Source organism: Pseudomonas sp. GD04158, assembly GCF_029834875.1.
Lineage (GTDB): Bacteria > Pseudomonadota > Gammaproteobacteria > Pseudomonadales > Pseudomonadaceae > Aquipseudomonas > Aquipseudomonas hydrolytica.
Map to the genome: position 1 here is coordinate 55,490 of NZ_JAODYT010000009.1, position 41,856 is coordinate 97,345.

Annotated in this window: 44 protein-coding genes (1 of these 44 running past the window's edge); 26 read left to right on the forward strand and 18 right to left on the reverse strand. The window is 66.4% G+C overall.

The features are described 5' to 3' along the window. From dadA to N7333_RS05995, 6 genes are all read left to right on the forward strand, one after another. Positions 1-777 carry the 3' portion of a D-amino acid dehydrogenase gene (gene dadA / locus N7333_RS05970; protein WP_003242341.1) on the forward strand. It extends 522 nt beyond the left edge of the window, so 777 of the gene's 1,299 nt are visible here — the last part of the coding sequence; its start codon lies off the left edge, out of view; the stop codon is at positions 775-777. Between the two features lie 37 nt (positions 778-814). Beyond that, positions 815-1,165 (forward strand): RidA family protein, encoded by a 351-nt coding sequence (locus tag N7333_RS05975; protein ID WP_129482027.1) that lies wholly within the window; start codon positions 815-817, stop codon positions 1,163-1,165. A gap of 143 nt (positions 1,166-1,308) precedes the next feature. Further along, entirely contained in the window at positions 1,309-2,382 is a 1,074-nt protein-coding gene (gene alr, locus N7333_RS05980) for an alanine racemase (RefSeq protein ID WP_129482026.1), read from the forward strand. A 103-nt stretch (positions 2,383-2,485) separates the two neighbouring features. Continuing rightward, positions 2,486-3,034: a cupin domain-containing protein gene (locus tag N7333_RS05985; protein ID WP_003242346.1), complete on the forward strand. Its 549-nt coding sequence runs from the start codon at positions 2,486-2,488 to the stop codon at positions 3,032-3,034. A 113-nt stretch (positions 3,035-3,147) separates the two neighbouring features. Beyond that, positions 3,148-3,567 (forward strand): c-type cytochrome, encoded by a 420-nt coding sequence (locus tag N7333_RS05990; protein WP_003242347.1) that lies wholly within the window; start codon positions 3,148-3,150, stop codon positions 3,565-3,567. Positions 3,568-3,980: 413 nt separating this feature from the next. Next, on the forward strand, positions 3,981-6,116 hold the full coding sequence (locus N7333_RS05995; RefSeq protein WP_129482025.1) for an acetyl-CoA hydrolase/transferase C-terminal domain-containing protein: 2,136 nt from the start codon (positions 3,981-3,983) through the stop codon (positions 6,114-6,116). A 60-nt stretch (positions 6,117-6,176) separates the two neighbouring features. Here N7333_RS05995 and N7333_RS06000 read toward each other — a convergent pair whose 3' ends face one another. The 3 genes from N7333_RS06000 to rep all read right to left on the reverse strand — a co-directional run bounded on the left by N7333_RS06000 (position 6,177) and on the right by rep (position 9,548). After that, on the reverse strand, positions 6,177-6,749 hold the full coding sequence (locus N7333_RS06000) for a xanthine phosphoribosyltransferase (RefSeq protein ID WP_003242352.1): 573 nt from the start codon (positions 6,747-6,749) through the stop codon (positions 6,177-6,179). A gap of 134 nt (positions 6,750-6,883) precedes the next feature. Then, positions 6,884-7,366, reverse strand: a complete 483-nt coding sequence (locus N7333_RS06005; protein ID WP_003242354.1) for a UPF0158 family protein — start codon at positions 7,364-7,366, stop codon at positions 6,884-6,886. 172 nt (positions 7,367-7,538) lie between these two features. Next, positions 7,539-9,548: a DNA helicase Rep gene (gene rep / locus N7333_RS06010; protein WP_129482024.1), complete on the reverse strand. Its 2,010-nt coding sequence runs from the start codon at positions 9,546-9,548 to the stop codon at positions 7,539-7,541. A 270-nt stretch (positions 9,549-9,818) separates the two neighbouring features. Between rep and N7333_RS06015 the strand changes: the two genes are divergently transcribed. Beyond that, positions 9,819-11,492, forward strand: coding sequence for a bifunctional diguanylate cyclase/phosphodiesterase (locus tag N7333_RS06015; protein ID WP_279858579.1), 1,674 nt, complete (start codon positions 9,819-9,821; stop codon positions 11,490-11,492). Between the two features lie 34 nt (positions 11,493-11,526). Here the strand turns inward: N7333_RS06015 and N7333_RS06020 are convergent, their stop codons facing one another. Next, positions 11,527-12,918: a NorM family multidrug efflux MATE transporter gene (locus N7333_RS06020; RefSeq protein WP_129482023.1), complete on the reverse strand. Its 1,392-nt coding sequence runs from the start codon at positions 12,916-12,918 to the stop codon at positions 11,527-11,529. 139 nt (positions 12,919-13,057) lie between these two features. On the opposite strand from N7333_RS06020, the gene N7333_RS06025 reads away from it, so the two are divergent. After that, a complete protein-coding gene (locus N7333_RS06025) occupies positions 13,058-13,975 on the forward strand; it encodes a LysR substrate-binding domain-containing protein (protein ID WP_003242358.1) in 918 nt (305 codons plus the stop codon). 95 nt (positions 13,976-14,070) lie between these two features. Here N7333_RS06025 and N7333_RS06030 read toward each other — a convergent pair whose 3' ends face one another. Together N7333_RS06030 and N7333_RS06035 are read right to left on the reverse strand one after the other, a co-directional pair. Next, entirely contained in the window at positions 14,071-15,564 is a 1,494-nt protein-coding gene (locus tag N7333_RS06030) for a YifB family Mg chelatase-like AAA ATPase (RefSeq protein WP_129482021.1), read from the reverse strand. A 34-nt stretch (positions 15,565-15,598) separates the two neighbouring features. Next, a complete protein-coding gene (locus N7333_RS06035) occupies positions 15,599-15,859 on the reverse strand; it encodes an accessory factor UbiK family protein (protein WP_003242360.1) in 261 nt (86 codons plus the stop codon). A gap of 410 nt (positions 15,860-16,269) precedes the next feature. On the opposite strand from N7333_RS06035, the gene glnK reads away from it, so the two are divergent. From glnK to sutA, 4 genes are all read left to right on the forward strand, one after another. After that, positions 16,270-16,608: a P-II family nitrogen regulator gene (glnK, locus tag N7333_RS06040; RefSeq protein ID WP_003096476.1), complete on the forward strand. Its 339-nt coding sequence runs from the start codon at positions 16,270-16,272 to the stop codon at positions 16,606-16,608. Between the two features lie 329 nt (positions 16,609-16,937). Beyond that, entirely contained in the window at positions 16,938-18,188 is a 1,251-nt protein-coding gene (locus N7333_RS06045) for an ammonium transporter (protein WP_011920556.1), read from the forward strand. A 98-nt stretch (positions 18,189-18,286) separates the two neighbouring features. After that, entirely contained in the window at positions 18,287-18,712 is a 426-nt protein-coding gene (locus tag N7333_RS06050; protein ID WP_003242364.1) for a secondary thiamine-phosphate synthase enzyme YjbQ, read from the forward strand. 77 nt (positions 18,713-18,789) lie between these two features. Beyond that, positions 18,790-19,113, forward strand: a complete 324-nt coding sequence (gene sutA / locus N7333_RS06055) for a transcriptional regulator SutA (protein WP_003242366.1) — start codon at positions 18,790-18,792, stop codon at positions 19,111-19,113. A 133-nt stretch (positions 19,114-19,246) separates the two neighbouring features. Here sutA and N7333_RS06060 read toward each other — a convergent pair whose 3' ends face one another. From N7333_RS06060 to N7333_RS06085, 6 genes are read right to left on the reverse strand one after another with little or no spacing between them, the layout of a single operon-like run. After that, on the reverse strand, positions 19,247-19,948 hold the full coding sequence (locus tag N7333_RS06060; protein ID WP_003242368.1) for an HAD-IA family hydrolase: 702 nt from the start codon (positions 19,946-19,948) through the stop codon (positions 19,247-19,249). Next, positions 19,945-20,892 carry a tyrosine recombinase XerC gene (gene xerC, locus N7333_RS06065; RefSeq protein WP_129482020.1) on the reverse strand — a complete coding sequence of 316 codons (948 nt, stop codon included), beginning with the start codon at positions 20,890-20,892 and terminating at the stop codon, positions 19,945-19,947. Before xerC ends, N7333_RS06060 begins: the two co-directional genes overlap by 4 nt. 14 nt (positions 20,893-20,906) lie before the next feature. Then, positions 20,907-21,605: a DUF484 family protein gene (locus N7333_RS06070; protein ID WP_011920559.1), complete on the reverse strand. Its 699-nt coding sequence runs from the start codon at positions 21,603-21,605 to the stop codon at positions 20,907-20,909. Further along, the gene (dapF, locus tag N7333_RS06075; RefSeq protein WP_011920560.1) at positions 21,602-22,432 is read right to left on the reverse strand and encodes a diaminopimelate epimerase; all 831 of its coding nucleotides are present in this window, start codon (positions 22,430-22,432) and stop codon (positions 21,602-21,604) included. Before dapF ends, N7333_RS06070 begins: the two co-directional genes overlap by 4 nt. A 10-nt stretch (positions 22,433-22,442) precedes the next feature. Next, on the reverse strand, positions 22,443-23,690 hold the full coding sequence (gene lysA, locus N7333_RS06080) for a diaminopimelate decarboxylase (protein WP_129482019.1): 1,248 nt from the start codon (positions 23,688-23,690) through the stop codon (positions 22,443-22,445). 11 nt (positions 23,691-23,701) lie between these two features. Further along, on the reverse strand, positions 23,702-23,827 hold the full coding sequence (locus N7333_RS06085) for a lipoprotein (RefSeq protein WP_003242379.1): 126 nt from the start codon (positions 23,825-23,827) through the stop codon (positions 23,702-23,704). A 179-nt stretch (positions 23,828-24,006) separates the two neighbouring features. Between N7333_RS06085 and N7333_RS06090 the strand changes: the two genes are divergently transcribed. The 5 genes from N7333_RS06090 to N7333_RS06110 all read left to right on the forward strand — a co-directional run bounded on the left by N7333_RS06090 (position 24,007) and on the right by N7333_RS06110 (position 27,017). Continuing rightward, positions 24,007-25,044 carry an AraC family transcriptional regulator gene (locus N7333_RS06090; protein WP_129482018.1) on the forward strand — a complete coding sequence of 346 codons (1,038 nt, stop codon included), beginning with the start codon at positions 24,007-24,009 and terminating at the stop codon, positions 25,042-25,044. A 69-nt stretch (positions 25,045-25,113) separates the two neighbouring features. Next, positions 25,114-25,446, forward strand: a complete 333-nt coding sequence (gene cyaY / locus N7333_RS06095; protein WP_003242383.1) for an iron donor protein CyaY — start codon at positions 25,114-25,116, stop codon at positions 25,444-25,446. Continuing rightward, positions 25,436-25,633, forward strand: a complete 198-nt coding sequence (locus tag N7333_RS06100; protein WP_129482017.1) for a DUF1289 domain-containing protein — start codon at positions 25,436-25,438, stop codon at positions 25,631-25,633. The genes cyaY and N7333_RS06100 overlap by 11 nt, the downstream gene beginning before the upstream one ends. A 117-nt stretch (positions 25,634-25,750) precedes the next feature. After that, positions 25,751-26,158 (forward strand): nucleoside diphosphate kinase regulator, encoded by a 408-nt coding sequence (rnk, locus tag N7333_RS06105; RefSeq protein ID WP_003242388.1) that lies wholly within the window; start codon positions 25,751-25,753, stop codon positions 26,156-26,158. Positions 26,159-26,216: 58 nt separating this feature from the next. Beyond that, a complete protein-coding gene (locus N7333_RS06110; RefSeq protein WP_129482016.1) occupies positions 26,217-27,017 on the forward strand; it encodes a lipase family protein in 801 nt (266 codons plus the stop codon). 14 nt (positions 27,018-27,031) lie between these two features. On the opposite strand, the gene N7333_RS06115 is transcribed toward N7333_RS06110, so the two are convergent. From N7333_RS06115 to argH, 5 genes are all read right to left on the reverse strand, one after another. Next, positions 27,032-29,890, reverse strand: a complete 2,859-nt coding sequence (locus N7333_RS06115) for a class I adenylate cyclase (protein ID WP_011920564.1) — start codon at positions 29,888-29,890, stop codon at positions 27,032-27,034. 120 nt (positions 29,891-30,010) lie between these two features. After that, entirely contained in the window at positions 30,011-30,265 is a 255-nt protein-coding gene (locus N7333_RS06120; protein ID WP_003242392.1) for a TIGR02647 family protein, read from the reverse strand. A gap of 74 nt (positions 30,266-30,339) precedes the next feature. Then, positions 30,340-30,627, reverse strand: a complete 288-nt coding sequence (locus N7333_RS06125) for a hypothetical protein (protein WP_003242393.1) — start codon at positions 30,625-30,627, stop codon at positions 30,340-30,342. 22 nt (positions 30,628-30,649) lie between these two features. Next, a complete protein-coding gene (locus tag N7333_RS06130) occupies positions 30,650-31,108 on the reverse strand; it encodes a sn-glycerol-3-phosphate transporter (RefSeq protein WP_129482015.1) in 459 nt (152 codons plus the stop codon). A 53-nt stretch (positions 31,109-31,161) separates the two neighbouring features. Beyond that, positions 31,162-32,556, reverse strand: coding sequence for an argininosuccinate lyase (gene argH / locus N7333_RS06135; RefSeq protein WP_129482014.1), 1,395 nt, complete (start codon positions 32,554-32,556; stop codon positions 31,162-31,164). Between the two features lie 232 nt (positions 32,557-32,788). On the opposite strand from argH, the gene N7333_RS06140 reads away from it, so the two are divergent. From N7333_RS06140 to rsd, 8 genes are all read left to right on the forward strand, one after another. After that, complete coding sequence (locus tag N7333_RS06140) at positions 32,789-33,871, forward strand: sensor histidine kinase (RefSeq protein ID WP_011920567.1); 1,083 nt, start codon at positions 32,789-32,791, stop codon at positions 33,869-33,871. Next, complete coding sequence (locus tag N7333_RS06145; RefSeq protein ID WP_003242397.1) at positions 33,868-34,614, forward strand: LytTR family DNA-binding domain-containing protein; 747 nt, start codon at positions 33,868-33,870, stop codon at positions 34,612-34,614. The genes N7333_RS06140 and N7333_RS06145 overlap by 4 nt, the downstream gene beginning before the upstream one ends. An 81-nt stretch (positions 34,615-34,695) precedes the next feature. Next, positions 34,696-35,637: a hydroxymethylbilane synthase gene (hemC, locus tag N7333_RS06150; protein WP_254300240.1), complete on the forward strand. Its 942-nt coding sequence runs from the start codon at positions 34,696-34,698 to the stop codon at positions 35,635-35,637. Next, positions 35,634-36,407: a uroporphyrinogen-III synthase gene (locus N7333_RS06155; RefSeq protein ID WP_279858580.1), complete on the forward strand. Its 774-nt coding sequence runs from the start codon at positions 35,634-35,636 to the stop codon at positions 36,405-36,407. The genes hemC and N7333_RS06155 overlap by 4 nt, the downstream gene beginning before the upstream one ends. A 12-nt stretch (positions 36,408-36,419) precedes the next feature. After that, positions 36,420-37,550, forward strand: coding sequence for a uroporphyrinogen-III C-methyltransferase (locus N7333_RS06160; protein WP_254298901.1), 1,131 nt, complete (start codon positions 36,420-36,422; stop codon positions 37,548-37,550). Continuing rightward, the gene (locus tag N7333_RS06165; RefSeq protein WP_254298903.1) at positions 37,547-38,794 is read left to right on the forward strand and encodes a heme biosynthesis HemY N-terminal domain-containing protein; all 1,248 of its coding nucleotides are present in this window, start codon (positions 37,547-37,549) and stop codon (positions 38,792-38,794) included. The genes N7333_RS06160 and N7333_RS06165 overlap by 4 nt, the downstream gene beginning before the upstream one ends. A gap of 152 nt (positions 38,795-38,946) precedes the next feature. Beyond that, a complete protein-coding gene (locus N7333_RS06170; protein WP_003242404.1) occupies positions 38,947-39,438 on the forward strand; it encodes a disulfide bond formation protein B in 492 nt (163 codons plus the stop codon). 309 nt (positions 39,439-39,747) lie between these two features. After that, a complete protein-coding gene (gene rsd / locus N7333_RS06175; RefSeq protein ID WP_129482009.1) occupies positions 39,748-40,221 on the forward strand; it encodes a sigma D regulator in 474 nt (157 codons plus the stop codon). Between the two features lie 57 nt (positions 40,222-40,278). On the opposite strand, the gene N7333_RS06180 is transcribed toward rsd, so the two are convergent. Continuing rightward, positions 40,279-40,926 carry an FKBP-type peptidyl-prolyl cis-trans isomerase gene (locus N7333_RS06180; protein WP_129482008.1) on the reverse strand — a complete coding sequence of 216 codons (648 nt, stop codon included), beginning with the start codon at positions 40,924-40,926 and terminating at the stop codon, positions 40,279-40,281. A 136-nt stretch (positions 40,927-41,062) separates the two neighbouring features. Here N7333_RS06180 and N7333_RS06185 point away from each other — a divergent pair. Then, a partial coding sequence (locus N7333_RS06185) for an AlgP family protein (RefSeq protein ID WP_279858581.1) occupies positions 41,063-41,856 on the forward strand: 794 nt, incomplete at its 3' end.

Below are 41,856 nucleotides of genomic sequence, written 5' to 3' on the forward strand. Positions count from 1 at the left end.
GTCGAACCGGCCCTGGCCGGGGTCAAGCACAAGCTGGCCGGTGCCCTGCGCCTGCCCAACGATCAGACCGGCGACTGCCAGATGTTCACCACCAAGCTGGCGGACATGGCCAAGGCGCTCGGCGTCGAGTTCCGCTTCGGGCAGAACATCCAGCGTCTGGACGCCGTGGGCGACCGCCTCAATGGCGTGTGGATCGACGGCAAGCTGGAAACCGCCGACCGCTACGTGCTCGCCCTCGGCAGCTACAGCCCGCAGCTGCTCAAGCCGCTGGGCGTGCGCGCGCCGGTGTATCCGCTCAAGGGCTACTCGCTGACCGTGCCGATCACCAACGCCGAGATGGCGCCGACCTCGACCATCCTCGACGAGACCTACAAGGTGGCGATCACCCGTTTCGACAACCGCATCCGTGTCGGCGGCATGGCCGAGATCGCCGGTTTCGATCTGTCGCTCAACCCGCGTCGTCGCGAAACCCTGGAAATGATCACTGCCGATCTGTACCCGCAGGGCGGCGACCTGAGCCAGGCCGAGTTCTGGACCGGTCTGCGCCCGGCCACCCCGGACGGTACGCCGATCGTCGGTGCCACTGCCTACCGCAACCTGTTCCTCAACACCGGCCACGGCACCCTGGGCTGGACCATGGCCTGCGGCTCGGGCCGCCTGCTGGCCGATCTGATCGGCAGCAAGCGCCCGCAGATCAGCGCCGAGGGCCTGGATATCTCGCGCTACTCGGGCAAGAACCGCGAACTCGAGGCCGCGCCGCAGCCGCTGCGCACCTGATAGGCTGCGCGTCCCGTAATCGAAGGAGCTTTACCCTATGTCGATCCAGCGCCTGCATGTGGAAAAGCGCTACAGCGAAGTGGTAATCCACAACGGCACCGTCTACCTCGCCGGCCAGCTCGCCGACGACTACAGCGGCGACATCCGCCAGCAGACCCGCGAGACCCTGGCCAATATCGATCGCATGCTGGCCGAGGCCGGCAGCGACAAGAGCAAGATTCTTTCCGTGACCATCTACCTCAAGGACATGGACGCTCATTACGACGGCCTCAACGTCGAGTACGACGCCTGGATCGCCGAGGGTGCCGCGCCGGCACGTGCCTGCGTCGAGGCGAAGATGTACAAGCCCGAGGTGCTGGTGGAAATGATGGTGGTGGCTGCCCTGTAAGGTGAGCGCCCACCGGAGCGACGCCAAAAGTCGTTCCGGACTATTTTTTGTGTTGGCTTTTCGCCCGGCTGTCCCGCCGGGCATTTTTTTGACTGGCTACGCCAAACATCGCCCTTCAGCGAAGTATCGAGAGACCGCGAACCATGCGCCCTGCCCGTGCCCTGATCGACCTCGACGCGCTGCGTCACAACTACCAACTGGCCCGCGAACTGAGCGGCGCCCGCGCCCTGGCCGTGGTCAAGGCCGACGCCTACGGTCATGGCGCGGTACGCTGCGCCCAGGCTCTGCAGAGTGAGGCGGACGGCTTCGCCGCGGCCTGCATCGAAGAGGCCCTGGCCCTGCGCGAGGCCGGCATCCATGCGCCGATCCTGCTGCTCGAAGGCTTCTTCGAGGCGGACGAGCTGGCGCTGATCGACCAGCACGAACTCTGGTGCGTGGTGCATGCGCAGTGGCAGATCGAGGCCATCGAGCAGGCTCGCCTGAGCAGGCCGCTGACCCTCTGGCTCAAGCTGGATTCCGGCATGCACCGCGTCGGCCTGCACCCAGCCGAGTACCAGGAGGCCTATCGCCGTCTGCTGGCCAGCGGCAAGGTCGGCAAGATCGTGCTGATGAGCCACTTTGCCCGGGCCGACGAGCCCGAGTGCGAGCGCACCGTCGAGCAACTGGCGGTATTCCAGCAGGCCCGCCAGGGCCTGGCCGCCGAGGTCAGCCTGCGCAACTCGCCGGCCGTGCTCGGCTGGCCTGCGGTGCCGAGCGACTGGGTACGCCCCGGCATCATGCTGTACGGCGCCACCCCCTTCGAGCAGGCCCAGGAGCAGGCGGCGCGCCTGCAGCCGGTGATGACCCTGGAGTCCAAGGTCATCAGCGTGCGCGAACTGCCGGCCGGCGAGCCGGTGGGCTATGGTGCGCGCTTCGTCAGCGAGCGGCCGACCCGTGTCGGCGTGGTCGCCATGGGCTATGCCGACGGCTACCCGCGTCACGCCCCGACCGGCACGCCAGTGGCGGTGGATGGCCAGCTCACCCGGCTGATCGGTCGGGTATCGATGGACATGCTCACCGTGGATCTGACCGACCTGCCGCAGGCCGGCTTGGGCAGCCGCGTGGAGCTCTGGGGCAAGCAGGTGCTGGCTAGCGACGTGGCGATGGCTGCGGGCAGCATTCCCTACCAGATCTTCTGCAACCTGCGCCGGGCTCCGCTGCTCTATCTCGGGGGCTGAGATTGGCGGCTGTGGGCGAGCGTGAACGCCAGTGTTGTAAATTCCGAACGCTATGCCATGATACGGACACTTTTCCGCATCAATCCCAAGGGGGACACCAGCATTGGACGTCGGCGTTCGACTGCAATCGATCCGTAAGCTCAAAGGCCTTTCCCAGCGTGAACTCGCCAAGCGGGCGGGCGTCACCAACAGCACCATCTCGATGATCGAGAAGAACAGCGTAAGCCCCTCGATCAGTTCGCTGAAGAAGGTGCTCGGTGGCATTCCCATGTCGCTGGTGGAGTTCTTCTCCCTCGATCTGGAGCAGGAGAACCAGACCCAGGTGGTCTACCGGGCCTCCGAACTCACCGATATCTGCAGTGGCGCCATCACCATGAAGCTGATCGGCAAGGCGCATCCGAGCCGTGCCATCGCCTTCCTTGACGAGACCTATCCGGCAGGTGCCGATACCGGCGACGAGATGTATGCCCATGAGGGCGAAGAGGCGGGCATGCTGGTCGAAGGCAAGCTGGAGCTGACCGTCGGCAGCGAGGTGTTCGTGCTCGAGCCGGGCGACAGCTACTACTTCGAGAGCAGCAAGCCGCATCGCTTTCGCAACCCGTTCGACGAGCCGGCACGCTTGATCAGTGCCACCACGCCAGCGAACTTCTGATCAATAACCCTGCGACAATATGGGTTGTTTCGGCCGGGGCGGCTTGCCGTTATACTGTCGCCCGCTCGCGAATCCGTGGCCGCGGGCGTGACTAGCCACGAAGAGGGTGTACCGTGAATCTGATGAAGAAAATGCTGGCAGTACCGGCTGCCGTATTGGCCCTGTGGGCAGTGACTGCTCAGGCCACGACCGATGAAGCCATCGCCGAGCGCCTCAAGCCGGTGGGCGAAGTGTGCATCATGGGTGAAGAATGCAAGGGCGTCGGCGCCGTTGCCGTGGCCGCTGGCGGCGCACGCAGCACCGACGACATCATCGCCAAGCACTGCAACGCCTGCCATGCCGCCGGCGTGCTGGGCGCGCCGAAGATCGGCGACACCGCTGCCTGGAAAGAGCGTGCCGACCATCAGGGCGGCCTCGACGGCATCCTTGCCGCTGCCATCTCCGGCATCAACGCCATGCCGCCGAAAGGCACCTGCGCCGATTGCTCGGAAGACGAACTGCGCGACGCGATCAAGAAGATGTCCGGTCTGTAAGACCCGACGCTTCGCTGAAAAAACCGCCCTCTGGGCGGTTTTTTCGTTTAGAGCCTGCTCACGAGCTCGCGAGCTAGAGCCATACAAGGCGCAACGACCCACGGGAGTAACAGCCGAAGGCTGGCCCGAAGGGAGAGCGCCAGCGAATCAAATAGGCGAGGAACGCCCGGAGTCGCGCTCGACTTTACGAGCTGTAAATGAGCAGTACTCGCTTCGCTCGCCCCTCCGGGGCCGCACTAAAGTGCGTTAGCCGCAAGCGGCTTCCGACCGGGCTGGCGCTCCAGCCTGTTCTTAACGCAGTAGGGCCGACGCGCAGCAGATCGTGAGCAGGCTCTTAAGGCGATGGCATGCAACCATGCTGGTAGCCAGGCAGTCCAAGCATCATTCGTCAAGGATGCCGCGAGGAGCGCCAGATGCCGCACAGCTGTACCCTCGAACAAGCCGTCGATCATGTGCTCAGCGAGCTGGATGGGCCGATCCATCTCGGTCTGCCGCTTGGTCTGGGCAAGCCCAATCGCTGGGTCAATGCCCTGTACGCGCGGGTGCGCGAGATGCCCGAGCGGCAGCTGACGATCTACACCGCGCTGTGCCTGGGGCGGCCGCGGGCCGGGCAGGAGCTGCAGCGGCGTCTGCTCGACCCCTTCGTCGCGCGGGTCTACGGCGACTATCCCGAGCTGGACTTTCTCGCCGACCTGCACGCCGACAGCCTGCCGGCCAACGTGCGCGTGGAGCAGTTCTTCTTCCAGCCCGGCAGTCTGCTCGACTGCGAGCCGGCGCAGCAGGACTACATCAGCAGCAATTACAGCCACGTCGCCCGCGACCTCAATGCCAAGGGTCTGAACCTGGTGGCCCAGCTGGTGGCTGGCGATGACCAGCGGCCGGAGCATTTCAGCCTGAGCTGCAACCCGGACGTGACCCTCGACCTGCTGCCGTTGCTGCAGCGCCGCCGCGCCGCTGGCGAGAAGGTGCTCAGCGTCGCCCAGATTCACCACGACCTGCCCTACATGGCAGGCGACGCCCAGCTGCCGCGCGACACCTTCGACATCCACATCGTCGAGGACGAGCGGACCACGCTGTTCTCCACGCCGAACATGCCGGTGACGACCCAGGATCATTGCATCGGCCTGTTCGCCAGCACCCTGGTGCGCGACGGCGGCACGCTGCAGATCGGCATCGGTGCGATGGGCGACGCCCTGGCGGCGGCGCTGATCGCCAGGCAAGCCGACAATGCCCGCTACCGTGCGGTGCTGCAGGCGTTGCGCGGCGGCGAGGGCTGGGCCGGGGAAATCGCCGCCAACGGTGGCCTGGCGCCGCTCGAACAGGGGCTATACGGCTGCAGCGAGATGTTCGTCAACGGTTTGCTGGCATTGGCCGAGGCCGGCCTGCTGCGGCGTGCGGTCTATCCGGACCTGCGTCTGCAACGCCTGGCCCTGGCGGGCGCGCTGGATGCCTCGGGGCGCCCGCACAGCGTGCAGGCGCTGGCCGATGCCGGGTTGCCGGCGCGGCTGCAGCCTGGCGATCTTGGCTGGCTGTCTGGCAGCGGGTTGCTGCAGGGCGACCTGCAACTGGAGGAAGGCTGGCTGTATCTGCCGGATGGCAGCCGAACCGTGGCGGATCTGAGCGATCCGCAGACCCAGGTCTGTCTGGCGCCCTACCTGGGCGCGGCGCAGGGCGGCGTGGTGCTGCACGGCGGCTTCTTTCTCGGCCCGGGGGCCTTCTATAGCCGCCTGCGCGAACTGGATGACGCCGCGCGACAGCGCTTCGCCATGACCGGTATCCGCTACATCAACGAGCTGTACGGCCAGGAAGAGCTCAAGCGCCTGCAGCGCCGCGACGCGCGCTTCATCAATACGGTCTTCACCATGACCCTGCTCGGTGCGGGCGTCGCCGACCAGCTCGAGGACGGCCGGGTGCTCAGCGGCGTGGGTGGTCAGTACAACTTCGTCGCCCAGGCTCATGCGCTGGAGGGCGCGCGCTCCATCCTGCTGCTGCGCAGCTGGCGCGAGTCCGGCGGCCAGGTCAGTTCCAACATCGTCTGGGACTATGGCCACGCCACCATTCCGCGGCACCTGCGCGACATGGTGGTGACCGAATACGGCATCGCTGATCTGCGCGGCAAGACCGATGCCCAGGTGATCGAGGCGCTGCTCGCCATCAGCGACTCGCGCTTCCAGCCCGAGCTGATCGCCCAGGCCCAGCAGGCGGGCAAGCTGGCGGCCGATTTCCGCCTGGATGCGCGCTTCAGCAACAACCTGCCGGAGCGGCTGGACAAGGTGCGTGCGGACTTTCCCGCGCTGTTTCCCGAGTACCCGCTGGGCAGTGATTTCAGCAGCGTGGAGGCCGATCTGGTGCGCGCGCTGGGCTGGCTCAAGAGCAAGCTGCACCTGAGCGAGGCGCTCGAGCTGGGCAAGGCCACGCTCGATGCGCCTGAGCCGCTCGCCTATGCCGAACATCTGCGGCGCATGGGCCTGGAGGCGCCGGACGGCGTGCGCGAAACCCTCTACCAGCGGCTGTTGCTGGCGGGCCTGCAGGCCACCGCCTCGGCGTAGGCTTGCTTGGCTGCCCTGGTCATGCTGAGCGCCGGGGCAGCGATGTGCATCGACAGGCGCTCAGTCGAGAAAACGTACCTGGCCGTTTTCCAGCGCCGCGACCCGGGCCAGCGACTCGACGCGGTAGCCTTCGCTCTCCAGCAGGTTGCGGCCTTCCTGGAAGGATTTCTCGATGACGATGCCGATGCCGGCCACCTGGGCGCCGGCCTGCTGGATCAGGTCGATCAGCGCCTTGGCGGCGTGACCGTTGGCGAGGAAGTCGTCGATCACCAGCACCTTGTCGGCAGCGGTCAGGTGACGGGCGGAAATGGCGATGGTGCTTTCGGTCTGTTTGGTGAAGGAGAACACCTTGGAGATCAGCAGGTCGTCCTTGAGCGTCAGCGACTGGAACTTGCGCGCGAAGATCACCGGGATGCCCAGCTCGAGGCCGGCCATCACCGCCGGGGCGATGCCGGAGGCCTCGATGGTGACGATCTTGGTGATGCCCTGGCCGGCGAAGCGCTGGGCGAACTCGTGACCGATCTGCTGCATCAGCGCCGGATCGATCTGGTGGTTGAGGAAGGCGTCGACCTTCAGCACCTGATCGGAAAGGACGATGCCTTCGCTGAGTATCTTCTGTTTCAAGGATTCCATGGCGCTTCCCCGGCCGGCTGAAAGCGGCGGATTTTCGCTCAAAACGCCCGGCAATGTGTAGTGATACCTAAGGCTGCCCGACAGTCGTAGGCATCTGATCGGTCGGACAGGTTATCCGGGCCGGCGGGACCCGGTCAGGCGCTCTTGGTCAGACGGCGCAGGATGTCCTTGGGAATGCCGCGCGTATCCAGGGGCAGCTTGTCCGGCGCTGGCTCCAGGCCCAGTTCGTAGAGCCAGTTGAGCGCAAATTCGCGCAGTTGCTTGAGCTCGAAGGCCTGCCATTGCTCACGCAGCGCCGGAAAGGCCTCGATCTCGTAGTCGAACGAGCGCAGCGGCTTGCGGCCGGTCAGCGCGGCACTGAGCAGGGGATGGGCATGCACATCGTCGAGGGTGAACAGGAAGGACTCGCGCATGGCCACGCGCTGCGGCACGTCGAGGTTGGGTATGCGCGTATAGCGATCCGGCTCGAGTTCCACTTGCTGGCGCTCCTCGCTGTACTGGTCTTCTGCAGGCAGGGTCAGGACCTTGCCGCTTTCCAGATCCAGCCAGTTTTCCTGCTGTTCGCGGCCGTTGATCAGTCGAGTCAGGGCATCAATGTCGAGCGTGAATGTGCGCATGGTTCCAGCCCCTGTTTCTGAACGATGTCTTCTTCTGACTGGCAAATACGACGAGGGTGCCAGCGGCATTGGAGTGGTGGGCCGAAGCCCACCGACCAGCGACCATACACCAGCGCGGTAGGGTGGGCCGGGTGGCGATCCGCTTTGGCCCACCAGACAGCAAGAGCCGGTTTCAGCGCTTGAGTAGCGCGCGCATGTTGGCCAGGGCGTCGTTGCCGCGCGCGGCCTTCACTTCCACCGGCGCTTCCTCCAGGCCTTCCCACACCAGATCTTCCGGCGGCAGCTCGTCGAGGAAACGGCTCGGCGAGCAGTCGATCACCTCGCCGTACTGCTTGCGCTTGGCGGCGAAGGTCAGGGTCAGGTTGCGTTTGGCGCGGGTGATGCCGACATAGGCCAGGCGCCGCTCTTCCTCGATGGTGTCGGCCTCGATGCTGGAGCGGTGCGGGAGGATCTCCTCCTCGAAGCCGATGATGTACACCGAGGGGAACTCCAGGCCCTTGGAGGCGTGCATGGTCATCATCTGCACGCCCTCGGCGCCTTCTTCCTCCTCCTGCTGGCGCTCGAGCATGTCGCGCAGCACCAGTTTGCCGATGGCGTCCTCGATGGTCATGTCGCCGTCTTCGTCGCGCTCCAGGGTGTTCTTCAGCGCGTCGACGAGGAACCAGACGTTGCCCATGCGCGCGTCGGCCACCTTGTCGCTGGAGGCGTTCTGCCGCAGCCAGTTCTCGTAATCGATGTCCATGACCATGCTGCGGATGGCGGCGATCGGGTCGTTCTGCGCGCACTCCTGGCGCACGCGGTCCATCCAGCGGGTGAAGCGCTGCAGGCGCTCGGTGAAGCGCGCGTCGAGGTGTTCGCCGAGGCCGATCTCGCCAGCCGCGGCGTACATGCTGATCTTGCGCTCGCTGGCATAGTTGCCGAGCTTTTCCAGGGTGGTCGAGCCGATCTCGCGGCGCGGCACGTTGATCACGCGCAGGAAGGCGTTGTCGTCGTCCGGGTTGACCAGCAGGCGGAAGTAGCTCATCAGGTCCTTCACCTCCTGGCGGGCGAAGAAGCTGGTGCCCCCGGAGAGGCGATAGGGAATCTGGTGGTGCTGCAGCTTCAGCTCCATCAGCTTGGCCTGGTAGTTGCCGCGGTAGAGGATGGCGAAGTCGCTGTAGGGGCGCTGGGTGCGCAGGTGCTCGGTGAGGATTTCCAGCGCCACCCGCTCGCACTCGGCCTCCTCGTTGCGCGTGCGGATCACGCGAATCTCGTCGCCATGGCCCATCTCCGACCACAGCTGCTTCTCGAACACGTGGGGGTTGTTGGCGATGAGGATGTTGGCGCACTTGAGGATGCGGCTGGTGGAGCGGTAGTTCTGCTCCAGCATCACCACCTTCAGCGACGGATAGTCCTCTTTGAGCAGCATCAGGTTTTCCGGGCGCGCGCCGCGCCAGGCGTAGATCGACTGGTCGTCGTCACCGACCACGGTGAACTGGTTGCGCATGCCCACCAGCATCTTCACCAGCAGGTACTGGCTGGCGTTGGTGTCCTGGTATTCGTCCACCAGCAGGTAGCGGATGCGGTTCTGCCACTTCTCGAGGATGTCGGGGTGCTCCTGGAAGAGCTTGACCGGCAGCAGGATAAGGTCGTTGAAGTCCACCGCGTTGTACGCCTTGAGCGTGCGCTGGTAGTGCAGGTAGACGATGGCCGCGGTCTGCTCCTTGGGCCCGCGCGCCTTGGCCAGCGCCTCGTCGGGCAGGATCAGGTCGTTCTTCCAGCTGTCGATGAGGTTCTTCACCTCGTCGGCCCCGTCGTCGCCGGCGTATTCCTTCTGCATGATGTCGGTGAGCAGCGCCTTGATGTCGCCGTCGTCGAAGATCGAGAAACCGGGCTTGTAGCCCAGGCGCGCGTACTCCTTGCGGATGATGTTCATGCCCAGGTTGTGGAAGGTGGACACGGTCAGCCCGCGCGCCTCGCTGCCGCGCAGCAGGGTGCCGACGCGCTCCTTCATCTCGCGCGCGGCCTTGTTGGTGAAGGTCATGGCGACGATGTGTCGCGCCTGGATGCCGCAGTTCTGCACCAGATGGGCAATCTTGCGGGTGATCACGCTGGTCTTGCCGGAGCCTGCACCGGCGAGCACCAGAAGTGGGCCGCCGACGTAGTTCACGGCCTCTTGTTGCCGGGGATTCAGTCGGGACATGGGATCGATCACTGGGAAAAGGCCGCGCATTTTAACAGGCCTGGCCGCTTGTGCCGCGACCGTCCGGAACTGTGGCCTGGTGCACGTATTTGATGGGCGGCGCGCTTGGTTATTCAGCCGATTGCAGTACTCTGGTGGCACTTGCCGGTTTTTTGGCTATACCTCAGGATGTGCTCTACCTTTCACACGGATGTGGTTGATTAGACGTCGATTACGACGCGCTCAGGCGACGCGATTCGCCATCACTTCAGTGTTGTTGGGGGAGGTTGCTTGTCCACGCTCGTCGAACCCTCGCGGTTAGTCCTGCTGGCGGATACGTCCGATTGGGCCGAATTGTTGCGCGAGCAACTCAGCGCCCTGGGCAGCCCATCTCCGCTGATCACGGCGCCGTCCTGGGCGGCTGCCAGCACGCTGTTCGACGACCACGCCAGCGGCTTGTTGCTGACCACCGCCGATCGCCTTCCCGACCCTCATCAATGCCCCTTGCCGATCGTCCTGCTGCTCGACGAGGAACCCGTCGAAGAGCCCAGCGGCGTCAGTGACTGGCTGGTGCGCGGCAGCCTCAACCTCGACGTGCTGCGCCGCTGCCTGCGCTACGTGCGCGAGCAGGGCAATCTGCGTCAGACCCTGCAGCGCCTGGCCGAGCAGGACCCGCTGACCGGCATCGCCAACCGTCAGGGTTTCCAGACCCTGCTCGCCGCGCGCCTGGCCGAATGCAACGGTCGCGGCCTGGTGCTCGGCCATCTCGATCTGGACAACTTCCGCCACGCCAACGACGCCCTCGGCTATCAGGCTGGTGATCGCCTGATCCTGCAGGTGGTGGCGCGCCTGAAGAGCCTGCTGCAGCCCTGCGATCAGATCGCCCGCCTGGGCAGCGACGAATTCGCCCTGCTGCTCGATGTGCGCCGCGATCCGCTGCGGGTCGAGAGCCTGGCCGAGCGCATCACCGAGGTGCTGGCCGAGCCCTACTGGGTCGATGGCGAGAGCCTGCTGATCGGTTGCAGCCTGGGCCTGGCCCATGCCCGTGCGGGCGAGGGGGCCGATCCCTTGCTGTGGCACGCGCACATCGCCATGCAGCAGGCCAAGAGTCAGCAGGGCTGCGTGTTCCATGTCTACGACGAGCGCCTCAACCGCAGTGCGCGCAGTCAGGCCGATCTGGAAGGCGAGCTGCGCCGCGCCCTGCGCCGCGACGAACTGGAGCTGCATTATCAACCGCGCCTGTGCCTGCAGAGCGGGCGCATCGTCGGCCTGGAGGCGCTGGTGCGCTGGCAGCACGGCGAGCGAGGCCTGCTCTCGCCCAACGAATTCGTGCCGCTGGCCGAGGAAACGGGGCTGATCGTGCCGCTCGGCTACTGGGTCATCTCCCGCGCCCTGCGCGACATGCAGTGGCTGCGCGGGCGTGGCCTGCCGGCCCTGCACATGGCGATCAACCTGTCGTTCCGCCAGTTCCAGGACAGTCAGCTGCTGCCGACCCTCAGCCGCCTGATCGAGGAGCGCGGGGTGGATGCGCAGTGGCTGGAGTTCGAACTGACCGAGACCGCGGTGATGCGGCGCAGCGATCAGGTGCAGCAGACCATGCTGGCCCTGGGGCGGCTGGGCGTGCGTTTTTCGCTGGACGACTTCGGCACCGGCTTCTCTTCCTTCGTCCATCTCAACAGCCTGCCCATCACCCTGTTGAAGATCGATCGCAGTTTCGTCGGCGGCATGGGCGCGCGCGCCGAGAATCGCCAGTTGGTGCGGGCGATGATCAACCTGGCGCACAACCTCAATCTGGAAGTGGTGGCCGAAGGGGTGGAAAACATCGAGCAACTGGACATGCTGCGCCAGTTCGGTTGCGATCAGGTTCAGGGCTACCTGATCAGCAAGGCCGTGCCGCTGGCCGAGCTGGCGCGTTTCCTGGTGTTCGGTCAGCGCCAGCCGCTGCTGGCGGTAACGCCGTCCTGACACCAGGGGTGCGCCGCGCGCACCGCCCATGCCATCAGGACAGGCAAACTTCGCCGTCGACCCTGTCCTGCCGCTGCAGGCGTGCCGTCTTCCACTGGAAGCCCAGCACCAGGCCGCTCGCGGTCACCGCCAGGCCGGCCGCCAGCCCCCACCAGACGCCCTGTGCGCCCCAGCCGAGGGCGAAGGCCAGCAGCCAGGCCAGCGGCGCGCCCACGCACCAGTAGCCGGCCAGGCCGATCACCAGGGTCGTGCGACCGTCGTTCAGCCCGCGAATGGCGCCCATGGCGATGCTCTGCAGGCCATCGAACAGCTCGAACCAGGCGGCGATCGCCAGCAGGCTGACCGCCAGGGTCACGATCTCGGCAAAGGCCGGATCGTGACGGTCGAGAAACAAACCGATGATCCATTCCGGCAGCAGCCAGAACAGCAGGGCGAACAGCAGCATCAGCGCCGCGCCCAGACCCATGCCCAGATGACCGCTGAGGCGCGACAGCGGCAGACGCCCGGCACCGTAGTGCAGGCCGACGCGGAAGGTCACGGCATAGGACAGGCCCTGCGGCACGATGAAGGCCAGTGCCACGGTCTGCATGGCGATCTGATGCGCCGCCAGCTGTACGCTGCCCAAAGCGCCCATGCACAGGGTGGCAAAGGTGAACAGCCCCTGCTCGGCGGCGTAGGTGCCGCCGATGGGCAGGCCCAGGCGCAGCAATGAGCGCATCTGCGCGCGCTGCGGGCGGCCCAGGCCGCTGCGCAAGCCGTACAGGCGGTAGTGCGGCGCACGCAGGATGTACAGCGCCAAGGCCAGGGCCATGCCGGTGCTGACCAGCGCCGTGGTCATGCCGATGCCGCCCAGGCCCAGGCCCAGGCTGGGCAGGCCGAACCAGCCCTTGATCAGTGCATAGTTGATGACGAAGTTGGCCGCCGTGCCGGCGATGCTGATGGCCATCACCGGGCCGGGATGGCCGATGGCGCTGGTGAAACCGCGCAGGGCCATGAAGCACAGGTAGCCGGGCAGGGCCAGCGACAGCGGGCGCAGGAACTCCATGGCCAGACCCGCGGCATCGGGCGCCTGGCCCAGATGCGGCAGCAGCGGGCCCAGGCCATTGAGGCACAGCGCGCTGACCATGCCCAGCAGCAGCGCCAGCCACAGGCCGTTCTGCAGCAGGCGGGTGACCCCTTGCGGATCGCCGGCGCCATGGCGGATGGCGACCAGGCTGCCCACGGCGGCGATCACCCCGGTGCAGAAGATCGAGAAGATGAAGTAGCAGGTGGCGCCCAGCGCGCCGCCAGCCAGCTGCTTGGGGCCGAGCATCGCCATCATCAGCGTATCGGTGAAGATCATCAGCGCGTGGGCCAGCTGGGCGGAGATCAGCGGGCCGGCCAGGCGCAGCAGCGCGCCCAGCTCGTGACCAAGAGAATTCTTCATGATGAGTAAAACTTCGGCAGGATAAGCAGCCCCGGACTGTCGGGGAATGCGTGATGACAGCTATTCTGTGGTTTTAGTCGGATGCTCACAAAAGGAAAAAAGCCATGCGAGGCATGACTAAAACTCATGGATGGATGCCATGAATCGTCGCCTGCCACCGCTGTATGCGCTGCGCGCCTTCGAGGCCGCGGCCCGCCACGCGTCCTTCACCCGCGCCGCCGAAGAGCTGGCCATCACCCAGAGTGCGGTGAGCCGGCATATCCGCACGCTGGAGGACTACTTCGGCTGCCGCCTGTTCGAGCGACGTGGCCGCGTTCTGCAACTGACCGACCCTGCGCGTGCGCTGCTGCCGGGGCTGAGCGAGGGCTTCGATGCCCTGGAGCGTGCCAGTGCGGCGCTGCGCGCCGATGATCAGGTGCTGCGTCTGAAGGCGCCCTCGACCCTGACCATGCGCTGGCTGCTGGCGCGCCTGTCGCACTTTCGCCTGGCCAACCCCGACAGCGAGGTGCAGCTGACCAGCGCCTGGATGGATGTCGACAAGGTGGACTTTCGCCACGAGCCCTTCGACTGCGCGGTGCTGCTGTCCGATGGCCAGTTTCCGGATGAATGGGAAAGCGTGCTGCTGTTCGAGGAATGGCTGACCCCGGTGTGCGCGGCCGCGGACACCGAAGCCGGCCCCTGGTCGTTGGCGCGTCTGCAGGCGGCTGAGCAACTGCACCCGACCCCGGATCGCCGCGACTGGCGGCGCTGGTTGCAGGTCACCGGCCTGGGCGAGCGCATACCGCTGAAGACCGGTCAGCTGTTCGACATGCTCGAGCTGGGCATAGTCGCGGCGGCGCGCGGCTATGGCGTGTCCATCGGCGATCTGCTGATGGTGGCGGAGGACGTCAATGCCGGCCGGCTCGGCCTGCCCTGGCGTCAGGCGGTGTTCAGCGGGGCCAGCTACTACCTGGTATGGCCCAGGACGCACCGCGCCCAGGCGCGCCTGCAACGGCTGCGCGACTACCTGCTGGCGGAGGTGGCGGCGATGCGTTTGCCGGAGGTGGAGCGGCTGTAACGGCTGCGGCCTAGTCGGTCCCTGGTGCGCACGGCCACCCTACGGGATGGGCCGCGCTCGGAACCGTAGGGTGCGCCGTGCGCACCGGCAAGCTCTCATCCCATCCCCGGTCGGTACTGCAGCGCCTCGGCCAGATGCGTGCGTGCGATCTGCCGCTCGTCGGCCAGGTCGGCCAGGGTGCGCGCCACCTTGAGCACCCGGTGCGCGGCGCGCAGCGACAGGCCGAGGCGTTCGCAGGCATTTTCCAGCCAGTGACGATCCGTCTCGCTCAGGGCGCAGTGCTGGCGCAGCCCCGGCAGGTCGAGAAAGGCGTTGGCCACGCCCTGGCGCTGCAACTGCAACTCGCGCGCCCGCGCCACCTTGGCCGCCGCCTCCGCGGTGCTTTCGCCATCCTGCGCCGGCACCTCCAGCGCCGTGCTTTCGCGCGCCACGGTCAGGTGCAGGTCGATGCGGTCGAGCAGCGGTCCGGACAGCTTGGCGCGGTAGCGCTGGATCTGCTCCGGGGTGCAGCGGCAGCGGTTGCTCGCATCGCCCAGGTAGCCGCAGGGGCAGGGGTTCATCGCCGCCACCAGTTGAAAGCGCGCGGGAAAGCGTACCTTGTCGCGGGCCCGGGCGATGACGATATGGCCGCTCTCCAAGGGTTCGCGCAGCACCTCCAGAACCTTCCTGTCGAACTCGGGCAACTCGTCGAGGAACAGCACCCCCTGATGCGCCAGGGTGATTTCGCCGGGCTGCGGGCGACTGCCGCCGCCGACCAGGGCCGGCCCCGAGGCGCTATGGTGCGGTGTGCGAAAGGGGCGCTGCGGCCAGTGCTGCAAAGGCGTATGGCTGGCCACCGAATGGATCGCGGCGACCTGCAGTGCCTCGCTTTCGTCCAGCGGCGGCAGCAGGCCGGGCAGGCGGCTGGCCAGCAGCGTCTTGCCGGTGCCGGGTGGGCCGCTGAGCAGCAGGTTGTGCGAGCCGGCAGCGGCGACCAGCAGGGCGCGCTTGGCCGCCAGCTGGCCCTGGACTTCCGCGAGGTCCGGGTATGGCAGGCTCTGGCGTAGCAGCCCCTGCGCCTGATAGGGCGCGAGCGGGGCGCTGCCGTTGAGGTGCGCGGCGATCTGCAGCAGGTGATCGACGGCGATCACCTTCAGGCCCGAGGCCAGGCTGGCTTCCTCGGCATTGGCCGCCGGCACCAAGAGAGTGCGGCCGGCCGCGCGCGTGGCCAGTGCAGCCGGCAGTACGCCCTGTACCGGACGCACGGCGCCGGACAGCGCCAGTTCGCCCAGGCATTCGTATTCATCGAGGCTGGCTGCCGGCACCTGGCCGCTGGCGGCAAGAATCCCCAGGGCGATCGCCAGATCGAAGCGACCGCCGTCCTTCGGCAGATCCGCCGGGGCCAGGTTGAGGGTGATGCGTCGATTGGGGAATTCGAAGGCGGCGTTGAGGATGGCGCTGCGCACGCGGTCCTTGCTTTCCTTGACCGCGGTTTCCGGCAGGCCGACTAGGGTCAGTGCCGGCAGGCCGTTGGCCAGGTGCGCTTCGACGGTAACGGCCGGGGCTTCGACGCCGACCTGGGCGCGGCTGTGAACGATGGCCAGGGACATGATCGCTCCTTGATCGGTCCCACCTCCTGTTGGATCAGTCGGTGGGTGGGTTCAGCTTGGCTTCCAGTTCGGCAACCTTGGCTTCCAGCGCTTCGAGGCGGGCGCGGGTTCGGGCCAGGACCACCATCTGGCTGTCGAATTCTTCACGGCTGACCAGCTCCAGCTTGCTGAAGCCGCTTTGCAGCAGCGCTTTGAACTGAGCCTCCAGTTCGGCGCGCGGCAGCGGGCTGTCGCCGCTGAACAGGCGCGAGGCGTGGCTACTGAGGGTGTCGAGCAGGGCTTTGGGCGGCAGCATGGTCGGGTTCCGAGTACAGACGGCCGGCAGTGTAGCACGCAGCTGTACATGAGACGTTCCGGGGCGAGCTGCACAATTTTTGAGCATCGCCAAGACGGGCGACGCACCAAATTTGTGCGTATGACTTGCCTCCAGCCTGAGCCCGATGCCGCGGTTTGCCGTTAAAAGCTTGATACGCGGCACTTTTACGGGAGCTGGCAAGCTTTCTGCTTGGAGCCCAGCGACGCATGCACCGATGCAGTTCCGGTGCGGCAGGCGAAGCGGGGGAGTGTTTCGTCGGGAGCGGTTGGTGGGTATCGGCCACGCCAGGCTGGGGCGGCCGGTGCATTACAAAAGCCAGACACTGCGCTTAGACTTGAGCCGGGTTCGTAATTCCTGGGGCAAGTCCACCTTACACGGGAGAGAGTTTCATGAAGCTAGTCACTGCCATCATCAAGCCGTTCAAGCTGGACGACGTGCGCGAGTCGCTGTCGGAGATCGGCGTGCAGGGCATTACCGTCACCGAGGTCAAGGGCTTCGGCCGCCAGAAAGGCCACACCGAGCTGTATCGCGGCGCCGAGTACGTGGTCGACTTCCTGCCCAAGGTGAAGATCGACGTGGCCATCGCTGACGACCAGCTGGATCGCGTGATCGAGGCCATCACCAAGGCGGCCAACACCGGCAAGATCGGTGACGGCAAGATCTTCGTGGTCAACCTGGAACAGGCGATTCGCATCCGTACCGGCGAAACCGATACCGACGCGATCTAAGCCGCCTCCGAACCCCAAGCCCCAGGAGTAAAACCCATGACTCTGCGAACTTTCGCAGGGCTAGGAGCCCTTTTGTCCTCGAATTCCGGCCATGCGCTGTGTTCGAGGGCGGATGCCGGAGCTGGCGATGCCGTCGCCGCTCTGCTGTGCCAGACCCTCTCAGGTCTCGCGCTCCATGATGGGAACGCCTGGTCGCCTTGCGGCGCAAGGGGTTCAGCGATCCAGATCGAGCGTGACAACTACCTGTAAAGCATGCGGAACGCGTCCGGCGCCAACCTGGACGTTTCAACCGAATAGCGCACAACAAAAGCGCCGGCAAGAGGTGAAAAATGGATAACACAGCATTGACTGCATTGCAGTACGGCTTCGATACCTTCTACTTTCTGATCTGTGGTGCCCTGGTGATGTGGATGGCGGCGGGTTTTGCCATGCTCGAATCCGGCCTGGTGCGCGCCAAGAACACCACCGAGATCCTGACCAAGAACGTCGCGCTGTACGCCGTGGCCAGCGTCATGTACCTGGTGATCGGCTACCACATCATGTATTCCAGCCCGGAAGGCGGCATCCTGCCGAGCCTGGGCTTCCTGATCGGTGACGAGAACACGGCCGAGGCCGTTCTGGCCGGTGGCGACGACGCCCCCTACTACTCGACCCGTTCGGACTTCTTCTTCCAGGTGGTATTCGCCGCGACCTGCATGTCGATCGTTTCCGGCGCCGTTGCCGAGCGCATGAAGCTGTGGGCCTTCCTCGCCTTCGCCGTGGTCATGACCGGCTTCATCTACCCGGTTCAGGGCTTCTGGAAATGGGGTTCGGGCTTCCTCAACGAAGCCGGCTTCCTCGACTTCGCCGGTTCCGGCGTGGTGCACATGGCCGGTGCTTCCGCTGCGCTGGCCGGTGTCCTGCTGCTCGGTGCACGCAAGGGCAAGTACGGCTCGAACGGTCAGGTCAACGCCATTCCTGGCTGCAACCTGCCGCTGGCGACCCTGGGTACCTTCATCCTGTGGATGGGCTGGTTCGGCTTCAATGGCGGCTCGCAGCTGAAGATGAGCACCATCGAGGATGCCAACGCCGTGGCTCAGGTGTTCGTCAACACCAACATGGCCGCCGCCGGTGGCCTGATCGCCGCACTGATCGTGGCACGCATCCTGTTCGGCAAGGCCGACCTGACCATGGCCCTCAACGGTGCTCTGGCCGGCCTGGTGGCCATCACCGCTGAACCTCTGACCCCGAGCGCCCTGCAGGCCACCCTGATCGGCGGCGTCGGTGGCGCGCTGGTGGTGTTCTCCATCCTCGGTCTGGACAAGGTCAAGATCGACGATCCGGTCGGCGCCATCTCCGTACACGGCGTGGTCGGCGTCTGGGGTCTGCTGGCGGTCTGCCTGACCAACAGCGACGCCACGCTGGGCGCTCAGCTGCTGGGCATCGCCAGCATCTTCGCCTGGGTCTTCGTCGCCAGCCTGATCGTCTGGAGCATCATCAAGGCGGTGATCGGCCTGCGCGTCAGCGAAGAGGAAGAATACGAGGGTGTGGATATCGCCGAGTGCGGTATGGAGGCCTACCCGGAATTCACCAACAAGTGACACGCCGGTAAATCACAAAGGGCGCCTTCGGGCGCCCTTTGTTTTTTCCGGCGCCGCGCTAGAATGCGCGCGCTGGAGCCAACGGGAGTGAACCTGGGATGTGGCAGCAACGCATTATCAGTCTGCGTCCGCGTGAGCGAGGTTTCCATCTGGTGACCGAGGAAGTGCTGGAATTATTGCCGGAACTGTCGCAAGTGCGTGTCGGTCTGTTGCATCTGTGGCTGCAGCACACCTCGGCGTCCTTGAGCGTCAACGAGAATGCCGACCCTGCGGTGCGTCGCGATTTCGAACGCTTCTTCAACCGCCTGGTACCGCAGGGTGAGGCGGGCTACGAACACGATTACGAAGGGCCGGACGATCTGCCCGCGCACTTCAAGAGCAGTCTGCTGGGCTGTGCGCTGCAGCTGCCGATACAGGATGGACGCTTGGCGTTGGGCACCTGGCAGGGCATCTACCTGGGCGAGCACCGCGATCATGGCGGTAGTCGGCGAGTGGTGGCGACCCTGTACGGGGAGGCTATTTGAATTTTTTCCGGCCGGGCAGTGAAGGCTGCACGGCTGGGCTATAACTAACCTGCTTTTCGCAAGTCATGAGGTTGAACATGAGCGACGAAGACCTGGAACAAGACGATCTGGAAGGGGCTGACGAGGACGACGGTGAGGAGCTGGCTGCCGCCGACGACGGTGACAGTGGCGACGACGACGGCGATGGCGAGATCGTAGCCAGCGGCAAGAAGAGCAAGGCCAAGGCCGTCGAAGTCGACGAGATGCCCAGCATCGAGGCCAAGCAGAAGGAGCGCGATGCCCTGGCTCGAGCGATGGAGGAGTTCCTCGCCCGTGGCGGCAAGGTGCAGGAGGTGGAGCCCAACGTGGTCGCCGACCCACCCAAGAAGCCCGACAGCAAATACGGCAGCCGCCCCATCTGAGGACGGCACGCCACAAGAAACCCGCCCCTGTGGCGGGTTTTTTGTGTTCAGTGGTGCGGGGTCGCGTAGGGTGCGCCGTGCGCACCGGTCTTGTTTGTCTATCAGGCGGTGCGCACGGCGCACCCTACGGGAGTCAGCGTGTCCAGCTGCCCAGCAGCGCCGGCAGCTCGGCCAGGCTGGCGATCTGCGCATCCGGCGTGGTTTCGCCTTCCCAGATGCGCCCTTGCGGGTTGAACCAGATCGCCCGCATGCCGGCCGCCTGGGCACCGGCGATATCGTCGCTGGGGTGATCGCCGATATGCACGGCGCGTTCGGCGGCCACGCCGCCTGCGCGGCTGAGGGCTTCGCGGAAGGGTTTCGGATCGGGTTTGCCGATGCCCAGCTCTTCGGCGCACAGGGCGAAGCGGAAATACTCCGATAGTCCCAGGCGGCGCACATCGGCATTGCCGTTGGTGATCACCCCGAGCATGAAGCGCTCGGCCAGGGCTTCCAGCGTCGGGTGCACTTCGGCGAATAGCTCGACCTGATGGCGGGCGTTGAGAAACACCTGAAAGCCGGCTTCGGCCAGTGCCTGTGCCTCACCGTGCGGATAACCCGCCTCTTCCAGGGCATGAAACAGAATGCGCCGGCGCAGCTCGCTCAGGCGGTGCTTGAGCATGGGCTCCGCGTTGAGCAGGCGGCTGCGTACCGTCCACAGGTGCTCGACCGGCACCGCGCCCAGGCGCGGCGCATGCAGGGCCAGCCAGTTGCGCAGGGCCGCCTCGGCGTCCTGCATCACCGGCGTGACGTCCCACAGGGTGTCGTCGAGGTCGAAGGTGATCAGTTCAATGCTCATTCGGAACCGCCTTTGCGCTTGGCGCGCGGATGGGCCTGATCATAGACAGTGGCCAGGTGCTGGAAGTCCAGGTGGGTGTAGATCTGCGTGGTGGCGATGTCGGCGTGGCCGAGCAGCTCCTGCACCGCGCGCAGGTCCTGTGAGGATTCCAGCATATGACTGGCGAAGCTGTGGCGCAGCATGTGCGGATGCAGGTGCTGGCCCAGCTCGCGTACGCCGGCCTGGCGCACGCGCAGCTGCACCGCGCGCGGCCCCAGGCGGCGTCCCTGCTGGCTGATGAACACGGCGCCATCGCTGGGGCCTGCCAGCTTGCGCAGCGGCAGCCACTGCTCCAGGGCCTGGCGCGCCATGCTGCCGACCGGCAGCTCGCGCGTCTTGTTGCCCTTGCCGCGCACGCGCACCAGGCCGGCCGGCAGGTCGAGACCATCGAGATCGAGGCCGACCAGCTCCGACAGGCGCAGGCCGGAGGAATAGAACAGCTCGAGCATGGCCTGATCGCGGCGGGCGATGAAGTCGTCCTCCACCGCACCGTCGAGCAGCTGCGCACTGCGGTCGGCGTCCAGCGTGCGCGGCAGGCGGCGTTCGCGTTTCGGCGGGCTCAGGCCGGCGGCCGGGTCGTGGCGGCACAGGCCCTCGCGCAGCAGGTATTGGTACAGGCCGCGGGTGGCCGAGAGCAGGCGTGCGAGGCTGCGGCTGGCCAGGCCCTGGGCATGCAGGCGGGCGATCAGGCGGCGCAGGCTGCGGGTATCCAGCGCGGCCCAGTCGCTCAGGCCTTCCGCTTCGCAGAAGGCCAGCAGCTTGCCGAGATCACGGTGGTAGCCGTCGAGGGTATGCACCGACACCTGGCGCTCGCGGCGCAGGTGTTCAAGGTAGGCGTCGAGATGGGCTTCAAGTGTCACGTGCCGGGTTCCGAACGGACCGATGGTGGATGAGCTGTGCGCCATCCACCCTACACGATCTAGCGTACCGAGCGCAGCGGTGTGGAAAAACTCGGCACCACGCGCGCCAGCACTTCGGCGATATAGCCGAGGAACAGGGTGCCCAGCGAGCTCTTGTAATGCTGCGGGTCGGCGCTGCCGATGGCCAGCACGCCATGCAGGCCCTGGTGACTGAGGCTGACCACGGCAGCGGAGCCGACCTGGGCGGCCTCGTCCTTGCCGAAGAGGAATTCCAGCTCGTGCGGACGCAGCACGCCGCAGATGGTCTTGCCGCCGCTGAGCAGGCCGCCGATCTGCTGGTGGGCTTCGGCCGAACTAACCGAGCGGCCCACCGGCAGCTTGCTGTCGCTGAACAGGATCAGGCCGACGAAAGGCACCTGAAACTCGCGACGCAGGCTGTCCTCCACTGCGCCGACCACCTCTTCCAGGCTGCCGGCATCGAGCAGGTCGAGCACCAGGCGACGGGTCTTGTCGAACAGACGGTCGTTGTCGCGGGCCACGTCCATCAGCTGGCCGAGGCGGTGGCGCATCTCGATGTTGCGTTCGCGCAGCAGCTTGACCTGGCGTTCGACCAGCGACACGGCATTGCCGGGCTGGTGCGGAATACGCAGTTCCGGAATCAGCTCCTCATGGTCGATGAAGAATTCCGGATGCAGGCGCAGATAGGCCGCGACGGTTTCCGAATCGAGCGGTTTGGGCGAATCCTGCTGGTCGGTCATAGGCGAACCTGTCCTTCGTATACGCGGGCAGCGGGCCCGGTCATCATAACCGGCTGACCTTCGCCTGCCCATTCGATGGACAGTTTGCCGCCTGGCAGTTCCAGTTGCACGGGCGAATCCATCCAGCCCTGGCGAATCGCCGCGACCGCGGCGGCGCAGGCGCCGGTGCCGCAGGCCTGGGTTTCGCCGGCGCCGCGCTCCCACACGCGCAGGCGCGCATGCTTGCGGTCCAGCACCTGCAGGAAGCCGACGTTGACCCGCTGCGGAAAGCGCGGGTGATGTTCCAGCTTCGGTCCGAGGGTGTGCACCGGGGCGCTGTCGACGTTGTCGACGCGCAGCACGGCATGCGGGTTGCCCATCGACAGCGCAGCCAGCTCGACGCTCTGACCTTCGACGTCGACGCGATAGGTCAGCGCCGCCTGCTCGGCCTGGAACGGCACCTGCGCCGGCTCCAGACGCGGTGCGCCCATGTTGACGCAGACCTGGCCGTCGTTCTGCACGCGCAGTTCGATCACGCCGCTCTTGGTCTCGACGCGAATGGTCTTCTTGGTGGTCAGGCGCTTGTCCAGCACGAAGCGGGCGAAGCAGCGCGCGCCGTTGCCGCACTGCTCCACCTCGGAGCCGTCGGAGTTGAAGATGCGGTAGCGGAAGTCGACGTCCGGGTGGCTCGGCGGTTCGACGATCAGCAACTGATCGAAGCCGACGCCGGTGTGACGGTCGCCCCACTGCTTGGCATGTTTGGGTTGCACGTGGGCATGCTGACTGATCAGGTCGAGGACCATGAAGTCATTGCCCAGGCCGTGCATCTTGGTAAAGCGCAATAGCATGGCGTCGCCCTCAGGCCGGCAGCAGGCTTTCGCCGGCGTAGAGCTCTTGGACGGTCTCGCGGCGACGCACTTCATAAGCCTGTTCGCCGTCCACCAGCACCTCGGCGGCGCGGCCGCGGGTGTTGTAGTTGGAGCTCATGACGAAACCGTAGGCGCCGGCCGAACGCACGGCCAGCAGGTCGCCTTCTTCCAGCACCAGCTGGCGGTCCTTGGCCAGGAAGTCGCCGGTCTCGCAGATCGGCCCGACCAGGTCGTAGTGGCGCGCTTCGCCGTCACGCGGCTGCACCGGCGAAACGTCCATCCAGGCCTGGTACAAGGCCGGGCGGATCAGGTCGTTCATCGCCGCATCGATGATGGCGAAGTCCTTGTGCTCGGTGTGCTTGAGGTATTCCACCTGGGTCAGCAGCACGCCGGCATTGGCCACGATGAAGCGGCCCGGTTCGAACACCAGGGCCAGATCGCGGCCTGCCAGGCGTTTGCGCACGGCGGCGATGTAATCGCCGGCCAGCGGCGGCTGTTCGTCGCGATACTGCACGCCGAGGCCGCCGCCCAGGTCCAGGTGCCTGATGTGGATGCCGCGGGCGGCCAGCCGGTCGACCAGCAGCAGCAGGCGGTCCAGGGCATCGAGGAAGGGTTCGAGGGTGGTCAGCTGCGAGCCGATATGGCAGTCGACGCCGACCACCTCCAGGTTCGGCAGCTCGGCGGCGCGGGCGTAGACCGCCTCGGCCTGCTCGATGTCGATGCCGAACTTGTTTTCCTTGAGGCCGGTGGAAATGTACGGGTGGGTGCCGGCGTCCACGTCCGGGTTGACCCGCAGCGACACCGGCGCCTTCAGACCCAGTTCGGCGGCAACCTTCTGCAGGCGCTCCAGCTCGACGCTGGACTCGACGTTGAAGCAGTGCACGCCCACTTCGAGGGCGCGGCGCATGTCGTCGCGGCTCTTGCCGACGCCGGAGAAGACGATGCGGCTCGGCTCGCCACCGGCGGCCAGCACGCGCTCCAGCTCACCGCTGGAGACGATGTCGAAGCCGGCGCCGAGGCGGGCCAGGACGTTCAGCACGCCAAGGTTGGAGTTGGCCTTGACCGCGAAGCAGACCAGATGCGGCATGCCGGACAGGGCATCGGCATAGGCGCGGTACTGCGCCTCGATATGGGCGCGCGAGTAGACGTAGGTGGGTGTGCCGAAGCGCTGGGCCAGCGCGGACAAGGCGACACCTTCCGCGAACAGCTCGCCGTCGCGGTAGGTAAAGGCTTCCATGGGGTGCTCCTTCAGAGTTCGAAACGGTCTCGGCTGTTACCGGCGTTTTCGTCGCCCGGCAGATACAGCGGGCCTTTCTGACCGCAGCCGGCCAGCAGGCAGACGGCGGCGAGGAGCGCGAGGGTCAGTCGCTTCATGGGACGGTCCTTGAATAAGCGTGAATTGCGCCCGAGTATACCGACCCCCCGTCACCTTGCCTATGCGCCCGGCGCCCGCCCGGCGGGGCGCTGGCCCAATTGGCGCCTTGGCCTGACGCGACCTCGCGCGGCATTTGCGCCGGCTTGGGTTAGCATTTCGCCAACACCCAGGAGGCTCGATGGAAAATCCCACGACGCTGGCCGGTTCGGTCTCGGTGGCTTACCTGCAGGGCCTGGTCGATCACCTGCAGCGCCAGGGCGTAGCCCCTGCGGCGCTGCTCGCCCACGCCCAGCTGACCCCGGACGTGCTGACCCAGCGTGACCAGCGTATCGCCGCCAGCGCCTACCTGACGCTGCTCGGCGAAGCGGTGCGCTACAGCGCGGACGACTGTCTCGGGCTGCATCTGGGCGAGTCGGTGCGCCCTGGCTACTACGGCGTGCTCGGCTACCTGATCATGAGTTGCGCGACGCTGGCCGACGCACTGCACCGGCAGGCGCGCTATGCCTCGCTGGTGGGCAATCTGGGCCTGGTCGGGCTCGACGACGAACCGCCGCGCCCGGGGTGCGAGGCGCAGGTGGCGCACACCTGGCAACCCTTGCTGGCGCAGCAGCAGCGCCAGCTGAGCGAGGAGACGCTGGCCGGCTGGGTCAGCTTCGGGCGCTGGATCAGCGGGCTGGACATCGCACCGACCGAAGTGCGTTTTCAGCATTCGGCGCCGGCCGATACCTCCGAGCACGCGCGGATCTTTCGCTGTCCGGTGCTGTTCGATCAGGCTGACAACGCCCTGGTGTTTCCCAAGCGTCTGCTGGCCGCGCCGCTGGGGCAGGCCGATGCCCAGGTGCGTCGCATGCTCGACGCCTATGCCGAACGCCTGCTCGCCGAGCTGAACCAGGGCCACAGCGTGCTCGACCGGGCGCGCCTGGAGCTGGCGCGACAACTGCCCGAGCGGGGACCGGATCTGGAGACGATCGCCAGCGCCCTGGCGCTAAGCCCACGTACCCTGCAGCGGCGTCTGCGCGAGGCGGGGCTGTCGTTCAGCCAGCTGGTGGACGAAACCCGCCAGCAACTGGTGCTGCACTACCTGCGCGACCCGGCGCTGGAGCTGGCCGAAATCGCCTTTCTGGTCGGTTTCAGCGAGCCAGGTTCGCTGGCGCGGGCGTTTCGTCGCTGGACGGGAGGGAGCCCGGGCGAGTACCGTCGCCACCTTCTTGGCTAGGCTGGTTAGTCCGGTCTGGCGTTTTCGCCTAATTTTTCTGCAGTCGCTGCACCTTGTGAGGACAACCCGATGAGCCTGAGCGAAGCCCGCTTCCACGATCTGGTCGATGCCACCCAGCAGGCGGTGGAGGACATCTTTGACGACAGCGGTCTGGACGTCGATCTGGAGAACAGCGCCGGCGTACTCACGGTGCGCTTCGACAACGGCAGCCAACTGATTTTCAGCCGCCAGGAGCCGATCCGTCAGCTGTGGCTGGCGGCGCGCTCGGGGGGCTACCACTTCGATTACGACGAGGCCGAAGGGCGCTGGATCTGCGACAGCAGCGACGAGCAGCTGGGCGAGATGCTGGTGCGCATCACGCTGGAACAGTCCGGTGCCGAGCTGGAGTTCGATGAGCTCTGATTCTGCCGACAGGCCGCTGGAGTCGCCGTGCCGCCGCCAGTGTTGCCTGGACGAGCACGACCAGTGCCTGGGCTGCGGCCGCACCCTGCAGGAGATTCTCGATTGGGGCGCGGCCGACAACGCACGGCGCCGGCAGATCGCCGCGGCGGCCGAACAGCGTCTGCGTCAGCGCCGGTCGCCCCCCTGACCGAGCGGTCTTGTTTATTTGTCCGGCTGTGTTAGGGTCGGAGCAACATTCAGCTGAACCCCGCCTTCGGGCGGGGTTTTGTTTTTTGAGCCTCACGCAAGGAGTCCGCCCGGCATCATGAACAATGCACCTGCCATCACCATTACCCGTCTCGATCTGCAGCGTCTGGAGCGTCTGCTCGACAGTCTGGATGAGTTCGGCCCCGGCGCGGCCGCGCTGCAGGCCGAGCTGGATCGCGCCGAGGTGGTGGGCCTCGACGAGGTGCCCGCCGGCCTGGTGACCATGAATTCGCGCGTGCACTGCCGTGAAGAGAGCAGCGGTAAGGACTATCACCTGACCCTGGTCTACCCGCAGGACGCCGGGGGCGAGGGGACGGTGAGCATTCTTGCGCCGGTGGGCAGTGCGCTGCTCGGCCTGTCGGTCGGTCAGCACATCGACTGGCCGGCGCCCGGCGGCAAGCAGCTCAAGCTGACCCTGCTGGCCGTCGAGTACCAGCCGGAAGCGGCAGGCGAGTACGACCGCTGACGCGCCGATTCGTCTGGACTAGAGTGAGGTTTCCAGCCTTCGGCAAGGAAGCCTCGCCATGTCCAGTCTGCCCCTGTATTTCCCGCCCACCTATCAGCTAGCGCGCGCCCTGCGCTGTGCCGAGCTGGTGGTGCTCGCGTACGATCAGTACGCGCAGTGGCTGGCGCAGCAGCGCCCGCGCAAGCCCCAGCAGTTTCACTGGCAGCCGCCTCAGCAGGCCGGCTGGCAGCTGTCCGCACCGATCTGGAGCATCCTCAGCGAGTGGTACGTGCTCGACGAGTCGGAGCCGTTCGGCTTCGCCGCGCGCGATGCGCAGGGCGACTGCTATCTGGTGTTCCGCGGTACCGAGTCGGTGCAGGACTGGCTCGACGACCTCGACCTGGATCAGCGCGCCTACCCCTGGCAGGCCGGTGGTGGCCTGGTGCACGACGGTTTCCTCAAGCTGTATGCGTCCCTGCGCGACCAGGCGTTGCTGGCGCTGGAACAGCTGCAGCCACAGGGCATGCTCTGGGTCTGCGGCCACAGCCTGGGCTGTGCGCTGAGCAGCCTGGCGGTGCCGGATCTGCGGCGACGCTGGCCCTTTCTGGCGCTGCAGCACTACAACTTCGCCAGCCCGCGGCTGGCCTCGCCGGCGTTCGCCAACTACTACAACGCGCTGGCCGTGCCCACCTATCGGCTGGTCAACGACAGCGACCTGGTGCCGGAGGTACCACCGGCGGACAGCGATGGCTGGCTCTATCAGCATCTCGGCCTGGCGGTGACCTTCACCGCCAGTTACGCAGGGGTTGCCGACAATCACAGCATGGGCGGCTGTTATCTCTTCGCACTGAACAATCCGCAGTCGCCGATGCGCGGCTAGCAGGGTGACGTCGGCTAGGCCTGCTGCAGCGCCGCATTGAGGGCATCTTCCAGTTCGCTCTTGTAGCGCAGGTAGTGCACGGTCTGCGCCTGTTGCCCGGCGAGCACGGCAGAGAGATCGAGGTCGGTGATGTAGCAGGGGTAGCGTTCGCCGCCGGCGCGCTGGGCCAGGATGTGCTGGGCCACGGCGCGATACAGCTCGCGCCCGTACTCCAGCTCGGAGAACTCGCGGTGGTTGCAGTACAGGGTGACATGGCGCTGGCGTCCGTCGCCCGGCTCGATGATGGCCTGCACGTCGTAGAACGGATGGCTGACCTGCGCCTGCGGTGCCGGCCTGCGCTCCAGGCGCTGGGCGCGCAGCGGCGCGGCTGGCAGCAACTGGTAGTAGAGAATTTCCAGCGGCGCCTGGTTGTCGCTGCTGTCGAGCGGCAGCATGGCGTTGCGTCGGTACTGCAGCGATTGCAGGAAGCGTTGCAGCGGCGTCAGCAGGCTCTGTTCGTCGCGAAACGGCAGGCGGCGGCGCCACAGGGCATTGTTCTCGTCGAGCAGGGTCAGCTCGGCTTCGCCGCTGGTCTCGTGCTGGCGGTAGAACAGCTGGATGCACTGCGGCCGCCCCATGGGCAGGATCAGCGCCAGATCGTCGCCCTCCAGCGCATGGCGATCCAGGTGCAGCGGGCTGTAGAGCTCCTGCTCGGCCCCCAGGTGTTCGAGCAGGGCCGGCAGGTCGCCTAGGGCGGCATGGCTGACCTGGCCCGGCGTCAGCTGCAGCACGTGGTAATGCTGGCGCACCTGCACCAGGTAGCGCGCCTGGCGGCCTTCGGCATAGGTGGCGAGCAGGTCGCGCAGCAGTTCCTCGACCCGCTCGGCGATGGCGGGCGCACGGTTGCGGCAGTAGCAGCGCACCTGAACGCCCGGCTGCGGGCCACCTGGCGGCAGACTGTTGAGCAGATCGCACAGGCAGTCGAGCAGGGCATCGCTGCCGTCGTAGCGGCTGACCTGCAATTCGTTCCAGCTGTTGAGCACCACCTGATCCAGGGTCAGCACCAGGTTCTCGCGCACGCCCGAATAGCCCAGGGCATCGGTGCGTCCGGTGGTCATGTGCACATTCATCTGGCTGTGCTGCGGCAGCGGGTCGACGCCGACGTTGACCAGCAACAATACCTGGCTGGGAACGCTGGCGCGCAAAAGAGCCGCCTCCTCGACGCCGGGTTGCGGCAGGGGAAAGCTGTGCTGCAGGCTGGTAATCAGGTTGGACAGCTCGAAGTCGGTCAGATCGCTGCTGCCCGGGTGCAGCGACAGCCGGGTGGCGGCGTCGATGACCCCGTTGCGGTGGCACCAGGCGAGCAGCTCGACCAGTTCGCGCGTGCGTTTGAGCGGTGCGAAATCGGGCCACTCCTGGGCGCCCAGGCTGCCGGTGAACAGCGCCCACTGATAATCGTTGGGCGCTTCCGGGCTGGGGTGCTGGACGAGCGTCAGGATGTCCTCGGCCAGATCGGGGGCGATGCCCGGGTTGATGAATTCGACCTTACCGGCCTTGCGCTCGAAGGCGGCATACAGGCGTCGACCCAGCACATTGAGATCGCGGTTGTTCAGCGAACTGCCAGCCTGGGCGCTACGGGCGAACTGGGAGAGAAAGCGATAGCTGTAGGTCAGCTCGTTGACCAGCACGCGACGCTCGGCGGCGACCTGGCGCACCTTCCACTGGCTGCGACTGTCGAGCAGGTTGAGCTGGCGCGTGTTCCAGCCCCACTCGGCGGTCAGGCGCTCGAGCAGCAGGCGCTGCCAGCTCTTGGCGCGGCCGCGAGTCGGCGGCCGGCTGATCTTCTTGTTCACCTTCAAATACAGGCAGCGACGTACCAGCTCCAGGCGCTCGAGGTCGCCGCGGGCGCTCAGATATTCTTCGAGGCGTCGGTAGACCACGACGTACGGGTCCAGCTCGTCGAGGTCGAGACGGCCTTCGAACACCGCCTGCTTGAAGCGCAGCGACAGGCACTCGACCCTGGGGTGCTCGCTGGCGTACACCTCGGTGAGCAGCAGCTTGAGCACCGACTTGTAGGGCGACTCGATGCCCTTGTACAGCTGCCACATGCCGGCGCCGATGAACTCATCGGGGGGGATGTGCGCCAGGTGGCCCAGGTCGAGCACGTCCTCGGCGCGCACGAAGCGCTTGCTCAGCAGGGTGCGGCAGTAATCGTGGTAGCGCGGTTCTTCGTATACCGGCACCAGCCACCACAGCGGCGTGCGGCCGCCGAGCCAGATGGCCGTGCGGTAGAACTCGTCGAGCAGCAGGTAGTGCTGGGTCGTGCCGCAGTCGTCCGAGGTCAGTTGCGCCTCGCGCGCGCCCTGGGTGAAGCGCTGCGGATCGACGAGAAAGACGTGCACCTCGGCGCCCTGGGTGGCGGCCCAGCTTTCCAGCAGGTCGCTCTTCTTGCGCAGCTCCTGCAGCTGCTGCGCGGTGAGGGTGGGGCTGTGGCACAGCCACAGGTCCATGTCGCTCTGCTCGGCCTGGGCCACGGTGCCCAGGCTGCCCATCAGGAACAGACCATGCAGCGGGGCGCTGCCCTGACCGCGGCGTGGCTTGTAGACGAAGGAGCGTGTCAGGCGCTGGACCTCGGCGAGCACCTCGTCATCCGGCTCGAAACCGCTCAGGCCGGCGGGTGTGGCGGCGGAGACGTAACCCGGCAGCAGCGGATGGTTGACGTGCAGCAGCAACGGCAACAGCTTGAGCACCAGCTGCTGGCGGCTGGAGAGGCCCAGCATGGTGCGCTGCAGGCGACCCTGGTTGATCTTGAGAAAACGCGCGCGCAGCTGCGTCAGCACCTTGCGGTCGATGCCGTCGTCGATGTCCGGGCGGATTTCCAGGGTGCGCGTCATGTTCGAACTCTGCTGGGGATGATGCAAGCCTATCAGCGGCGTGCTCGCCAGTGCAGTGCCTGTGACGCTATATCGCCCGCCGAACCTGTCCCTTTAAGGGCGGCCGACGGGCGTTGCGGATTAAGCAGGGGTGGTCTGGCGGGTCGAGAGGATGGTCAGCAGGGCTTGCGCATGTTCAGCGGCATCGATGCCCAGGCTGGTCAGGTAGCCGCCGTCGGCCTGGCTGACCAGGCCCTTCTCGTACAGGCGGGTGATGGCGCCCTGGGCCTTGAACGAGGCGTTGTTGTGCACCTTCAACCCTTCCTGATGGTTATCCAGATTGTACAGGGCGAGGATTTCCAGCTCGTCGATCAGTTCGGCAGTGAATGACTTCATGGCGACTCCGGCTTGTTGTTATGGCCTTCGCTCAGTGTAGAGGATGTGCCGGGGCTTGCCCGGCGAGCGGGCGCCTATTGATCGTCGCTCTGCTCCTCTGGCGGCAGTTCTGGCAGCGCGCGCAGGGCCTGCTCGTACCAGGCGCCATCGAAGGGACGGTCCTCGCGCAGCATGGCGTCGACCTCGTGAGCCAGCACCAGCGCCATCAGCTCGAGAATCTCCTCGCGCTCATAGCCGACCAGCGTCAGCTTGTTGTACACCGCCTTGGCGGCGGCAGGTTCGCCACTTTCCAGCTGATTCTCGATGGCCTGGATCAGCGTGGCTTCGGCGAAGTCTTCGTCGTTGTCGTCGTGTTCGCTCATGGCGGTTTTCCGTGTTGATGCGCTACAGGCGCAGGCCGACATTGACCATCAGCGCGGCATTGCCCAGCAGTACCAGTTCGGCGGCCAGGCCGTGGCCGTGCACGCCGAGCGAGGGAATGATGGCCGGCGCCACGCCGAGGCGATTGAGGGGAATCTTGTCGCGGTATTCGCCGCGGTATCCGTGCAGCAGCCCGCCGGTCAGCTTGGCGTAGAAGGGATGGCGTTCGCTGTCGAAGCGACGCCCCAGGTAGGCGTACTGCGAATTCTGGTCGAAGGAATTGCGGAAGACGGCGCCGCCCCACAGGTTGCCAGAGGCGTAGCCGCGCTCCAGGCCGATCAGGCGCTGATGGTTGTTGTGGTCCGGCTCGGGGTGGTAGTGGCGGGTGTAGACGCTGGTCTGCACCTGCCAGTAGTCGCCTTCGCTGGCGAGGGCCATCGGAACCGAGAGGGCCAGCAGCCCCAAAAACAACGCATGACGCATGTAGCCTCCTGGTCGATTGGCGGGGCGGCCGAATGCCGCCCCTGCCTGCGACCTCAGCGCGCGGCGAGAAGTTCGCGGCCGCGTGCCACCGCGGCGCGTACCTGGTTCGGTGCGGTGCCGCCGATATGGTCGCGGGCGCCGACCGAGCCTTCCAGGGTCAGTACGGCGAACACGTCGTCATCGATCTGGTCGCTGAACTGGCGCAGCTCGTCCAGGCTCATCTCGGCCAGGTCCTTGCCGCTCTGTACGCCGTACTTGACCGCATGGCCGACGATCTCGTGGCAGTCGCGGAACGGCAGGCCCTTGCGCACCAGGTAGTCGGCCAGGTCGGTGGCGGTGGAGAAGCCGCGCAGCGCCGCCTCGCGCATGATCTCGCGCTTGGGCTTGATCGCCGGGACCATGTCGGCAAAGGCGCGCAGGCTGTCGCGCAGGGTGTCGGCGGCGTCGAACAGCGGTTCCTTGTCTTCCTGGTTGTCCTTATTGTAGGCCAGCGGCTGGCCCTTCATCAGGGTCAGCAGGCCGGTCAGGGCGCCGAACACGCGGCCGGTTTTGCCGCGCACCAGCTCGGGCACGTCCGGGTTCTTCTTCTGCGGCATGATCGAGCTGCCGGTGCAGAAGCGATCGGGCAGGTCGATGAACTGGAACTGCGCGCTGGTCCACAGCACCAGCTCTTCGGAGAAGCGCGACAGGTGCATCATCGCCAGCGAGGCGGCGGCGCAGAATTCGATGGCGAAGTCGCGATCCGACACGCCGTCCAGGGAGTTGCCGCCCACGGCGTCGAAGCCCAGCAGTTCGGCGGTGATCTCGCGCTGGATCGGGTAGGTGGTGCCGGCCAGCGCGGCGCTGCCCAGGGGCATGCGGTTGGTGCGCTTGCGGCAGTCCACCAGGCGCTCGTAATCACGCGAGAGCATCTCGAACCAGGCCAGCAGGTGATGGCCGAAGGTCACCGGCTGGGCAGTCTGCAGATGGGTGAAGCCGGGCATGATGGTGTCCGCTTCGGCCTCGGCCAGACCCAGCAGGCCCTGCTGCAGGCGGGTGATCTCGGCGAGGATGACGTCGATCTCGTCGCGCAGCCACAGGCGGATGTCGGTGGCCACCTGGTCGTTGCGCGAGCGGCCGGTATGCAGCTTCTTGCCGGTGACGCCGATGCGGTCGGTCAGGCGTGCCTCGATGTTCATGTGCACGTCTTCCAGGTCCACGCGCCAGTCGAACTGGCCGGCTTCGATCTCGCCCTGGATCTGCTTGAGGCCGCCTTCGATGGCGTCGCGCTCGGCATCGGTGAGCACGCCGACCTTGGCCAGCATGCTGGCGTGGGCGATGGAGCCCATGATGTCGTGGCGATACAGGCGCTTGTCGAATTCGACCGAGGCGGTGAAGCGGGCGACGAAGGCGTCGACGGGCTCGCTGAAGCGGCCGCCCCAGGATTGGTTGGTTTTTTCGCTGCTCATGGTTCGGGCTCTGGATCGGGCAGACCGCATCGGCGGCCGGCATGGCGGACAAAGTGCGTCGATAATAACAGGGTCGGCGCTCCTTTCGCCGCGCCGCGTTTGCCGCCGGGCAGGCATCGGGGTTGTCGGCTGCTTCACAGTTTTGTCGCGACGGCGGCATTTCGGTGCTTTATTTTGCCCGGCTGGAGCCGTCTGGCTTGCCGGCTTGCCGGGCGACACGGAAACTTCGCCGATGCACACTCAATCGCTTGCCAAGAACAAACACAACGACCCTGCCGACGAGTTCTTCGTCCCGGAACTGTGCCAGCCCGAAGCGCTGCTGAGCATGGTGCTGCTGGCCGAACTGCTGGTGCTGGTGCTGGTGCTCGCCCAACCGATGACGCCGGGCTTCGACTGGGTGCGTCTGGCCCTGACCTCGCTGTTCGTGCAGTGGATCGTGCTGCTGTCGGCGGCCGTGCTGTGCCGCCTGCGCCCGCTGCTGGCGCGCCTGCGCCCGGCAATCGCCGGAGGGCTGTGCTGCGCCCTGGTGGTGCTGCTGACCCTGGGCTGCACGGCCGTGGCGGACTACTACGACCTGGGCGGACCGTTGCCGCGCAGTGGCGAGGTCAATCTCTACCTGCGTCACGCGCTGATCGGCCTGATCATGTCCGCACTGCTGCTACGCTATTTCTATCTGCAGAGCCAATGGCGCAGGCAGGAACAGGCCGAATTGCGCGCGCGCATCGAATCGCTGCAGGCGCGCATCCGTCCGCATTTCCTGTTCAACAGCCTCAACAGCATCGCCAGCCTGGTCACGCTCGATCCGCACAAGGCCGAGCAGGCGGTGCTGGATCTGTCCGATCTGTTTCGCGCCAGTCTGGCCAAGCCCGGCACGCTGGTGCCCTGGAAGGAGGAACTGGAGCTGGCGAAACGATATCTATCGATTGAGCACTATCGGCTCGGCGAGCGTCTACAGTTGCAATGGGAGGTCGAAGGTGTGCCGGAGGATCTGCCGATCCCCCAATTGACCCTCCAGCCGCTGTTGGAGAATGCGCTGATCTACGGCATCCAGCCACGCATCGAAGGTGGCCTGGTGCGAGTCGAAGCGGATTACCAAAATGGTGTGTTCAGCTTGTGTGTCAGCAATCCGTATGAAGAGCGGGGCGAGCAGCATCCGTCACGGGGAACGCAACAAGCGCTGAGCAATATAGATGCGCGTCTGGCGGCACTTTTCGGGCCGCGCGCGAGTCTCAGCGTGGAGCGCCGTGACGGCCGTCATTACAGCTGTCTACGCTATCCTTGTGCGAGACTCACGCAGGAAGCCAGAGCAATATGAATGTCCTGATCGTCGATGACGAACCCCTAGCCCGCGAGCGCCTGAGCCGCATGGTCGGTGAGCTCGAGGGTTACCGGGTCCTGGAGCCCGCCGCCAGCAATGGCGAGGAAGCTCTGACCCTGATCGATAGCCTCAAGCCGGATGTGGTCCTGCTGGATATCCGCATGCCCGGTCTGGATGGTCTGCAGGTCGCTGCCAGACTCTGCGAGCGCGAAGCACCGCCGGCGGTGATCTTCTGCACGGCTCACGATGAATTCGCCCTGGAGGCTTTCCAGGTCAGCGCGGTCGGCTATCTGGTCAAGCCGGTGCGGGCGGAGAATCTCAGCGAGGCGCTGAAGAAGGCCGAGCGGCCCAACCGCGTGCAGCTGGCGGCATTGACCCGCCCGGCGGCGGAAAGTGGCGGCGGCCCGCGGACCCACATCAGCGCCCGCACGCGCAAGGGCATCGAGCTGGTCCCGCTGGATCACGTGGTCTACTTCATCGCCGATCACAAGTACGTGACGTTGCGCCACGAGGGCGGCGAAGTGCTGCTCGACGAGCCGCTCAAGGCGCTGGAGGACGAGTTCGGCGACCGCTTCGTACGCATCCACCGCAATGCACTGGTTGCCCGTGAGCGCATCGAGCGCCTGCAGCGTACGCCGCTGGGGCATTTCCAGCTGTTCCTGAAAGGCCTGGACGGCGACTCGCTGGTGGTCAGCCGGCGCCATGTGGCCGGCGTGCGCAAGCTGATGCAGTCGCTGTAGCTGCGGCCTATGGCCGCCTCCCGCCACTGGCGCCTGGCGAGCCTGTTATGATTCGCGGCAATCGTTTTCTGGAATTGCCCCATCATGCCCCGCGAAATCCGCATCGCCACCCGTAAGAGCGCCCTGGCCCTGTGGCAGGCCGAATATGTCAAAGCCCGCCTCGAACAGGCCCACCCCGGTCTGCTGGTGAGTCTGGTGCCCATGGTCAGTCGCGGCGACAAGCTGCTCGATGCACCGCTGGCGAAGATCGGCGGCAAGGGCCTGTTCGTCAAGGAACTGGAAACCGCGCTGCTGGAGAACGAGGCCGACATCGCCGTGCATTCGATGAAGGACGTGCCGATGGACTTTCCCGAAGGCCTGGGCCTGTACTGCATCTGCGAGCGCGAGGACCCGCGCGACGCCTTCGTTTCCAACACCTATGCCAGCCTCGACGCCTTGCCGGCCGGCAGCGTGGTGGGCACCTCCAGCCTGCGTCGCCAGGCCCAGCTGCTGGCCCGCCGGCCCGATCTGAAAATCCACTTCCTGCGCGGCAACGTCAACACCCGCCTGGCCAAGCTCGATGCCGGCGAGTACGACGCCATCATCCTTGCCGCCGCCGGTCTGATCCGCCTCGGCTTCCAGGACCGTATCCGCAGCTCGATCAGCGCCGAGGACAGCCTGCCGGCCGGTGGCCAGGGCGCCGTCGGCATCGAGTGCCGAAGCGCCGACGCCGAGATTCACGCGCTGCTGGCGCCGCTGCATCACCGCGAAACCGCGCTGCGGGTGACCGCCGAGCGTGCATTGAACAAGCGCCTCAATGGCGGCTGCCAGGTGCCCATCGCCTGCTACGCGCTGCTGGAGAACGATCAGCTGTGGCTGCGCGGCCTGGTCGGCCAACCCGACGGCGGCCTGTTGCTGCGCGCAGAAGATCGCGCCGCCAGCAGCGACGCCGAAGCCCTGGGGGTGCGGGTGGCCGAGGCGCTGCTGGCGCAGGGCGCCGAGGCCATTCTCAAGGCCGTCTATGGCGAGGCCGGCCACCCTTGAGCACCTGGCGCCTGTTGCTGACGCGTCCTGCCGAGGACTGTGCGGCGCTGGCGCAAACGCTGGCAGAACACGGCATCGCCGGCAGCTGCATGCCCTTGCTGGGTATCGAACCGCTGCCCGAGACGGCCGAGCAGCGCATCGCCTTCGCCGAACTGCAACGCTACTGCGCGGTGATCGTGGTCAGCAAACCTGCTGCGCGCCTCGGCCTGGCGCTGCTGGTTGGTCACCGCGCCGAGCCGCTGACCGGTCAGCCCTGGTTCGCCGTCGGGGCCGCCACGGCAGCGCTGCTCACCGAGCATGGCCTGCCTGTCCACTACCCCGAGCGCGGCGACGACAGCGAAGCCCTGCTTGCGCTGCCGGCCCTGCAGAGCGCCCTGGCCGCCGAGTCCGCGCCGCAGGTGCTGATCCTGCGCGGCGAGGGTGGCCGAGAATTCCTCGGCCAATGCTTGCGCGGCCAAGGTGCGAGCGTCGACTATCTGCCACTGTATCGCCGCGTGCTGCCGTCATACCCGGCGGGCGAACTGAGCCGGCGCGTGCAGGCGGAACGCCTGAACGGCCTGGTGGTCAGCAGTGGACAGGGTTTCGAGCATCTGCTGCAGCTCGCTGGCGATGACTGGCCGGCGTTGGCTCGGCTACCCTTGTTCGTACCCAGCCCGCGTGTCGCCGAACAGGCACGCGCTGCGGGTGCGCAGATCGTTGTGGACTGTCGCGGCGCCAGTGCCGCGGCCTTGCTGGCAGCCCTGGAGCAGTTTCCGGCTGCCGCCCTCTAAAAGGACGGATACGTGAGCGAAGCAGCCACCCCGCAAACGCCAGAAGAAAAACCGGCCAGCGAGGCCGTGAACACCACCCCGACCCCGCCCGTGAAGCCAGCGCGCAATGGCGCCGCGACCGGGCTTGCCGCGTTCGCTCTGCTGATCGGCCTGGCCGGCGCTGGTGCCGGCGGCTGGAGCCTCTGGCAATTGCAGCAGATGCAGAGCAGGGATCAGCAGCAGACCGAGGCCCTGCAGCGCACGCGCGACGACAGCGCGAAACAGCTTCAGGGACTGGCCCGGCAGCTCGATGCGCGGCTCGCCGAGCTGCCCAGTGCCTCCGAACTGAACGAACGGCGCCGCCTGCTGGCCAACCTGCAGTCCGATCAGCAGCGCCTCAGCCAGCGCCTGGAGTCGGTGCTCGACGGCAGCCGCCAGGACTGGCGCCTGGACGAGGCCGAGCACCTGTTGCGCCTGGCCAGCCTGCGTCTGTCCGCCCTGCAGGACGTCGCCAGCGCCGAGGCCCTGGTGCTGACGGCCGACGACATCCTGCGCGAGCAGGACGACCCCGCTGCATTCGCCGCCCGTGAGCAGCTCAGCCGCAGCCTGGAAGCGCTGCGCACCACGCAGCGCCCGGACCGCGTCGGTCTGTTCCTGCAACTGGGCGCGCTGCGCGAGCAGGCCGCCACGCTCAATCCGCTGGCGCCGACCTTCGAAGGCCAGGGTGACGTGCTCTCCGACCTGGCTGCCGAGGGCGATGGCAGCGCCTGGTGGGGCGAATGGGTGAAGAAACTGTCGGAATACTTCCGCATCGAGTTCGACGCTGACCGCAACGTGCGGCCGCTGCTGTCCGGGCAGAGCCTGTCGCAGGTGCGGCTGAGCCTGTCGCTGGCGCTGGAGCAGGCGCAGTGGGCCGCCCTGCACGGCCAGACCGGCGTGTACCGGCAGGCGCTGAAGCAGGCCGAGGAGATCCTCGATGCCCACTTCAATCTGGACAACCCGGACAGCCGTGCCCTGCGCCAGCGCTTCGCCGAACTGGCGGACGCCACCGTCGAGGTCAAGGTGCCGGATCTGAGCGATTCGCTCGACGCGCTGCAGGCCTACCTGCACCGCAAGCAGGCGCAGCGCCGGCAGGGGGCCGCCGCGGCCGAGGAGGCGCAATGAGACGCCTGCTCTGGCTTCTGGTACTGCTGGCCGTCGCAGCCGGCCTCTACCTGCTCCATCTGGCCATGGAGGCGGATCACGGCTACGTGCTGTTCGCCTACCAGGGGTTTCGTTACCAGTCCGGCCTGTGGGCATTCCTCGGTTTGGTCCTGGCCGTGGTGGTGCTCTACTACCTGATCAAGTGGACATTGCGCCTGCTGCTCAGCTCGACTCGCCTGGCCAACCCCTGGTCGCGGCTGCATCGCAATCGTCGCGTGCGTCTGGCCTCCGAACAGGGCCTGCTGGATCTCGCCGAGGGCCGCTGGGCACGTGCCCAGCGCCAGCTGACCCGCGCCGCCGAGGCCGACAGCCAGCCGCTGATGTATTACCTGGGCGCCGCGCGCGCGGCGAACAAGCTGGGGCAGCACGAACAGAGCGATGAGTTGCTCGAGCGAGCCCTGCACAAGCAGCCGCAGGCCGAGCTGGCCATCGCGCTCACCCATGCCGAACTGCAGCGCAGCCGCGGCGACAACGAGGCCGCGCTGGAAACCCTGCAGGCGATGCGTCAGCGCCACCCGGGGCATCACCTGGTGCTGCGTCAGCTGCAGCGCCTGTACCTGCAGCGCCAGGACTGGTCGGCTCTGCTGGGTCTGTTGCCCGAGCTGCGCAAGGAGAAGGCGCTGCCGGCGGCCGAACTCGACGAGCTGGAGCGCGAAACCTGGCGCGGCCGTCTCGCCGATGCCGGCCTTGCCGGTCAGGGCCAGGGCGAAACGGCGCTGCAGCCGCTGACCCAGGCCTGGCAGCAGCTCTCCGCGCCCCTGCGTCAGGAGCCGGAATTGGTCGCCACCTATGTCGAGCAACTGCGTCGTCTGGGAGCCCAGGAAGAAGCCGAGGAGGTGCTGCGCAGCACCCTCAAGCGCAGCTACGACAGCCGCCTCGCGCGGTTCTACGGTGTGCTGCGCGGCGCCGACCCGGCGCGTCAGCTGCAGACCGCCGAGCTCTGGCTCAAGCAGCATCCGCAGGACCCGGCCCTGCTCCTGACCCTGGGGCGGCTCTGCCTGCAGAACCAGCTGTGGGGCAAGGCGCGCGACTATTTCGAAACCAGTCTCAAGCTCGAACGCCATCCCGAGACCTGTGCCGAGCTGGCGCGTCTGCTGGCCCAGCTGGGTGAGCTGGAGCGCAGCAATCAGCTGTTGCTGGAAAGCCTCGGCCTGCTGCATCAGGGCCTGCCACCCTTGCCGCAACCGCAGGGCGCGAGCGCCTGAAGGGTTGCGGCCGATTGCCGCAGCGGGCGGCGCCAGCAGACGGAGGGCGGCTGCGGCCGGATGAACAGCCATGGACCCAGCCTGGGGCGCCTTGAAAGGCGCCCTCGCTTTCCTCTACCGTTACGACCCTCGATTTCCCTCCCGGAGCCGTCATGCATCTGGCCAGTCCGCGTCCCCTGTTCTTCCTGGCATTTATCGGCTGCGTGCTGCTGATGGCGGCTGCCCTGTACCTTGAGCACGTCGTCGGCCTCGAGCCTTGCCCGATGTGCGTGCTGCAGCGCATCTGTGTGATCGCCTTCGGCGTCGTCTGCCTGCTGGCCGCCATTCATGGCCCCGCTCGCCTTGGCCGGCGCATCTATGCGCTGCTGGCGCTGCTGTTCGCCGGCGCCGGTGCCGCCACTGCCGGTCGGCAGATCTGGTTGCAGAGCGTGCCGGCCGACCAGCTCGAGGCCTGCCTGCCAAGCCTGGAATTCATGATGCAGGCCCTGCCGATGCAGGACATCGTGCGTCTGGTGTTCCAGGGCAGCGCCGACTGTGCCGAGGTGAAGTGGACGCTGTTCGGTATGAGCATCCCGGAATGGAGCCTGCTCGGCTTCATCGGCATGATCGGTTTCTGCCTGTTTCAGCTGCTGCGCCGCGACTGATCAGGCGCAACGCCTGGAGCCGCGGGCCTCGCGGCCTGTCGATTAAACGCTCGTATGAAATTTCTCGCGGCGGTGCCTTGATGGCCGTTGCCCAGGGGCATAATCTGGCTCGCACGCACCGCCGGAAAAACGCCGTTTTGCGGTTGCCTTCCCAAAACCGAGCACCGGTTGACAGAAAATCGTCGAGATAGATTTTTATCGTCGCGCAGCGACGGCCCAGAGGGTGGCCGCCAAGGGGCTGCAGGCCATAAAAACGTCTCGGGAGCGGACGTACGACAGGCATTAGCAAGAAGGGAAGTGAGGTCCATCATGCTTGAGAGTTGCCAGAACGCACAGGAACGTTGGGGTGGGGTCCATCAGTTGATCGACCGCTGGCTGGGGGAGCGTCGCGAGCTTGTGCTGGCCTATACGGCGCTCAGCAAAGCACCGCAGGCGCCTGCCATCAACGGCGAAGCCCTGCAGGGCTTCTGCGAAATCCTCGTGGATTACGTATCGGCCGGTCACTTCGAGGTCTACGAGCAGCTCACCAGCGAGGCCAAGGCATTCAACGACAAGCGCGGTCTGGAATTGGCCAAGCAGATCTACCCGCGCATCGAAGCCATCACCGAGGTGGCGCTGGCTTTCAATGACCGCTGCGACAACGGCGACTGCCGTGACAGCGTGTCGTTGGTGGCGGAGCTGAACCGTCTGGGGCAGCTGCTGCACGAGCGTTTCGAACTGGAAGACTGCCTGATCGAGGTGTTGCACAACGCCCATCAGGAGCAGGCCGCCGAAGCCCTCTGACGGCCTGACGCACACGAGCCCGGATGACTCCGGGCCTTGTCTGTCTTGGATCGACGTTCAGTCGGTCACGTCCAGCAGGCGTAGATCGAACACCAGGGGCGCATGGGGCGGTATCAGATCTCCCGCGCCTTCTTCTCCGTAAGCCTGATTCGATGGAATCACCAGGCGCCAGTGGGCGCCTTTCGGCATCTGCAGCAGCGCACTGCGCCAGCCCGCGATCAGACTGTCCAGACGAAACCACTGTGGCGTACTGCTCTCGTCGAAGACACTGCCGTCGGCCAGCTCGCCGCGATAACTCACCTGCACTCGGCTGCGGGCGGTGGGCCTGGGGCCACTGCCAGGGCTGAGCTCGGTCACCAGCACGCCATTGCCCAGCTCCCGCACGTTGGGGCGACGACTTTCCCCGGCGAGAAAGCGCTGCTCGGATTCGATGGCCTTGTCATGACGTTGAGGCGAGGCGTCGATACGGGCTTCGTGTTCATCGAGCAGCTGCTCGATGCGCGCGGCATCGAGCCGCAGAGGCTTGCCCTCGTAAGCCTGGCGCAAGCCTTCGAGCAGTTCGCCCAGCGGCAGGTCGGGTACCTCTTCATGCAGGCGCTCGCCAAGGCGTACGCCGAGGCTGTAGGCCAGATCCTGCTGGTGCTGGTCGGCCTGCGCGCTCAGGCTGCAGCAGATAGCAAGGGCGGCTAGTACGGCGCGGCTCATGACGATGTCTCCCGGTGAATATGCCGGCGATTATGCCAGGCGGGCAGTGCCCGCGCTCTGCTTGCCAAAAGGCCTATGGCGAGCCTTCTCGCCTGCGTCTAGTATGGGCGCATCCACATCCGCCTGGAGGCGCGCCATGTCGGCCAAGAAGAAGACCATCAGTACCCCCCTGCATCTGCTGCACCAACTGTCTGCCAGCCTGCTCGAGCATCTGGAAAATGCCTGCTCGCAAGCGCTCGTCGATGCCGAGAAACTGCTCGCCAAGCTGGAAAAGCAACGCGGCAAGGCACAGGAAAAACTGCACAAGGCGCGCGGCAAGTTGCAAGACGCCGCCGTTGCCGGCAAGACCAAGGCGCAAGCCAAGGCCAAGGACGTGGTAGCCGAGCTGGAAGAGCTGCTCGATACCCTCAAGGCTCGCCAGAGCGAAACCCGCGGCTACATCGCCCAGCTCAAGCGTGACGCGCAGGAAAGCCTGAAGCTGGCGCAGGGCGTCGGCAAGGTGAAGGAAGCCGCTGCCAAGGCGCTCGATGGGCGCGAGGCCAAGGCCGCAGCTCCCGCAGCCAAACCGGCCAGCAAGCCGGCTGCCGCGAAGAAACCGGCTGCTGCCAAGGCGCCGGCGAAGAAGGCTCCTGCCAAACCGGCCGCCAAGCCCGCTGCGGCAAGCAAGCCTGCCGCCAAGCCGGCCGCTGGCAAACCTGTTGCGGCCAAGACTGCTGCAGCCAAGGCACCAGCCAAACCGGTAGCGCCGAAAGCGGCGGCTAAACCGGTGGCGCCCAAAGCGGCTGCCAAGCCGGCTGCGGCAAAGGCTCCAGCCAAGCCCGTGGCGAGCAAGCCTGCGGCCAAGCCATCCGCCGCCAAACCTGCAGCAGACAAACCCGCTGCCAAGTCGGCGCCTGCCAAACCGGCTGCCAAGCCCGCCAGCAAACCGGT

What these genes read in the sequence shown, in the direction of transcription:
- N7333_RS05975 (WP_129482027.1), top strand. Translation starts at nt 815, where the DNA reads ATGTCGATCCAGCGCCTGCATGTGGAAAAGCGCTACAGCGAAGTGGTA.
- alr (WP_129482026.1), top strand. Translation starts at nt 1,309, where the DNA reads ATGCGCCCTGCCCGTGCCCTGATCGACCTCGACGCGCTGCGTCACAAC.
- N7333_RS05995 (WP_129482025.1), top strand. Translation starts at nt 3,981, where the DNA reads ATGCCGCACAGCTGTACCCTCGAACAAGCCGTCGATCATGTGCTCAGC.
- N7333_RS06000 (WP_003242352.1), bottom strand. Translation starts at nt 6,749, where the DNA reads ATGGAATCCTTGAAACAGAAGATACTCAGCGAAGGCATCGTCCTTTCC.
- N7333_RS06005 (WP_003242354.1), bottom strand. Translation starts at nt 7,366, where the DNA reads ATGCGCACATTCACGCTCGACATTGATGCCCTGACTCGACTGATCAAC.
- rep (WP_129482024.1), bottom strand. Translation starts at nt 9,548, where the DNA reads ATGTCCCGACTGAATCCCCGGCAACAAGAGGCCGTGAACTACGTCGGC.
- N7333_RS06020 (WP_129482023.1), bottom strand. Translation starts at nt 12,918, where the DNA reads ATGAAGAATTCTCTTGGTCACGAGCTGGGCGCGCTGCTGCGCCTGGCC.
- N7333_RS06025 (WP_003242358.1), top strand. Translation starts at nt 13,058, where the DNA reads ATGAATCGTCGCCTGCCACCGCTGTATGCGCTGCGCGCCTTCGAGGCC.
- N7333_RS06030 (WP_129482021.1), bottom strand. Translation starts at nt 15,564, where the DNA reads ATGTCCCTGGCCATCGTTCACAGCCGCGCCCAGGTCGGCGTCGAAGCC.
- N7333_RS06035 (WP_003242360.1), bottom strand. Translation starts at nt 15,859, where the DNA reads ATGCTGCCGCCCAAAGCCCTGCTCGACACCCTCAGTAGCCACGCCTCG.
- glnK (WP_003096476.1), top strand. Translation starts at nt 16,270, where the DNA reads ATGAAGCTAGTCACTGCCATCATCAAGCCGTTCAAGCTGGACGACGTG.
- N7333_RS06045 (WP_011920556.1), top strand. Translation starts at nt 16,938, where the DNA reads ATGGATAACACAGCATTGACTGCATTGCAGTACGGCTTCGATACCTTC.
- N7333_RS06050 (WP_003242364.1), top strand. Translation starts at nt 18,287, where the DNA reads ATGTGGCAGCAACGCATTATCAGTCTGCGTCCGCGTGAGCGAGGTTTC.
- sutA (WP_003242366.1), top strand. Translation starts at nt 18,790, where the DNA reads ATGAGCGACGAAGACCTGGAACAAGACGATCTGGAAGGGGCTGACGAG.
- N7333_RS06060 (WP_003242368.1), bottom strand. Translation starts at nt 19,948, where the DNA reads ATGAGCATTGAACTGATCACCTTCGACCTCGACGACACCCTGTGGGAC.
- xerC (WP_129482020.1), bottom strand. Translation starts at nt 20,892, where the DNA reads ATGGCGCACAGCTCATCCACCATCGGTCCGTTCGGAACCCGGCACGTG.
- N7333_RS06070 (WP_011920559.1), bottom strand. Translation starts at nt 21,605, where the DNA reads ATGACCGACCAGCAGGATTCGCCCAAACCGCTCGATTCGGAAACCGTC.
- dapF (WP_011920560.1), bottom strand. Translation starts at nt 22,432, where the DNA reads ATGCTATTGCGCTTTACCAAGATGCACGGCCTGGGCAATGACTTCATG.
- lysA (WP_129482019.1), bottom strand. Translation starts at nt 23,690, where the DNA reads ATGGAAGCCTTTACCTACCGCGACGGCGAGCTGTTCGCGGAAGGTGTC.
- N7333_RS06085 (WP_003242379.1), bottom strand. Translation starts at nt 23,827, where the DNA reads ATGAAGCGACTGACCCTCGCGCTCCTCGCCGCCGTCTGCCTGCTGGCC.
- N7333_RS06090 (WP_129482018.1), top strand. Translation starts at nt 24,007, where the DNA reads ATGGAAAATCCCACGACGCTGGCCGGTTCGGTCTCGGTGGCTTACCTG.
- cyaY (WP_003242383.1), top strand. Translation starts at nt 25,114, where the DNA reads ATGAGCCTGAGCGAAGCCCGCTTCCACGATCTGGTCGATGCCACCCAG.
- N7333_RS06100 (WP_129482017.1), top strand. Translation starts at nt 25,436, where the DNA reads ATGAGCTCTGATTCTGCCGACAGGCCGCTGGAGTCGCCGTGCCGCCGC.
- rnk (WP_003242388.1), top strand. Translation starts at nt 25,751, where the DNA reads ATGAACAATGCACCTGCCATCACCATTACCCGTCTCGATCTGCAGCGT.
- N7333_RS06110 (WP_129482016.1), top strand. Translation starts at nt 26,217, where the DNA reads ATGTCCAGTCTGCCCCTGTATTTCCCGCCCACCTATCAGCTAGCGCGC.
- N7333_RS06115 (WP_011920564.1), bottom strand. Translation starts at nt 29,890, where the DNA reads ATGACGCGCACCCTGGAAATCCGCCCGGACATCGACGACGGCATCGAC.
- N7333_RS06120 (WP_003242392.1), bottom strand. Translation starts at nt 30,265, where the DNA reads ATGAAGTCATTCACTGCCGAACTGATCGACGAGCTGGAAATCCTCGCC.
- N7333_RS06125 (WP_003242393.1), bottom strand. Translation starts at nt 30,627, where the DNA reads ATGAGCGAACACGACGACAACGACGAAGACTTCGCCGAAGCCACGCTG.
- N7333_RS06130 (WP_129482015.1), bottom strand. Translation starts at nt 31,108, where the DNA reads ATGCGTCATGCGTTGTTTTTGGGGCTGCTGGCCCTCTCGGTTCCGATG.
- argH (WP_129482014.1), bottom strand. Translation starts at nt 32,556, where the DNA reads ATGAGCAGCGAAAAAACCAACCAATCCTGGGGCGGCCGCTTCAGCGAG.
- N7333_RS06140 (WP_011920567.1), top strand. Translation starts at nt 32,789, where the DNA reads ATGCACACTCAATCGCTTGCCAAGAACAAACACAACGACCCTGCCGAC.
- N7333_RS06145 (WP_003242397.1), top strand. Translation starts at nt 33,868, where the DNA reads ATGAATGTCCTGATCGTCGATGACGAACCCCTAGCCCGCGAGCGCCTG.
- N7333_RS06165 (WP_254298903.1), top strand. Translation starts at nt 37,547, where the DNA reads ATGAGACGCCTGCTCTGGCTTCTGGTACTGCTGGCCGTCGCAGCCGGC.
- N7333_RS06170 (WP_003242404.1), top strand. Translation starts at nt 38,947, where the DNA reads ATGCATCTGGCCAGTCCGCGTCCCCTGTTCTTCCTGGCATTTATCGGC.
- rsd (WP_129482009.1), top strand. Translation starts at nt 39,748, where the DNA reads ATGCTTGAGAGTTGCCAGAACGCACAGGAACGTTGGGGTGGGGTCCAT.
- N7333_RS06180 (WP_129482008.1), bottom strand. Translation starts at nt 40,926, where the DNA reads ATGAGCCGCGCCGTACTAGCCGCCCTTGCTATCTGCTGCAGCCTGAGC.